Origin of the sequence: Thalassovita gelatinovora, from assembly GCF_001458355.1 — a bacterium.
Lineage (GTDB): Bacteria > Pseudomonadota > Alphaproteobacteria > Rhodobacterales > Rhodobacteraceae > Thalassobius > Thalassobius gelatinovorus.
On record NZ_CYSA01000018.1, the window covers coordinates 1 to 55595 of the forward strand.

A 55595-nucleotide genomic window follows, 5' to 3' on the forward strand; every position below is an offset into this window, starting at 1 on the left:
AGTTTCTTCAAGCTCGCCGACGCCGAAGGTGCCCTTGCGGTGGCCGCCAATTCCCGGCCTGCCAAGGATCTGAACGATGCGATTGGGATCGAAACCGCAGGCACCGCCGCGATCGGCAAAAAGCCGAGGGGCGGGATCGATCTGGATGTCGCGAATGTCGAAGACGAACCCGATTTCATCCGCGTCGCAAACGGATGAGCCGCGGCTTGTTTTGATGTCTGACCCTCGGCGCCGCGGGCAAATTGCGCGCGATGCCGGGGGCCGGGATCGCAGACAGATTCATGGGCGGCCGGGCAAAGGGCCAAACCCATATTACACTGAAAGCCAGTTCGGCTTTCAGTGTAATTCCCCCGCGGGATGTTTTCAGAAACAAGAAGGGCTGCGGCTCAGAGCACCTTGTCGAGAACGGTTTTCAGCCGGGCCAGCGTGGCGTCGACATCGTAAAGCTTGTCGAGGCCGAACAGACCAAGCCGGAAGGTCATGAACCCTTCGGGTTCATCGCAGGCCAGCGGCACGCCGGCCGCGATCTGCATCCCTTCGGCGGCGAATTTCTTGCCATTCTGAATTTCGGGATCGTCGGTATAGCTGACCACGACCCCCGGTGCGCCGAAGCCTTCGGCAGCGACGGAAGTGACGCCTTTTTCGGCCAGCATCGCGCGGACGCCATCGCCCAGCGCCCATTGCGCCGCTTGCAGCTTGTCAAACCCGAATTGCCGGGTTTCCAGCATGGTGTCGCGGAAGGCGCGCAGCGCATCGGTAGGCATGGTGGCGTGATAAGCATGACCGCCATCTTCATAGGCCTGCATGATCGACCGCCATTTTTTCAGGTCCAGCGCGAAACTGTCAGAGGCGGTGTTTTCCAGCCGTTCAAGCGCGCGGTCGGACATCATCACCAACCCGGTCGAGGGCGAGGCCGACCAACCCTTTTGCGGCGCCGAAATCAACACGTCAACACCGGTTTTTGCCATATCCACCCATGCGCAGCCGCTGGCGATACAATCAAGTACCATCAACGCGCCGACCTCATGCGCGGCACTTGCCAGTGCGGCGATGTAATCCTCGGGCAGGATCAGCCCGGCAGAGGTTTCCACATGCGGGGCAAAGACCACATCCGGTTTCGCCTCGAGTATCGTCGCCACCACTTCGTCGACCGGAGCGGGGGCAAACGGGGCTTGAACACCGTTGCCGGTCTGACGCGCCTTGAACACAGTGGTTTTGGCGGCAAAGCCACCGGCGTCGAAAATCTGGCTCCAGCGATAAGAGAACCAGCCATTGCGCACGATCAACGCATGGGCATCGGCACCGAATTGGCGCGCCACTGATTCCATGCCATAGGTGCCACCACCGGGGATCAGCGCCACGCCTTGGGCGCCATAGACCTCTTTCAACATCCCCGAGATATCGCGCATCACCTGTTGGAAGACCGCCGACATATGATTGAGCGACCGATCGGTAAAGACAACGGAAAATTCCTGCAATCCATCTGGATCAACGGTATCAAGCAAAGCGGTCATGTCGGGACTCCCAAATTCGGTTTCATGTTGGGTAGCGCGGTTTGGCGGCTTTGTCCAAGTCTATGACGGTATGCAATCAACCCAGCGGGCCGGGGCGGCGTTCCTCGCTCATCAGCACGTTGGCTTCGACATCGCCCACCCCCGGCAAAGTCATGATCCGGCGCCGCAACACGCGTTCGAAATCGGCAATGTCGCGGGCGGTGATGCGCAGCCGGTAATCGAACATGCCAAGCACATGCTCGACCGTCTGCACCTCGGGGATGGCGGTCACGGCGCGTTCGAAATCTTCCAGGGAAACCCGCCCCTTGGTGGCCAGTTTCACGCCCAGGAACACGGTCACGCCGAAGCCTAGTTTTTCGCGGTCCAGATCAAGCTTGCGCCCGGCGATTACGCCACTGTCCTGCAATCGTTTGATCCGCCGCCATGTGGCGGGCTGCGACAGACCGAAACGGCGACCCAACGCGCCTGCGTTCTGGGTCGCGTCTTCGGCCAGGGCGCGCAGGATGCTGCGGTCAATGTCATCCAGTTCGATCATATCGGCAGGCGTTCGTCGGATTTGATCCGCGCCACATGCATCAGCGTTTCGATATCGGCGATATGCGGCAGCGTCAGGATACGCGAACGGTAAATGACCTGATAGTGGGCCATGTCGCGGGCGATGACCGACAACCGCACATCGACTCGGCCAAGGAAGGTCTGGATCTCGATCACTTCGGGAATGTCCCGCGCCGCGGCAAGGAATTCGTCGAAGGCCCGGGTCTGGGTTTTGTCGAGCGTGACGCGCAGGGAAACTTCGACCTCGAATCCAAGCGCCCGCCAGTCGATCACCGCACGCTGCCCCCGCAAGATCCCGCTCGCGCGCAGCTTGTCGAGCCGCCGCGACAACCGCGACGCGGTCAGGCCGATCCGGTCAGCCAGATCGGGCAACGATTGGTCCGGGTCGCTTTGCATATGGCGCAATATGCGCCGATCGAGATCATCAAGCATGATTTTTTCAATATCTTACAATCGGAAGAATGATCAATGCGATTATCGTACATTTTTCGCGGCAAACAGCCTCGCATTACCGCTTTCACAGCCTATGATCACCGCCAGAGTTAAAACTGGAAGGAGCGCCCAAATGCGCGTTTACTACGACCGTGATTGCGACATCAATCTGATCAAAGACATGAAAGTGGCGATTCTGGGCTACGGGTCCCAGGGCCATGCCCACGCGCTGAACCTGCGCGACAGCGGTGCCAAGAACGTCGTCGTGGCGCTGCGCGAAGGTTCGGCATCGGCCAAGAAAGCCGAAGGCGAAGGGCTGAAGGTCATGGGCATTGCCGAAGCGGCGGCCTGGTGCGACCTGATCATGTTTACCATGCCCGATGAACTGCAGGCCGAAACCTATAAGAAATACGTCCACGACAACCTGAAGGAAGGCGCGGCGATCGCGTTTGCCCACGGGTTGAACGTGCATTTCGGCCTGATCGAACCGAAAGCCGGCGTCGATGTCATCATGATGGCCCCCAAAGGCCCCGGCCACACCGTGCGCGGCGAATACACCAAAGGCGGCGGCGTGCCCTGCCTTGTGGCCGTGGATCAGGACGCATCGGGCAAGGCGCTGGAAATCGGCCTGTCCTATTGTTCGGCCATCGGTGGTGGTCGTTCGGGCATTATCGAAACCAACTTCCGCGAAGAATGCGAAACCGACCTGTTCGGTGAACAGGCGGTTCTGTGCGGTGGAGTCGTCGAACTGATGCGGATGGGTTTCGAAACCCTGGTCGAAGCCGGATACGCGCCGGAAATGGCCTATTTCGAATGCCTGCACGAAATGAAGCTGATCGTCGACCTGATCTATGAAGGCGGCATCGCTAACATGAACTACTCGATCTCGAACACCGCCGAATATGGCGAATATGTTTCGGGCCCGCGGATTCTGCCCTATGAGCAGACCAAGAAAGCGATGAAAGAGGTTCTGACCGACATTCAGAACGGTAAATTCGTGCGCGATTTCATGCTGGAAAACTCCGTTGGTCAGCCTTCGTTCAAAGCAACGCGCCGGATCAACGACGAACACAAGGTCGAAGAAGTCGGCGCCAAGCTGCGCGCGATGATGCCTTGGATCGCCGCCGGCAAGATGGTCGACAAAGAAAAGAACTAAGCGTCATACCAGATGCTTTGAAAGCCCCCGGTTCGCCGGGGGCTTTTTCTTTGGATCGTACATATCGGGTTGAAGCTGCGCTTAGAGCGGCAAACTCTGCATGGGGTAGAACCAAGTCAGCCCGTCACCGCCTGCCACAGGTTCAGCGCTGAGCGGGTTTCAAAAACGTCATGCACCCGCAACACCTGAACCCCTTGCGCCACCGCCGCCAGCGCCAGCGCCACCGATCCGGCAGCACGGTCCGCTGGATCGGGCGCATTGCCCAAGGTGCCGATGAATTTCTTGCGCGACACCCCCAGCAGGATCGGACAGCCAAGGCTGTGAAACAGGCTGATCCGTTTCAGCAAGGCCAGATTGTGATCCAGCGTCTTGCCGAACCCGATGCCGGGATCGACCATGATCTGCGTCCGGTCAATACCGGCGGCCAGCAACGCGTCGATCCTTGCGGCAAGGAAATCATAGACATCCAGCAGAACGTCATCGTAATGCGGCGCGGCCTGCATGGTTTCGGGATCGCCCTGCGCATGCATGACACAGACCGGTACCCCCTTGTTGCCGCAATAAAGGGCAAGCCCGGGATCGAAGGTAAACCCGGCTACATCGTTGACCAAATCGGCCCCCGCCTCGATCGCGGCTTGCGCCACCGGGCATTTGCGGGTGTCGATCGATATCGGCATCTCCATTTCTGCCCGGATCGCCTGAATCACCGGGGCGGTGCGGTGGATTTCGTCGTCAATGGGCACTTCGACCGCGCCGGGACGGGTCGATTCACCACCGATATCGATGATATCCGCGCCCTGCCCGGCCATTGTCCGGGCATGGGCCAACGCCCGTTCCGGCGCATCATACTGCCCGCCATCGGAAAAACTGTCCGGGGTGACGTTCAAAATACCCATGACACGCGGCGCCGAAATATCCAGTCCCGCGATGGGCGCATGAACGGCGGTCAGGCGCTGCAAAACCGCATCTGGCGCGTGCCGTGCGGGGCAACGCTGCGGCGCACGGTCGCGCGACAGGACTTCGACATCCTGAAACCAAGCCCAGCCGCCTGCCAGCGGATAGGCGTCATCTGGCCGGCAGGGATCAGATTGCACGAGAGGGCGATAATACTGTGTCATGGCACCCGAAATGCGCAATCACGCGACAAAACGCAAGCCTCAGAGCAGCCGCACATCAGACCCCAAGACCCGCAGCGGCAAGTCGGGCGCGTCGGGCAGGTCTTCTCCGATCACCAGCATGTCGGCAGCTTGTATTTGCCGGGCGAACCACAGCACCAGCGCCAGTGCATCATGCGGCGGGGCCGACGGGCCATCGACCGCATCCAGCACGATCTTGGATGGGGCCCAGACGCTGATCTGGTCGTTTTTCATCGCCCAATCCAGTTCGGTGCGCGTGTTCACCACCATGCAGCGCGAGTCACGCGCGGCCAGAACCCAGGCGTTTTGTTCGATCGACAGCAGATCTATTCGCCGCTGCGCCAAAGGATGATCCGCGTGCGGCGCGGACAGGTCGGGCGTGCCGATACACAGGATCGTCGGGCGGTGTTCCGCCTGCAACTGATCGATCCAGCCGGACAGTAGCGGCGACTGGATCGCGGCATTTGACAGGTAGACAACTTGCGGATGCGGGCGTTCTTCATCCAGCGGGGCGTCTGTCCGTGGCGCACGGGACCGGACGATTTCCACCCCCAACGCGCCCGGACCGCGATCCAGCTTTTCGATCCGCACAAAGACTCGTTCGGCCTGCGGTTCGGTCAGGATTCGCTGCGCAATCCGGTCGGCCAGCGTTTCCAGCAGATTAAGCCGTTCGGCAGCCAGTTCATGCGCGATCGCTTCGGTCACCTTGTCATAGGACAGGATGCGGTCGACATCGTCATCCACCGGCCCCGTGAGAGGCCGGACTTCAACCACGATATTGAAACAAATCCGTTGGGTCGTCCCGCGTTCGGCTTGAAACGCGCCGATTTCGACATCGACGATGTGATCGCGCAACGATATCCGGTCCAACGGCCCTTCGGGCGCAGTGCCTTCAGATCGTTCCGTCGGGTGGGCGAAAGCCCATTTGATTTCATGGCTCATGACGGTCTCCGGTCGCAGCGTTTTGGCGGCATCCTACCGGTGTAAGCAGCCGCAGTACATGCGCCTGCGGCAGAAGACACGCCAATCACGTCACGCAACCAACAACTCTGGTCAGTTTTGCGAAATCTCAGTCGATGAACGGTAGAAATGGTGCACACCGATCGTAGCGGTACGATCGAATTTTCGCGCCCAGCGCGGCAGAACCGCCTTAGTGTGGTAATAGGTGGCCCCCCCCGTCAATTCACGCGCAACGCCGTTCACCATCAGCTTGGCCACCTTGCCAACCTGACGATAGGCGTCATGTTCGACAATGACTTCTTGATGGCCGTCACAGGTATAGGTGAACTGGCACTGATATTTCCGGCCGGTGCCCTGATGCACCACATCGCAAACGGTATCGGGGAAACGCGGGCTGTCGACGCGGTTCATGATCACTTCGGCAACTGCGAATTGCCCCTTTACGCTTTCTCCGCGCGCTTCGAAATACAGCGCTTCGGCCAAGCATTGCCATTCCTCGCCACCCTTGGCGGCAGGCAGGCCCTGAAGGAAGCCACTGGTATAGGCGATCTTGGTCTTCTTGCGCGACGGGTTGAACAAGCCGTCAAGCTTGGCACCGCGCAGACCGAACAGGCCACGCTGTTCTTGTTTCAACACCTGATCGACTGGGGTTTCAGCCAAAGCAGGACCCGCCGTCAGAGCGGCCAGAAGGATCGCCAGAAAAATACGCATAATCTTGTTCTCCATACTGCAAGGGTCCGTTTGGACACGCAGAACAAGCGGTCACATATTCAAAAATGAACGTGTCGTCCACCCATAGGGGAAAAAGGCCGCAACGTTAAAAAAATCAACGGCAACAAACAAGTCATAAAATTGACAATAATTATTAATTTCACCAGAGCCTTAGGGCTTTTTGATGGTGATCCTGTCCTTTACGGCTAGTTGTGCCGCCGCCAAACGTGCAACCGGCACTCGGAATGGTGAACAGCTGACATAATTGAACCCGGCATCGCGGCAGAAGGCGATTGATTCGGGGCTGCCGCCATGTTCACCGCAGATCGACAGAACCAGATCGGGCCGCACCGCACGGCCCCGTTCGGCCCCGATTTGCAGCAATTCGCCAACGCCATCGGTGTCCAGATCGTGAAACGGGTCTTCGGGAAAAACACCCTGTTGCACATAGGTCGACATGAACCGCCCAGCATCGTCGCGCGACAATCCGTAAGTCATCTGGGTCAGATCGTTGGTGCCGAAAGACAGGAAGGAAACATGCGGCGCAATTTCACCGGCCCGCAGCGCAGCGCGCGGCGTTTCCACCATCACCCCCAGGCGATAGGTGAAATCCCGGCCTTTTTCATTGCGCACCGCAGCGGCCACCGCATCGACACGGGTCTTCACCAATTCGACTTCGCGCTTGGCGCTGACCAGCGGGATCATGATTTCCGGCACCACCGGTTCGCCTTCACGGCTAGCTTCGATCGTGGCTTCGAAAATCGCGCGCGCCTGCATGTCATAGATTTCCGGCACGGTGATGCCCAAACGCACCCCACGCATCCCCAGCATCGGGTTGTATTCGGTCAAGGCTTCGACCCGCCGGGTCACGTCCGACAGCGGCAGATCCAGCGCCTCGGCCAATTCCCGATGCCCGGCCCGGTCATGCGGCAGGAATTCATGCAAGGGCGGGTCAAACAGGCGGATACAAACCGGCTGCCCCTGCATGATGCGGAAAAGCTCGATGAAATCAGCGCGTTGCATCGGCAGCAACCGTTCCAGAGCCGCTGCGCGGTCCTGCGAAGTATCGGCGAAGATCATTTCGCGCATCACCGTCAACCGGTCGCCTTCGAAAAACATGTGTTCGGTTCGGCACAGCCCGATCCCCTGCGCTTTGAAATTGCGCGCGGTCTGCGCATCGGCGGGGGTGTCGGCATTGGCGCGCACACCGATATCGCGGAATTCATCCGCCCAGATCATCAGCGTCTGGAACGCATCGTCCTGCGCCGCTTTCATCAGCGGTGGTTCACCGGCCAAAATGTCACCATTGGTGCCATCGATGGTGATGATGTCGCCTGCGCGCAATTCGCGCCCGTCCGGTGCGGTTATAACTTTGCGGCGCAGATGGACTTTCAACGCCGAGGCCCCCACCACGCATGGCAACCCCATCCCGCGCCCGATCACCGCAGCGTGGCTGGTCATGCCGCCGCGTTCGGTCAGAACGGCAGCCGCCGCGTGCATACCGCGAATATCTTCGGGGCTGGTTTCGCGGCGCACCAGAACACAGGCCTCACCGTGGGCGGCGCTGGCCTGCGCTTCGGCTGCGGAAAACACGATCTTGCCGCTGGCCGCGCCCGGGCTGGCTGCGATGCCCGAAGCCAGCCGGTCGCGCGGCGCATCCGGGTCGACCTGACGGTGCAGCAATTCATTGATCGCCCGCGGATCGACCCGGGTCAGCGCTTCTTCACGCGGGATGATGCCATCTTCGGCCAGCGACACTGCAATACGGATCGCGGCATGGGCGTTGCGGGCCACCCGCACCCCGTCGAGAATATGAAGCCGGCCGTTTTCGATGGTGAATTCGGCCTGCATTTCTTCGCGCAGGCGTATCCGCATCAGTCTGGTATGTTCGATCAGTTGATCGAACGCTTCGGGGGCCAGTTCCTGCAACGACGGCCCGCGCGGATCGCGTTCCAGAAACAGCGCGGCCGATTGCTGCGCCAACGCGTCGCGGCCTTGGGATTGCGACAGGTAGCGGCCGGTAATCTTGCGATCCCCAGTCTTGGAATTGACCAGTTGGATCACCCCCGAACCGCATTCCCCCTGTCCCATGCCATGGGCCATTTCCTGCACCACCAGGCCAAGCCCGGCATCGGCGGGGGCCCCTTTGGCCTGCCGCAGCAGCCGCGCAGTAGTCCCTTCCCAGGCCCGCGCCATCGACCGCAGCACTTCCAGCAACTGAACCGCCGGGTCTTGCGGAAACTCTTCCTCGGTTTCTTCTTCGTAGGCGCGCAGCGTTTCGGTCAGGCTGTCGGGATCATCCTGCGCGATATGGTCGAACATATCTGGGTCCAGCCGGGCCACGTGAATCGCATAGGACTGGACAAAGCGCCGATACATCGCCGTGGCCGCATCCCGGCCCAATTGATCGCACAGGTCGATATACCGCGCGTCGTTGATGCCGATATTCAGGATGGCCCCCGGCCCGCCCCAATCGGGATCTTCCGAGGACGGGCGCACGCAAAGCAGCGCCTGATCACTGAACGGGGCCATCAGCGCCGCCATATCCGGCGATTCACCGGACGCGATCCGATGCACTTCATCAAAGCTCAGCGCGACGGTTTTCGGCACCGGCAAATCCAGTCGGACCAGACGCTGAAGACATTTCGCACGCCCGCCATGGGTCTCGTTGGCGACTGGCGCGGTGGGGGTGATGAAGGTGATGTCCTGATCTTGCTGCACTGCGGCGACCTTTCTTGGTTGACGCAGAATACGCCGGATCAGGGGCATGGCAAGCCCGATCGGGAATTCGGGCGATACGCCAATGCCCGATGCGGCTGAAATGCTGCTACGATGCCTGACTGGGGGGGGGATCCCTCGCCACCGGTCGTCAACACCCGCCTGCTTCCGCCCACGAAAACGCCCCAATCAAAGCGTTTCATCGTTCCTGAAATACTCCCGACGGAGGCGGTCCCGAAGGAAAATCCAGAAAGGATTTTCCCAAGGTATCAAGCGCCCGCAAAGGCACGCAATCTGATCAACGCCCGGCCACTCAGCCTTCGACCCGGGACAGATCGGCAACGCCAAGACAGATCTGCCGGATCCGTGCCAGAAGGTTGAGCCGGTTGCGCCGCACAACGTCATTGTCGGAATTCACCTGCACCGCTTCGAAAAACGCATCGATCGGGGCACGCAATCCCGCCATCCCGGTCATTGCGGCTTCGAAATCTTCGGCCTGCATCGCCGGGGTGATCACGGTTTCCGCCTTGTCCAACGCAGCGAACAAAGCCTTTTCCGCGTCGGTTTCAGCGAATTTCACATCCGCCCCGAAACTGTATTCGACACCGTCTTTTTCTTCGGCTTGAATCAGGATGTTGTTGGCCCGCTTGAAGCCTTGCAGCAGGTTTTCACCATCATCGGTTTTCAAGAACCCGCCCAGCGCATGGGCACGTTTGACCAGAAGCGTCAGATCATCATTGCCCGGCATGCCGAGGCAGGCGTCGATCACGTCATGGCGCAGACCTTCGTCGCGCAGATAAACCTTCAGCCGGTCATGCAAGAATGCCAGCAAATCGGTGGACAGGTCCGGCACCGCGTCGCCCACCGTGCGCAACAGCGATCCTTCGCCCGTTTCAGGGGTATCTTCCCTATCGTCGAACTTATCAAGCACCGCGCGGAAAGCGGCACCGAACACTCCATGATCTGCAATTTCGTCCAGCGTTTCTTCCAGCGCTTCGATTTCGCCCTCATTGGCCCCTTCGCGGTGCAGGTTGATCTTGTGCTTGAGCAACTGGCTGTCGATGAACTGATCAAGGTTGGCGCGGATATCACCCGCCAGCACGATCCGGATCACCCCCAGCGCCGCGCGGCGCAATGCAAACGGGTCTTTCGAACCGGTGGGTTTTTCGTCAATCGCCCAAAACCCGGTCAGCGTATCGATCTTGTCGGCCAAAGCCACCACTTGGGAAACAGCTGCCGCCGGCACGTCATCGGACGGCCCCAGCGGCGAATAATGGTCTTCACACGCCGCCGCGACCTCGGACGGAAGCCCCGCCGCTTGGGCGTAATACCGGCCCATCAGCCCCTGCAATTCGGGGAATTCGTAAACCATTTCCGAACTCAGATCGGCCTTGGCGACTTTGGCGGCCTGTTCGGCCAGATCCGGTTCGACCTGTAGCGCCGGGGCGATTTCGCGCGCCAAAGCGGCGATCCGGTCAATCCGCGCCGCCTGAGTGCCAAGACGGTTGTGGAATGTCACGTTTTTCAACTGTTCGGTCCAACGGGTCATTCCGGCCCGGGCTTCGCGCAAATCATTTTCCCAGAAGAATTTCGCATCCGACAACCGCGCCGACAGCACTTTCTGATTGCCCGCCAAAATGGTCGCGCCGTGATCGGAGGTTTCACGATTGGCCACGGTTACAAAGCGTTCGATCCGACCGGTTTTGGGGTTTTTCACAGAAAAGAATTTCTGATGTTCTTTCATCGAGGTCTGTAACACCTCGGGCGGCAGGTCGAGGAATTCAGCCCCGATTTCGCCCATCAGGACCACCGGCCATTCGACCAACCCCGCAACCTCGGCCAGCAGACCTTTGTCTTCGACCACGTCCAAACCGCTGGCAAAGGCCTGATTTGTCGCGTCATGCCAGATATGGTCGGCGCGTTCGTGCGCATCCAGGATCACGTGGTCGCGTTTCAGCTTGGCTGCGTAATCGTCGAACCCGGATACCGGGAACCGGCCCGCCCCCATGAAACGGTGGCCTTCGGTCATGTTACCCGCCTGGATGCCATCGACATCCATCGGCACGATGTCGGCCTCGCCGGCATCATTGGTCAGGATGCACAGGATCGAATGCAAGGGCCGCACCCACCGCAGGCTGCCCGTGCCCCACCGCATCGATTTCGGCCAAGGGAAGTTGCGAATGGTATTTTCCAGCACCTCGGCCACGATTTCCGACGCCGGGCGGCCCGGTTTTTCGATCACGGCAAAGAATACCTTGCCCTTCTTGTCGTCGCGTTCTTCCAGCTGGTCGCGGCTGACCCCGGCGCCGCGCAAAAAGCCCTCGATCGCCTTTTCGGGTGCATCAATGCGCGGCCCTTTGCGTTCCTCGCGCACGGTTGGGCTTTTGTCTAACAACCCCTCCAGCGCCAAGGTCAGGCGGCGCGGGGTCGAAAAGGCGGCAGCCCCTGCATAGGTCAGACCGGCCTCGACCAATCCATTGGTCACCAGCTTTTTCAGGTCTTCGGCCGCCCGCGCCTGCATCCGGGCGGGGATTTCTTCCGAAAAGAGTTCGATCAGCAAATCGGGCATGTCAGTAGCCTTCCGGGGGTGTTGGGCAATCTTCGGGGGCGGGTTCGCCGTTGAAAACGACCTCGCCGCAATGGTTGATCTGGTGCCAGACATATCCATGACCATCGGCGGTCACCGCGACCACGCGGTCGATACCGTAATGCACGTTCTGTTGACCGAGAAACGCCAGCGCGTCACCCTGTTCCAGCGCAGCACCCAGCTTTTTAGCATCGAAACAATCGAACCAGCCGGGCGCGACCAAGGGTTCTGCACCATCATAGATTTCATAGGTTTCGGTCAGCATAGCCTGACTGATCGGCGTGATAAAACAGGCGCGATAGCGGATCGGCGAACTATCGGAATCGATCGCCTCGAACCCTTCGTAAAGGATCGGTTCCGGCAGGCCGGTGATCAGTGACGTCATCTGCACGTCTTCCGTCCCCGTGGCCACGACCTTGTCATAATAGGCATAGACCTGAAGATAATACATGGCCACTCCGGCCACCAACGCCGTCACCACGATGAACCCCGCGAGTAATTTTCCGGTCATTCTGCCGCATATCCCCCGGCTTCGGTTTGCACGAAAGCATCGGCGCATTTTTTCGCCAAGGTCCGAACCCGGCCAATATAGGCCTGTCGTTCGGTGACAGAAATCACCCCGCGCGCGTCCAGCAGGTTGAACAAATGGCTGGCCTTGATGCACTGATCATAAGCCGGATGCGCCATCACGATACGTTTGCCGGTCTTGGGATCGTCATAGGGATGTTCAAGGATCGACTGGCATTCTGCTTCGGCTTCTTCGAAATGCTTCAGCAGCACGTCAGTATTGGCCACGTCGAAATTCCAGCGGCTGTATTCTTCTTCGGTCTGGCGAAACACATCGCCATATTTCAGCGCGGTCGGGGATTGCGGGTCGTTGTAAGGCATGTCCATCACATGATCGATGCCCAGCACATACATCGCCAACCGTTCCAGACCATAGGTCAGCTCGCCCGAAACCGGGTGGCAATCATGGCCACCGACCTGCTGGAAGTACGTGAACTGACTGACTTCCATCCCGTCGCACCAGACTTCCCAACCCAGTCCCCAGGCGCCCAGAGTCGGACTTTCCCAATCATCCTCGACGAAGCGGATGTCGTGCAGATCCATATCGATCCCGATCGCTTCCAGCGATCCCAGATAGAGATCCTGCAAATCGGGCGGGCTGGGTTTGATCAGCACCTGGTATTGGTAATAATGCTGCAACCGGTTGGGGTTTTCGCCATAACGTCCATCTGTCGGGCGGCGCGACGGCTGCACATAGGCGGCGGCCCAAGATTTCGATCCCAGCGACCGCAGCGTGGTGGCCGGATGAAACGTCCCCGCGCCGACTTCCATGTCATAAGGCTGCATCACAGCACAGCCTTTGTTCGCCCAGTAATTCTGAAGCCTCAGGATGATTTCCTGGAAACTACGCGGTTTGGTGATCGGTTCTGCCATAATCGCTGCCCTGTCGGCCTGTGTGGTGTCGCGTTTTTAATCGCTAGAAATCGCTGGCCCTAACTACGGCCCACATCGCGCGGGGTCAATTGCAGCCGTGTTCATATTTTGGATGCAAGCCTTTGCTAATTTGATAAAACGTCAATGAAGCGTTCATACTGCGACAGGCAAGGATTAGACGGATTATGATGAAACTATTGGTTTCGCTGTTATTTGCAGTGATGATGATGACCCGCGCCGCGTTGGCGCAACAAGATCTGGTCTGGGTCCAGATCGAAGCCCAACCGAATTTGAACACCGCCCAAGACCGCATTCGCGATTATTCTTCGTCGCTTGAGGATGTGAACGGGTTCGAAATGCCGGGCGGCTGGTACGCGATTGCGCTTGGCCCCTATGCGCGTGACGATGCCGAACAGGTTCTAGCGGTCCTGCGCGCCGAAGGCAAAATACCGCGGGACGCTTATATCGCCTTTACCAACGCCTATCGGCAACAATTCTGGCCGGTCGGTTCGGAAATGATGGCACAGGTGTCCCCCGTCACACCGCAGGGTCAAACCACCCCAACAGAAATGGTTGAGCCACAACCGGTTGTGCAGCAAGACCCCGACGAAACGCCGGCTCAGGCCCGCCGCAGCGAAGCCGAGCTCAGCAAAGACGAGCGCATGCAATTGCAGGTTATGCTGCAATGGGCCGGATTTTACGATTCCGCGATCGACGGCGCCTTTGGCCGTGGCACCCGCCGGTCGATGGGCGATTGGCAAGCGGCCTATGGCTATGACGCCACCGGCGTTCTGACCACCCGTCAACGCGCCGAACTGGAACGGCAATATTATGCGGTGCTGGAAGGAATGGACCTGCAACTGGTGCGCGATACCGAGGCGAGGATCGAAATGCGCTTGCCGCTGGGCGTGGTCAAGTTCAGCAAATACGAAGCCCCCTTTGCGCATTACGACGCCACCGGCGACATTGACGCAAAGGTGCTGCTGATCAGCCAGGCCGGCGATCAGAAAACGCTGTTCGGCCTCTATGACATAATGCAGACGCTGGAAATCGTGCCGCTGAACGGTCCGCGGGAACGCGACAAGGACAGCTTCGTGCTGATCGGCGAAAACGCCAAATTGATCTCGCACACCCAAGCCAGCCTGAAAGACGGGCACATCAAGGGCTTCACCCTGATCTGGCCCGCTGGCGACGAGGAACGTCGCAAGCGTATTCTGGGGCTGATGCAGGAAAGCTTCAGCCGGATGGACGGCGTGATGAGCCCGGCCGTCGGCGGCACGTCCGAACAAAGCGTCGACCTGCTGTCCGGCCTTGAAATCCGCAAACCCCGGCTGTCGCGGTCCGGCTTTTTCGTCGATGCCAAAGGGACTGTTGTGACCACCAGCGAGGCGGTGCAGAACTGCACCCGGATCACGCTGGAACACGGCATCGAAGCCGAAGTGATCGGCCGCGACGACGCGCTTGGCGTGGCGGTTTTGAAACCCAGCGTGGCGCTGGCCCCGGCCCAGGTGGCCGCGTTGCAAATCGCCGCACCGCGGCTGCAATCGGATGTGGCCGTGTCGGGCTATTCCTATGGCGGCGTTCTGGGTGCGCCGACCCTAACCTTCGGTACGCTGGCCGATCTGCGCGGGTTGTCGGGCGAAGAAGATCTGGCGCGGCTGGCGCTAAGCGCCCTGCCCGGCGATGTCGGCGGTCCGGTCTTTGATGCCGGCGGCGCGGTGATGGGGATGCTGCTGCCCAAGCCCGCAGGTGGCAAACAATTGCCCGACGATGTCAGCTTTGCGCTGGATGCCGGTGCCATCAACGGGATGCTGGCCGATCTGGGGCTGACCCCGGTTGCGACCGACACCCTTGGGCTGATGGCCCCCGAAGACCTGACCAAACAGGCCGGCAGCATGACCGTGCTGGTCAACTGCTGGTATTGATTTACCGGATCATCGAAAAACAAAAACCGGCGCTTCGGCGCCGGTTTTTCTTTGCGACGACCTTATCGATCCGCCCTGAAAAGGCCCTGTTATCCACGCCAGAAAGCGACTGTCAGCATCGCATAAACCACCAACAGTTCCAGCCGACCGATCAGCATCGCCAACGATAGCACCCATTTCGCGGTATCGTTAAGATCGGCGAATGTCCCCGCCGGACCGATGGTATCGCCCAATCCGGGGCCGATATTTGCCAGCGCCGAAGCCGCACCGGAAACCGCGGTGATGAAATCCAGACCGGTCATCCCAAGCACCACAGACAAAAGACCCAGTGTCACCAGAAAAAACACGAAAAATGACATGACCGAATTCAGCGCGTCATCGCTGATCTTGCGGCCGTCATAGCGCGGCACGAACACCCCGTTGGGGGACCGTGTTTTCTTCAACTGCGCTTTGATCGAGGCAAGCAGGATCTGGTAGCGGAATATCTTGATCGAACAGGCCGTCGAGCCAGCGCAACCACCGATCAAACCGGTGAAAAAGAACACCGTGATCAGCAGGTTACCCCACGCCATGTAATCGGCGCTGGCATATCCGGTGCCGGTGATAATCGAGGTAATGTTGAACACCGCCTCGCGGAAAGACGTTTCCCAGTGATGCGGAAAGACCGCCAGTAGCACCAAAGTCGTGAAAGCCACCAGCGCCACCACCACTAGGATAAAGCCATAGACTTGCTTGTCCCGCAGCAGGGCGGTGCGATGGCCGTTGACCATCTGGACGTACCGCACGAAGGGAAGCGCCGCCAGAACCATGAAAACCGCAGCCACATATTCCAACGGGCCGGAAAACGCGCTGAAGGACGCATCATGGGTGGAAAAGCCACCCGTCGAAACCGTGGTCAGCGCATGCACGGTCGCATCGAACGCTTCCATTCCCAGCATCATGTAGGTGAACAGACATGTCAGCGTCAGCGCAAAATAAATCACCGAAATCTGCGACGCGATTTCTGTTGCGCGAGGCAGAATCTTGCCCATCGTGTCGAAGCTTTCGGACCGGAAAATCTGCATTCCGCCCACCCGCAATTCGGGCAAGAACACCATCGCCACCACGATGATGCCGATCCCACCCAGCCATTGCAGAATACCGCGCCACAGCAACAATCCCTTGGGCATGGCATCGAGACCGGTAAAGACGGTCGCCCCCGTCGTGGTCAGCCCTGACATCGCTTCGAAAAATGCGTCCACCGGGCGCGCTTCGGTTTCCCCCAGCATGAAGGGCAGCGCACCGAACATCGGCAATGCCACCCAAACGCCCGTGGTCAGAAGGAAGGTTTGCTGGATCGACAGGCCTTCGCGCAAACCATTGCGACAGGCCAGCGCGGTCAATCCCCCGATTACCACGCTCAGTATTGCGCTTTCGGAAAAGCTGCGCCAATGGCCATGCCCTTCCGCTATATCGACCAACATCGGAGGCAGCATGGCCAACCCCAGCGCCGCGACCAGAAGGCCGATCACATACCCGACGGGTCGAAAATCAATCATGAATGCAGCGATGACCCGGGCGGCACAATCTGTCAAGCCGACTTACACATCGTATCAAAAACAAAGCCCCTCGCCGGAGATGCCGGCGTGGGGCCATGAAGGTCGCTGCTGTATGTCTAAACGGATCAGACGTAGAACATGTCGCGGAAGACATAGTAGGCGATGTTTTCGCGCTTCAATCCCATTGCAGCCAATTCCGCATCAGTCTTGGCGTTCAGCGCTTCGATTTCTGCGCTGCGCGACTTCTGTTCCATATAAGCGTTCATTCCGGTAGCAATACCGGCCATGAAATCATCGAAACGGACACGAAGGCCGGACTTTTCAACCGGCAGATTTGTTGCTTGAGTAGCCATTTTGGAAACCTCGGTTATCTTCTCTGGTTTCCTCCCTTGCTTCTTAATTTAGGTAAGCCTGACTGACTTTACCAATACCGTTTAGACATATCTGGCCTGCATTTGCTGCAACGCAGCAAATTTCACCTCAGACCGGCATGTTGTCTTGGGAATCTTCGCCGTCGGACGTGGTCTTGGCACTGGTTTCAGGCATGACCGGCGGTGCCGACGGTTTGCGGGTTTGGCGCGATTTGGCGGCCTGCGGCTTGGCTGCGCCATGCGACCTGGCAGTCGCAGGCTTGGTCGCGACTTTCCGTTTCGGTGCTGACTCGACGGTGGTTGCGGTCTCTGCCCCTGTTTGCGTCTTTGAGGCGGGTATCGCGGCCATCGACATTTTTGACAGCGCCTGCATCATCTCCATTTGGCATTCCAGGCTCAGCGACGCCAGACGAAAGAAGGCGGTCGACATTTGGTAAGGGTTCATGACGTGGATCATTTGCTATCCTTTTTTCGGAACAAAGGGCGTATTTTGAACCTAACTAGCGGCTGCATATTACAAGGTGATGAATGCTCCTATGCTTCATCAATCCGCTTGGCAAAGTCACGACAAACCACGCGATCCGGCCAAAACGGCGGATTTACCGCAATAAAGCGCCCGCTGTGCCCAAATTATAAGCACCAAAGCACCTCAAGATCAGCCGACGTGATACAGCGTGTTGAACAGTTTCGGATCAATGCTTTCGCTGGAAAAGGTTTCGCCTTCTGTCAGGATGCTGACGGCATCATGGCTGTGCAGACTTTCCTGATGGCTGGCCACAATGCGAAAATCACCAACGCGCGGGTCGTCTTCCAGATGCTGCGCGAATAGCCGCGCCGCGTCTTCGACAAAGATCGGATTGGCCGCGTTAAGTTCGGCAAAGGCCTGTTCATCTTCGCGTTTGACCATGACTTGCGTTTCGGTCGGTACCGCGGTGCGCACCATATCGATCAGGTCCTCGAACCAAAGACATTCACCGTCTTGCGCCACGACGGAAATCCGCGCCACTGACCGCTGCGAATGCGGCGTTGCCAGTTGGCCGCGAAATTGCCGCGCATGTTCGCTCAGTTCCAAAGAACACGGGCAGGTCGAGGAATAGACATAGTCGAGATGGATGATTTTTTTGCGCGTCCCTGCGGTTTCGATCAGTTCCAGCGCGATGTCGTAATATTGGAACCCTTCCAACCCCGACCGCAAGGAAGACAGTTTCACCGGATAGGAAAACCGCATCTGTATCCGCGCATCGAAACTGTCCAGATCGGTTTTGTAATCTTCCAGCGCCGCTTCGATCACTTCGAAGCTGAAGGTTTTTTCGGCATGCCGATAGAAGGACCGCATGATGCGGGACATGTTGATGCCCTTCTTTTCCGCCTCAAGGCTGACGGTGCCGGTAACGCTGGTTTCCAGCGACAGGTCCCCATCATCACGGGTGTGGAACCGGATCGGCAAACGGAAATTGGAAATGCCGACATGCTGAATGATCCGTTTCGCACCCCGGATCAGGCTGGCCGGTCCGTTTTGCAGATCGGGCAGGCTGTCTTTATAGCCGGAATCGACCGCGAAATCCTCGGGGTATTCGCGCCGCAATGCCGGGTAATTGCCCAATGCCGCATCGGGCAACAACCGCGAAACAGCCGGATCGAGATCGGCAATTTCTTCTGGCGTGGCCTGCGCCGCCCAATCTCTCAGCCGGGCCAAGGCCTGTTCCGCATCTTCGCGGCTGAGCGGTTTGTTGAGTTCGGGCATAAAGACGTTCATGTCCTGGCCTCCTGGGCAAACTGATAGCAATGCTAATTTAGGGCCGTCGGGCCGGTTTGCAAATTCCCGTCGTGATTTCACCCGAAAACGGCTGTTTGGACGCGGGCGACGATCCGCCCCCGCCCGGCCCGGAAATCACGCCCGTTCCAGCGCCTGTTTCAAATCGGCGATCAGGTCGTCGGGATCTTCCAGCCCAACCGAAAACCGCACCAGCCCGTCGGAGATCCCCAAAATATCCTTCTGATCCTGTGGCAGGCGTTGATGCGTGGTCGTCGCCGGATGGGTGGCGATGGATTTGGCATCTGCGAAATTATTAGAAATCGTGACGACCTCCAGCGCATTTAAAACCCGAAAACAGGCGTCTTTTCCGCCCTTGACCTCGAAGGTCAAAACGGTGCCACCCGCCGGGGCCTGACGGCGCGCCAATGCGTGCTGTGGATGATCCTCGTGGGTCGGATAGCGCACCGCAGTCAACTTTGTATGGCCTGACAGGTCCTCGGCAATCTGTTGCGCTGCCGCGGCCTGCGCACGAACCCTGAGCTCCATCGTTTCCAGCGCCTTCAGATGGGTCCAGGCGGTGAACGGGTTCATCGCCCCGCCGGTATGTTTGGCATAGGTTTCGATCGGACCACGGATCAGATCCTTGGGGCCGCAGATCACACCGCCCAACATCCGCCCCTGCCCGTCCACATGCTTGGTGGTCGAAATGATCGAAATATCCGCGCCACAAGCCTTGGCATAGGAAAAGACCGGCGTCGCCATCGCGTCATCGACCAGCACCAGCGCATCATTGGCATGCGCCAGATCGCAGACGTGTTTCAGGTCGATCACTTCCAGCGTCGGGTTGGAAATCGATTCCAGGAAAACCAGCGTCGTGTCGGGCCCGATCGCCGCCGCCCAGGCGGCGTTGTCGGTGCCATCGACCAGCGTGATATCGACTCCGAAGCGGCCCAAGATGTCCTGCAATACGTACAAGCAGGACCCGAACAACGCCCGCGACGCGACCACGTGATCCCCGGCTTTCAGCAGCGCGGTCAACGCCGCGTTCACTGCCGCCATGCCGGACGCGCAGGCAAACGCATCCTCATAGCCCAGATAGCCGGCAATCCGGTCCTCGAACATCGCCATGGTGGGATTGCCATAGCGGGCATAGATGAATTCGTCCTCGCCCGCCTTCTGGAACCGGGCCTCGGCCTGTTCGGCACTGTCATAGACGAAACCCTGGGTCAGGAATATCGCTTCGCTGACCTCTTTGTACTGGCTGCGACGAATGCCGCCATGAACCAGTTTGGTGCGCTTTTTCCAGCTTTCGTTCATATTTCGTCCTCCGGCACATCCTGCGCCAAATAAAAAAGCCCCGACGCGGCCAAGCGAAAGGGGCTCTTCCATCCTGACCTCTTTAGCGGAATGTTTAACGTGGCCCGCAATCCGGTAACAAATCGCCACATGGCGCTTCAATTACGCCGGTGCGCATTTCGCGTCAACCTTCACGGTTCTGTACCCTTGATTTAAGCAGCCCTCGGAAACGAAGCCAAATCCTTGGCCCAAGAGGCGCTGCTGCAGGACAAACAGCCCTTGTCTCTGGTTGCAAAAACCTCATCATGAAACCGATTTGAAGGAGCATGACATGTCAGACCAGATCGAACTATATTACTGGCCCACGCCAAATGGTTGGAAAATTTCCATCGCTTTGGAGGAAATGAACCTGCCCTACACCCTGCATCTGGTCAATATCGGCACCGGTGAACAGTTCGAACCCGATTTCCTGAAAATCGCACCGAACAATCGGATGCCCGCGATCATTGACCCCAAAGGGCCGGATGACGCGCCGATCTCGATCTTCGAATCCGGGGCCATCTTGCAATATCTGGCCCGCAAGACCGGCCAGTTCTATGGCGAAACCGAACGCGACCGGGTGGCGGTGGATCAATGGTTGATGTGGCAGATGGGCGGGGTCGGACCGATGGCCGGCCAGGCGCATCATTTCCTGAAATATGCCCCCGCGATGGACCCGCCCAACGATCTGCCCTATGCGCAGGACCGCTATCGCAACGAAGTCAGCCGGCTTTATCGCGTGCTTGATACCCAATTGGCCAAACATGAATACGCGGCGGGTGATTTTTATTCCATCGCCGATATGGCGATCTGGCCTTGGGCATCGCTGTGGAAAGGTCAGGAACAGGACCTTGAAAACAAACCCCACCTTGTGCGCTGGCTGGATCAGGTCGGGGCGCGCGAGGGCGTTCAGAAAGGCCGCGATCTGGCAGCGGATAAACGTGCCCGGCTCCAGGATCAAAAGGATGCGCAGAAGGTTCTGTTCGGGCAAAAAGGCTGAACCGATCAGGCGCGAAACGGGGTGTTTCGCGCCTGAATGCGCCTAGCCCTGATCCCCGCCCTGTTCCAGACCGTATTTCTTGAACAAGGAACCTTGGGTCATGAAGAACAAGAACACCGCTGCGGTCAGCCCGAAGGTTTTGAAATAGACCCAGGCTTCGGTGCTTTGGGTGCGCCAGATCGCTTCGTTCAGCACTGCCAGCGCAAAGAAAAATCCGGTCAAACGCCGGGTCAGCACCATCCAGCCTTCCTTGGTCAGCGGCAGATGGGCATCCATCAGGTCTTCGAGATAGCTTTTCCCGCGCAGCAGCCCGAACGAAAGCGCCCCACCGAACAGCAGATAGATCAGGGTCGGCTTCATCTTGAAGAACCTGTCATCGTTGAGCCAGACCGACATGCCGCCGAACACCACCACCAGAACCAGCGTCACCACCTGCATCTTCGACAGATGCCCGTTAAGCCGCCACAGCACCAGCGTGGACAGGATCAACAGCGGGATGAACCCGGCGGTGACCAGAATGAACCCACCATATTCGGTACCGCCGATGGTAAAGACCTTGTCCTTCAACACCAGATAGGCCGCGAAAAACGCTACGATGGGGCCGAATTCGAGCCCCGATTTGAGTAGCGGATTGATTTTCTTGCCTGCCATGAGATTTCCCGTCAGCTTCCCAGTTCAACTATGACCGCGCCCGCCGCGATCAAGGTCATCAGCGCAATTCTGCGCGGCCCCACCGTTTCCTTCAACACCAACCATCCGATCAGCGCCGCGAAAACGGTCGATGTTTCCCTCAAAACAGCAGCCTCGCCCACCTTGTCAAGCCGCGTGGCCAACATGATTGACCCGAAACTGAGAAACGCTACCAACGCGCCGAACACGCCGCGCAGCATCAACGGTGCCACCGCCGGGCGCTGCGCCATGTTGCGCCAGCGCAGGAAAGCAATGGGCGGCATGACCAAGCCATCGAACAGGAAAAACCACGCCAGAAAGGTGAACGGGTCGGCGGTGGCGCGAATGCCATAGGCGTCATAGGTGGTATAAAGCGCCACGAACAGGCCGGTGAAGCCCGCCAGCAGCAGCGCAATCCCCAGCGTATCGCGGTTCAGTTCCAGAAAGATCAGATTATACACCGCTAAGCCGAAAATCCCGGCCAGCAGGGTCGCGACCCCCAGCCATTGCACCAAGGTAAAGGTTTCCCCGAACAGGAAATAAGCCCCGATCACCGCAAACAACGGACCGGTGCCGCGCACCACCGGGTAAACCACGGTATAAGCGCCCTTGGTATAGGCGAAGGCTTGCAGGAATTTGTAACCGATATGGATAACGATCGCGGTGGCAAAAATCGGCCACATATGCGGTTCGGGCCAAGGCACGATAAATAACGCGATCGGTGCCGCCATCACCGCATAGCTGAAATCAATCGCCCCGCGCGACAGCCACGGATCGTGCCGACCCTTTTGCAAAGCCCCGAACACCGCATGCAGAAAGGCCGCCGAGAGGGCCAGTATCAAGGCAAGTTGATGTCCGGCTTCGGTGCCTTCCAGCCCGATCAGCCAAGCGCTCATATAACGCGGGGTTCAAACTGACCCGCAGCGATGTCGCGCAACCTTTCGACCCGTTCGGAAATGTCGATTTCCTGACCGTCATGGGACAGGACCGTGGTGCCACCGGCGGCGTCTTCGGCATAACCGTCGATCAAGGATGAAATCATCGAATCAACAACGAAACTGCTGCGATAGGCCCGCATCAGGCAGAAATCCTGAATCCGCGGGATCGCATTGTCCCTTTCGACATCCCAGATCAGACGCCCGGCACCGACAACTTCGTCACCATCGGTCACGATACATTCGGAATACAGAATCCGCCCCGCCGACCAATCGTCATCGCCAAGATAGGGATAGCTCAGGCGCGACGATTCCATCACCTCATCCACGGCCATGTGAATCGCCACGATATCCCAGCCGTGGTCGCCCTTTAATGTATCATGAATCTCAAGCATCAAGACCTGTCAGCGCCTTTGCAAATTCTTCGGGGTCAAAGGCTTGCAGATCGTCGATCTGCTCGCCCACGCCGATCGCATGGATCGGCAGGCCGAACTTGTCGGCCAGCGCCACCAGAACGCCGCCCTTGGCTGTGCCGTCGAGCTTGGTCATCACCAGACCCGACACATCGGCCAGTTTCTGGAACGTCTCGACCTGACTCAGTGCGTTCTGGCCGGTGGTCGCATCCAACACCAGCAGCGTGTTATGCGGTGCGGTTTCGTCTTTCTTGCGGATGACCCGGACGATCTTGGCCAGTTCCTCCATCAGGTCGGCACGGTTTTGCAACCGCCCGGCCGTATCGATCAACAACAGATCGGCCCCGTCGGCTTCGGCCTTGGTCATTGCATCGAAAGCCAATGATGCCGGGTCCGAACCTTCGGGCGCGGTCAGCACCGGCACCCCGGCGCGGTCGCCCCAGACCTGCAACTGTTCCACCGCTGCGGCGCGGAACGTGTCGCCCGCCGCGATCACCACCGATTTGCCGGCAGCGCGGAATTGGCTGGCCAGTTTGCCGATGGTGGTGGTTTTGCCCGACCCGTTCACACCGACAACCAGAACCACTTGCGGTTTTTTCGGATAGATCGGCAGCGGCTTGGCCACCGGGTTCATGATGCGGGCGATTTCATCGGCCAACAGGCCCTTGATTTCGGCAACTGACAATTTGCGGCCAAAGCGTCCTTCGGCGATATTGGCGGTGACGCGCAACGCGGTATCGACCCCCATATCGGATGCGATCAACAGCTCTTCGAGCTGTTCAAGCATGTCATCGTCAAGCACCCGGCGGGTAACCGTCTTGGCATCCTTGCGGCCAATGATCCGGCCCAGCAGGCCCGGCTTGGCTTCGGCTGGCGCAGTGTCTTGCGACGGTTTGGGTTGTGACGGTGTTGATTCCGCCGATTGTTCCGGTTTCGGGTCCGGTATGACCGGGGCAGGTTCGGAAACGGCAGCCGGTTCAGGCTCAGGTACGGCTTCGGGCTGCGGCAAGTCTTGGCTGACCGCGTCCGGCGTATCAGCCGCTTCGGTCTCGCCGCCGTCTTCAACGATGGAATCCAATCCGTCCTCGATCCGGGACGAGGTTTTCATCAGCCGCTGTTTGAGTTTTCCAAAAAAAGACATCGGGGGGATTCCGTAGGGATTTGAATTGACCTAGCCACTCTGACCCGGCATTGGAAGCCCCGGGCCTTATTTCCTTGGGGATAGCACTGTGGAAAACCCTGTGGGGCGGCGTGTATTTTTACCCCATAAACCCCATGAAAAGAAGAACTTGCGCGACGTAGTAAAAGAACCAGATCAAGAATGGCGCCAGCCGCCCGAACCAACCACCAGAAAGCACGAAAAGCATCACCGACAGGATCAGATCGGACAGAATAAAGCTCAGCGCCCCGGCCAGGATCGGGAACCGAGGAATCGGTAATTGCGCCGCGATACCGCCCATCCCCAAGATCAGCAGGACATAGAACCGCACCGGTCCCTTCAACGATCCGCAATGCGGAATCAGCCAGATTTCGGTCGACAGCCCCAGCAAAAGCAGCGCCAAAGGTATCGCCCAACCGATCCAGTCGGCACCGAATTGCGGGTCGAACCCGCCCCCCAAGGCCAGAGCATAGAAAATATGGCCCAGCGCAAAGGCCGCGATGCCGGATTTCAGCCATGCCTCGCCGGGGCGCGACAGCAGGAAATCCCCCGCCACGCAGGCCCATAGCCCCGCCAAGGCCCAGCCCGGCGCCCCGGCAAGGCTGACCCCAAGCGCGGGCACCGCTACCGCGCCGGTTTTGACCAGCGTTTTGATCGCCCCCGGCCCGCGCCAGCAAAATCCGATCAGATATGCAAAAGACAGCACCCCGCCGATCAGCAGAAAACCGGGTGCGATACCATAGGGTGCTGTCGTCATCATGAAATCGGTCCCATCCCCTGCCGCAAACCAACACGCGCAATTGTGACTTGGCCTTTGGCCATTTGTTGCTCAGGATGGCGGGATGAAATGGATTATGCCACTGCTATTTTGCGCCGCCCCGTTGCAGGCCGAACAGGCCATGTCGGGAGCGGAGTTTGACGCCTATACGCGCGGCAAGACGTTTTATTACGCCGATGACATGGCCCCCTATGGCGGCGAGGAATATCTTGAAAATCGCCGAGTACGCTGGTCCTTTCTGGATGGCGAATGCAAGGATGGTACATGGTATGAATCCGGCGAAATGATCTGTTTCGTCTATGAAGACGGACCCGACCCGCAATGCTGGACCTTTTTCCAAAGCCCGGAGGGATTGGTGGCCCGGTTTGAAAACGATCCCGATCAAACCGTGCTCTATGAGGTCAATAAATCGGATGAACCGATGCTGTGCCTCGGGCCGGATGTCGGGGTATAGTTTTCATTTTACAATATTATTCGGCGACATGTTGGGCCTGAAGAGTAAATAAATGTCTATATAGAACATTTCTGCGGGATCGCCGAAAGAATTGCCGCCGCATGGGCTTCGGGCTAGCTTGGGGCGTGTGATCCACCACCCGCAGGAATGCCCAATGGTCCTTTTCACCCTTGCCACGCTGGTCCCCGCCTGTCTGCTGATCCTGTCGGCGCTGTTCGGCGGGGTGTGGGTACTGATCGCGTTGCTGTTCATCACCGTTTTCACCCTCTGCATGGACCGGCTGCTTTTAACTGCCGAAACATCCCGCCCCGATGCCGAATTTCCCGCCGGTGACGGGTTGTCGGTTTTGCTGGCGCTGCTGCATCTGCCGATGCTGGCGTTGGCGGTCTGGGCGATTGGCGGCGATAGCGGCATGGGCGGATGGGAACGCGCCGGGCTGTTGGTGGGGTTTGGATTGTTTTTCGGCCAGATCAGCCATCCCAACGCGCATGAATTGATCCATCGCGGTAATCGCTGGTTCGCCGGGCTGGGCAAGATGGTCTATATCACCCTGCTGATCGGGCATCACATTTCGGCGCATCTTCTGGTTCATCACATCCATGTGGCCACCGCCGCCGATCCCAGTTCCGCCCACAAGGGCGAAGGGTTCTGGCGCTTTGTCAAACGCGGCTGGATCGGGCCGTTCAAGGCCGGGTTGATGGCGGAAAACCGGCGCCGTGCCCGGATTGGCCGAAAATCGATCCTGAGCCACCCCTATACCCACTATGTCGTCGGTGCCGCCGCGACCCTGACGATCGCCGCCGCGTTCTGGGGCGCCGGAGGATGTGCCGCGCTGATCGGGGTGGCGGGCTATGCCCAGTTGCAGATGCTGCTGTCGGATTATGTTCAGCATTACGGGTTGCAGCGCGGGCTGGGCGCGAATGACAAACCGGTTGCGGTCGGACCCGACCACAGCTGGAACACCCCGCACCGCTATTCCAGCGCGATGATGCTGAACGCGCCGCGCCATTCCGATCACCACATCCATCCGGCCCGGCATTACCCGGCTTTGCGGCTGACCCCCGATATGCCGGTGCTGCCGCATTCGCTGCCGGTGATGGCCGTGATCGCCCTGTGGCCCGGATTGTGGCGCAAGGTGATGGACGCGCGGTTGGCGGCGTTGGGATTGTAGGGGGCTGTCTGCCCCCTTGGCCTGCGGCCAATTCCCCCGAGGATATTTAACAACAGAAGAAGCTTAGAACAGACTGCCCTGTTCCGGGGGATTCGGTTTGGGATTGGCCGTTTTTCGTGCGGGTTTCTCGGCCAGCGACAACCGGCCATCGGCGAATTCGATTTCAAGATCCTGCGCCTGTGCGGCGGCTTTCTTGTTGGTGACGACCGCGCCATCGCCGCGCACCACCGCATAGCCACGCTGCAAAGTCGCCTTGTAGCCCAGCGTTTCACGCAGCCGGTCCAACGCCTCGACCCGGCCCTGCCAATCGGCGGTCTGGCGGTTGGCCACGTCAGAAAGGCGCTTTGACAGCGCGGTGAATTCATCACGTTTGCGGGTCACGTCGCGTTTCAGCGGTTCGATCTTCAGCCGGTCCGCGCGTCGCCCCAAAGCTTCGCGCTTGGCATCGATACCCCGCTGGAGCCCCGTCGCCAAGCGCGGCGAGAGCGCCGAAAGGGCGCGTTTTTCCGCTCCGATCCGGCGCGTCAGATTGGCCGGGCGCAACCCGCCGCGAATATCGGACAGCTTCACCTGTCGCAGCTGCACCGAGCGGATCAGCGCCTGCGGCAGCCGTTCCCCCCAGCCATCAAGCCGCTGGCGCGGGCCGTCCAGCAGCGTGTCGGCACGCGGCAGCGCGCGCGACAGATCGCGCAGGCGTTGACCACGCTGGCCGACCCCTTGGGTCAGGGACCGGGTCAGCCGGGCCTGTTGCTGATCAAGCCAGCCCAGCAATTCCAACCGCACCGGCACCGCCAATTCGGCGGCCGCTGTCGGCGTGGGCGCGCGCATGTCGGACACAAAATCGATCAGCGTGGTGTCGGTTTCATGCCCCACCGCCGAAATCAGTGGGATGTCCGAGGCCGCCGCCGCGCGGGCCACGATTTCTTCGTTGAAGCCCCAAAGGTCTTCGATCGAGCCACCGCCACGGGCCACGATCAGCAGATCCGGGCGCGGCAGCGCACCGCCCGGGCTGAGCGCGTTGAAGCCCGCGATGGCGCGGGCCACTTCGGGGGCGCATTTTTCGCCCTGCACCGCGACTGGCCAGATCAGCACCTTGCGCGGGAACCGGTCGCGCAGCCGGTGCAGGATGTCGCGGATCACCGCCCCCGAAGGCGAAGTCACCACCCCGATCACGTCCGGCAAATAAGGTAGCGTCTGTTTACGATCTGGCGCGAACAGGCCCTCGGCGGCCAGCAATTGTTTGCGCTTTTCCAGCATCGCCATCAGCGCGCCCATGCCCGCCGGTTTCATATCCTCGATCACGATCTGATATTTCGACTGGCCCGGAAAGGTGGTCAGTCGACCGGTTGCGATGACTTCCATCCCTTCTTCGGGTCGGGTGGTCAGCCGTGCGGCGACACCTTTCCAGATCACCCCGGCAATCACCGAACGGTCATCTTTGAGGTCGAGATAGATATGCCCCGAGCGCGGCATCGACACCCGGCCGACCTCGCCCCGGATACGGACATGGGCGAATTCGCCTTCGATCATCCGCTTGATCGCGCCGGACAGTTCCGAAACGCTGAATTCCGGGGCGTTTTCACCTTCGCGGGGATCGTCGATCAGATCGGACATCGGGATTTGCCTGTCTTGTTTCCTGCCTCCAGCCACCTTAGAACGCGTCAAACAGAAGGCCAAGCGGAGAGAGCCGGTATGAATATCCTGATCCTGGGCAGCGGCGGACGTGAACATGCGTTGGCATGGGCGGTGATGCAGAACCCCAAATGCGACAAGCTGATCGTGGCACCGGGCAATGCCGGGATCGCCGCGATTGCGATCTGCGCCAGTCTGGACATTCTGAACGGTGCGGCGGTGGTGAATTTCTGCGAAGAAAACACCATCGATTTCGTCATCATAGGCCCCGAAGCGCCGCTGGCGGCGGGGGTGGCGGACCGGCTGCGCGATGCCGGGGTTCTGGTGTTCGGTCCGTCCGAAGCAGCCGCGAAGCTGGAAGCGTCGAAAAGCTTCACCAAGGAAGTGTGCGACGCGGCCAAGGCCCCGACGGCCGGTTATGCCCATTTCACCGATGCAGAGGCCGCCAAGGCTTACATCCGTGAACAGGGCGCGCCGATCGTGGTCAAGGCCGATGGCTTGGCTGCGGGCAAGGGTGTGATCGTAGCGATGGACGAAGCGACCGCGCTGGCCGCCATCGACGACATGTTCGGCGGTGAATTCGGGCAAGCCGGGGCCGAAGTGGTGATCGAAGAATTCATGGAAGGCGAAGAAGCATCGTTTTTCATTCTGGTGGATGGCGAAACCTGCCTGCCAATCGGCACCGCGCAGGACCACAAGCGCGTCGGCGATGGTGATACCGGCCTGAATACCGGCGGTATGGGGGCCTATTCCCCTGCCCCGGTGCTGTCGGATGCCATCGCCGAAAAAGCGATGGCGGAAATCATCAGGCCGACGATGAAGGTAATGGCAGAGCGCGGCACACCGTATCAGGGCGTGCTTTATGCCGGGTTCATGATCAAGGACGGTCAGCCGCGGCTGGTGGAATATAACGTGCGCTTTGGCGATCCGGAATGTCAGGTTTTGATGATGCGGCTGGGTGCGCAAGCGCTGGACCTGATGCAGGCCTGCGCCGAGGGCCGTCTGGCCGAGGCGCGGGTCAATTGGGGCGACGATCATGCCGTATCCGTTGTCATGGCCGCCAATGGCTATCCCGGCGCCTATGAAAAGGGCAGCGTGATCCGCGGCCTTGATGAACTGCCGGAAACCAGTTTCGAAATGTGTTTCCATGCCGGGACCGGCACGAAAGACGGTCAAATCATCGCCATCGGCGGCCGGGTTCTCAATGTCACCGCGCGCGGCGCAACCTTGCGCGAAGCTGCGGACCGCGCCTATGCGATGGTGGATAAAATAGACTGGCCCGCAGGGTTCTGCCGCCGCGACATTGGCTGGCGTGCGCTCTGATCTGTGGGGCTCGGGTGGCCGGTGCAGCAAGCAATTGCGTCGAACCGGCGACATCTCTATCATGGCAAGTCTTGCAATCCCTCAGGGACCGGAACAGCACGAAACATGGCGAACCTGATATCAGACGCATATGAAACCGGTGACTTCACCAAGCTTATTTACGAATTCGCGCCGGTGGGGCTAGTGGTGACTGAAAACCGGGTGATCCGCGACTGTAACCCGACCTTTGCGCACATGTTCAGATACGATCCGTCGGAATTGCGCGACCGAAGCTTTGCGCCGCTTTATCCGACGCAGGAAGAATTCGTGAATATCCGTGATCGCGGCGACAAGGATTTGCGCAAGAACAATTCCTATTGGGATGAACGGGTGATGATGCGCAAAACCGGCGAATTGTTCTGGTGCCGTGTGCGCGGCCACAGTTTCACCCGAGAGGATCCGATCCGGCGGGCAGTGTGGTCATTTGCCGATCTGTCGGACACAAGGCCCTATTACCCGCTGACCCGACGCGAACGGGAAGTGTTTTCGCTGATCGGCGAAGGCAAGACGTCAAAGGAAATCGCGATCAGCCTTGGCATATCGCACCGCACCGTCGAAGTGCACCGTTCGCGCCTGCTCAAAAAATTCCGCGCCTCCAATACGGCCGGGCTGTTTCAGTCGCTGGTTTCGATTGGCGGCGAACGTGTCGCCAGCAGCGGCGGTCACTGACCCGCCTGAAATCCAATCAAACCCGTCTCGGCGCCGAAGTTGCTCAGTCGTGACAATCCAATGCGCGGGCAAAGCTTCCCGACCCGTCGAAATGCCCAACAGCGCGGGCGACAAGACGCCCCTTTACCAGCCGAACCGCCATCACATCGCGCCAATCAGCGTCGGCGGTAATAATTTCAGGGCCAGAGCCGCAATCGCGGATACCACCGGAAATATCGGCCTGTCCAAAGCGGTGATTGGTCAGACCGGCCAGCGATGCAACTTCGGTCAGCCGCCCGGCCTCGAATCGCCAGACCCGCAGCGTCCGGGCTAGGTGCGGCCGGTCGATATAAGCCAATTCGACCCGGCCATCGCCATCCAGATCGGTGCCGCCCAACGGGGCCAGCCAACGATGGGTCTGGCCAATCGGCGGCGTTGCCGTGATCAACCCGTTTTCATCATAGATCACAAGGGACGCGCCGCGCGCGATGTCGGTCTGCACCGCCACGATTTCGGCATCGCCATCAAGGTCGACATCAATCAGCCGCGGGGCCTGATCTTCGAACACCTGATCGGGGGGTAAAGTGATGCGCAGCTTGCGGCCATCCGCCAACCGGATCTGCAACCCGGCCCATTCCAGCAGATCGCCAAAAACACCATGCGCATAGCGCGGCGTCGGATCGACAAAGCGCGCCGATTGAATATCGGCCGCCGCCGGTACCGCCTGCAACGTGGCCCACAGGCCCAATGACAGGGCCGCGCGGCGGGCAAACCAATGCCACAGGCGCAGCGCAGTTCGCCGCGCCTGCACCGGCATCAGATTTGCTTTTCGGGCATGTTTACGACCAAACCGTCAAGGTCATCGGTGACTTTGATCTGACAGGTCAGGCGCGATCGTGCCGGGTCAGGTTCGAAGGCGAAATCCAGCATGTCTTCTTCCATGTCGTCTTTTTTAGGCAGCTTTTCCACCCAAGCCGGATCGACATAAACGTGGCAGGTCGAACAGGCACAAGCGCCGCCGCAATCGGCTTCGATGCCGGGGATGTTATTGTCGCGAGCGCCTTCCATCACGGTCAGACCGTTGGCGACGTCGACAACATGTTCGGTGCCGTTAAATTCGACATAGGTAATTTTCGCCATTCGGTTGGCCTCCTGCTTTTCACCATTGTCCGTGTCAACGATCTTCCTAGCCAAGCTGGCCACCAGTGACCAGTCCCTTTTGCGTGAATGGCCGTTTGGCGCAGGTGTTGCGGGGGTGTTCAAGTCTCTTTCGCCAAAAGGTCAAACAAGCTACACTGTTGTGAATAAAAAAATGGCATGAGTTATCGAGCAATGCGTATTCTGCCCTCTTTTCCGGGCCTCGTCGGGGTCTGCGGCCTGCTTGCCGGGTGCGGCGATCCGTTGCCGTTACCGTCGCTGACCTCTGACCCCGAGGTCACGCGGCAGGTCGAAACCGCGCCGCCCGGGGCCGATCCGAACAGTTGCTGGGGCAAACATGTGGTGCCTGCGATCTATGAAACGGTGACCGAACAGATCATGCTGCAACCGGCCGAAGTTCTTGCCGATGGCAGCGTCATCCAACCGGCGATTTATAAGACCGAAGTCCATCAGGCCGTGGTGCGTGAACGCAAGGAAACCTGGTTCGAAACCCCCTGCAGCAATGACCTTACCGTCGAATTCGTCGAAACATTGCAGCGCGCGCTGAAAGTTCGTGGCTTCTATTACGGTGCGCCAAGCGGCGAAATCGATGGCCGGACCCGCACCGCGATCCGCAAGTACCAAAAACCTCAGGGGCTGGATTCGGGAATCCTGTCGCTGGCGGCGGCGCGCAAACTGGGCCTGATCGCGGTGGAAAATCCCGATGCCTGAGCCTGCGCTTTGACGCGTGCATGAAAAAGGCCGCTTGTGACAGCGGCCTTTTGTCGTTTCGGTCGGGGCGGTGTCAGTCTTCCTTGACCGACAAGGCGACAAAGCGCGGTTCACCGGCGCGGCGCACCAGCAGCAGAAGCGATTTGCGACCCGCATCGCGGGCTTCGCCGACCCGGTCTTCCAGATCCTCGACCGAGGTCAGTTTCTGCTGCCCGGCTTCGGCAATCAGATCCCCGGCGCGCAGCCCCTTTTCATAGGCTTCGGTGGTTTCATCCACGTCCAGAACCACCAACCCTTGGGTGTTGGGTTTAAGCTTGAGTTCCTCGGTCAGCTCGTCGGTGACCGGGCTAAGGGACAGACCCAGCATTTCCTTCGGTGCCGCCGGTTCGGTGTCCTGGGTTTGTGCCGCAGGAATGGCTTCGGCTTCTTCACGCCGCCCCAAGGTGATCTTCAACGTTTCGGTCTTGCCGTCGCGGAACACCACCACTCGAACCGATTTGCCGACATCGGTATTACCGACCTGACGCACCAGGGCACGGGTATCGGCCACTTCGACATTGTCAAAGCTGGTGATCACATCACCCTGCAACATGCCGCCTTCTTTCGCCGGTCCTTCGGGCACATCGGTAACCAGCGCCCCTTTGGTTTTTTCCAGACCCATCGCTTCGGCGACATCGTCGGTCACGTCCTGAATGCGCACGCCCAGCCAACCGCGGCGGGTTTCACCGTATTCGCGCAACTGATCGACCACCCGGCTGACCACGTTCGACGCCATCGAAAACCCGATCCCGATCGACCCGCCATTGGGGCTGAGGATCGCGGTGTTCACGCCAACCACGTTACCATCCATGTTGAACAGCGGACCGCCGGAATTGCCCCGGTTGATCGCCGCATCGGTCTGGATGTAATCGTCGTAGCTGCCCGACAGAGCGCGATTACGGGCCGAAACGATCCCGGCAGAGACCGAAAAGCCCTGCCCCAGCGGGTTGCCCATCGCCATCACCCAATCGCCGACGCGCGCGGTGTCGCTGTCACCGAAGTTGACATAGGGCAGCGGTTTGTCCGCCTCGACCTTCAGCAGTGCGATATCGGTGTTGGGATCGGTGCCGATGACGGTGGCTTCCAATTCTTCACCGGAGAAAAATTCGATCACGATCTCGTCGGCGCTTTCGATCACGTGATTGTTGGTGACGATATACCCGTCTTCGGAAATCACGAATCCCGATCCCAGCGCCGAAGACCGGCGCGGCCGGTCACCGTCGCGGTTGCGGTCCTGAAATTCACGGAAAAAATCTTCGAACGGGCTGCCTTCGGGTACGATCGGGTTGGGTCCGGTATTGCCCGCAACCACAGTCGTCGTGGTGATATTGACCACCGAATCGCTGATCTGGCTGGCCAGATCGGCCAAGCTGTCGGGGCGCGCGGCGGCCTGAAGCGTCTGCGTCAGCATCAGCAGACCGGCGAGTAAACCGACCCAAAATGCTTTGACCATACCATTACGATTGCGGGGAATTGAAACTGCAAGACTGTTCACTCCCTTGACTCCTCTGTTCTGAGTGTTCTGCCCACACCTTCCATGCTGGCGGCGCAATGTGCAACTCAATCCGGCTCTCTGCGCGTCAACTGAGCGTGATCATGCGCGCCGGCGCAACCGTCTCGCATGGCGGCGCTGCCGTCATAGCCCCGGACGTATTTGGGCCAAGATGAAACAGGGGGTTGGCCGGGTCATGCGCCCAGCGTTTTGGCGATCCAGACCAGTAACAGACCGATGGCAAGCGCCCCCAGCCCGATATTGCGGCGGGTGGTTTCGGGCAGGGCGCGCAGCATTTCCAGCACCTGCACCACAAGCGAAGGGGCCAGCGCATAGGCCAGCCCCTCCACGATCAGCACCAGCCCGAGAGCCAGAAGCGCGGTTTGCATTACTTCGCCGCCCGGTCCGATTTCAGATAGTCGAAAAATTCGCTATCCGGCGTCATCACCATCGATGAATTGCTGCCCTGCAATGCTTTTTCATAGGCCTGCAACGACCGGTAGAAGGCAAAGAATTCCGGGTCAGCACCGAAGGCTTCGGCAAAGATTCCGTTCCGCTTTGCATCGGCTTCACCGCGGATCACCTGCGCTTCGCGTTCCGCTTCGGACATGGTTTCGACCACGGTCCGGTCGGCCAGCGCCCGCACCCTTTGCGCAGCTTCGTTACCGCGGGCGATTTCGTCAGCCGCTTCGCGTTCACGTTCCGCCCGCATCCGGGCAAAGGTGGCGTTGAGGTTCTGTTCCGGCAGGTTGGTCTGCTTGAGCCGCACATCGACAACCTCGATGCCCAGACTACGCGCACTGTCGCGGGCCTGATTGCGGATCCGGTTCATCAATTCGCGGCGATCTTCGGACAAGATGGTGTCAGAGGTCACCTGATCCGCACCGAGAACTTCGCGGATCTGCGAATTCAGGATCGACCCCAGCCGATCTTCGGCCACCCGCACACCACCGACGCCGACAGCTTGCCGGAACTGGACCACATCGCTGATCCGGTAACGGGTAAACGCATCGACCACCAGACGGCGGTCATCGGACGGCGTCACCTCGATGGTTTCGGTATCCAAAGACAGAATCCGGTCGTCGTACTTTACGACTTCTTGAATCAACGGGATTTTGAAGCTGAGACCGGGATCTTCCTTCACGGCCTTGATCTGACCGAATTGCAGCACCAACGCCTTTTCGCGTTCGTCGACGACAAAGACCGAAGACAGAACACCGATCAGGGCAATGACAAGGATCGGGATCAATAGAGTCAGTTTCCGCATCACTTGTTCTCCCCTTCGGACCGGCGCAGTTCGTTCAGCGGCAGATAGGGCACCACGCCCTGACCACCACCGGCCCCGGTCAACGCGCTGTCGAGGATCATTTTATCAACCGACCCCAGCACCTTTTCCATGGTTTCCAGATAGAGACGCTTGCGAGTCACATCCGGCGCCTTGCTGTATTCTTCCAGAACCGCACTGAACCGGCTGGCTTCACCCAAAGCATCATTGACGACTTGCGCCCGGTAGGCTTCGGATTCTTCCAATGTCTGCGCCGCTTCACCGCGGGCTTCGGCCAGAACGCGGTTGGCATAGGCGTCTGCTTGACGCTGCAACCGGTCGCGTTCCTGTTCGGCGGCCTGCACTTCGCGGAAACTGTCGATCACTTCGCGTGGCGGATCGGCCTTTTCCAAGTTCACCCGGACGATGTTGATACCGCTTTCATATTCGTCGAGGCTCGCTTGGATGTTTTCCTTGACGGTGTCGGCGATGATGCCGCGATCCCGGTTCAGGATCGGCGCTAGGTTGCTGGCCGCGATGATTTCGCGCATCACCGATTCCGATACCGCCTGAACCGTCAGACGCGGATCAGCGATGTTGAACAGCAGCTTGGCGGGATCGTTGATGTTCCACACCACCTGAAAATCGATATCGACGATATTCGCATCGGTGGTCAGCATCAGTCCGGCATCTTGACCTGCCCGCGACAGACCAATGCTTTCGGTCCGTTCCGAGGTCACGTTGACCACTTCGGCGGTCACGATCGGCCAAGGGGCAAAATTCAGACCCGGATTGCCGGTGGCATTGTATTTGCCCAGCAGCAATTCAACCGACTGTTCTTCGGGTTTGACGGTATAGAAGCTGCCAAAAGCCCAAAGCGCGACCAGAACCAGCGCGCCCAGACCAAAGGTGCCCTTGGTCAGTTTCGGACCGCCCGCGCCACCGCCGGACGTCCCGCGCCCACCAGAGCCGCCGCGCCCGCCCATCAGCACGCGCAATTGTTCCTGACCTTTTTTCATCAGTTCGTCGATTTCGGGAATTTGCGGCCCGTCATCCTGAGGACGACGTCCGCCCCCGTTGTTGCGGTCATCATCACCGCCCTTATTTCCGCCGCCGCCCCAGGGGCCGCCCGAATTGCCTGCCATTGGCTTTTGAACCTCTCTGTTGTGTCGTTTTACCAGCTTGCACTTAAACTGTGCAATCTGGCAGAAATTTCAACCGTCAAGCGCGCCGAACCGGCGCTTTCATGGTGACGATCTCTTCCGCCATAGTCGGGTGCACCGCCACTGTACGGTCGAAATCTTCCTTGGTCGCCCCCATTTTGACCGCGATCCCGGCCAGCTGAATCATTTCGCCCGCCCCCGGCGCGACGATATGACAGCCCAGAACCTTGCGGGTTTCGGCGCAAACGATCAGCTTCATCATAACCCGCGCATCGCTGCCGGCAAACAGGCTGCGCATCGGGCGGAACGAACTGCAATACACCTCGATCGGGCCTTGGTCGCGGGCGTCTTCTTCGCTCATCCCGACGGTGCCCATTTCAGGCTGGGTGAAGATGGCGGTCGGGATCAGATCGTGATCGACCGGCGTCGGGTTGCCCTTGAACACGGTTTCGACGAACGCCATGCCTTCGCGGATCGCAACGGGCGTCAGGTTGACCCGATCGGTGACATCGCCGATGGCATAGACCGATGGCACGGCGGTCTGACTGTATTCATCCACCAGAACCTTGCCGTTACGGCCCAGTTTCACGCCGACCTCTTGCAGCCCCATATCATCGCTATTGGGCACCCGGCCGGTGGCGAACATGACCTGATCGAACACCCGTTCGGTGCCGTTGCTGGCCTTCACCCGGATGCCGCCCGACGCATCGCGTTCCATAGACAGGATATTGGTGCCCAGATGCAGATCGATCCCCGATTGGATCATTTCCTCGGAAACCAGCCCACGGGCTTCACCGTCGAAACCGCGCAGGATCTGCGCACCGCGATAGAACTGCGTAACCGCGACCCCCAACCCGTTCAACACGCCCGCGAATTCGCAGGCGATATAGCCACCGCCAAGGATCAGGATCGATCCAGGCAGTTTGTCGAGGTGGAAAATATCGTTCGAAGTGATGGCAAGCTCTTCACCCGGAATGCCGGGTTTGACCGGGCGCCCACCCATCGCCAGCAGGATATGCTTGGCGGTTTTGCGTTCGCCGGTGCTCAGTTCCACCGTATGCGCATCCAAGACCCGCGCACGTGCATCGAAGCTTTCGACGCCATTGTTTTTCAAGATGTTGCGATAGATGCCTTCCAACCGGTCGAGTTCGGCATGCAGCTTGGTCTTGAACCCGCCCCAGTCGAATGCGCCGGTGGGCATGTCCCAACCATAGGCGCGGGCCTCTTCAGCCATCGCCGGGAATTCGGAAGCAAACACCATCAGCTTTTTCGGCACGCAGCCCCGGATAACGCAGGTGCCGCCATAGCGGTCTTCTTCGGCCAAGGCGACCTTGGCACCGGTCTCGCCCGCCGCCACCCGGGCCGCGCGTACGCCACCCGATCCGCCACCAATCACGAAGAGGTCATAGTCGAAGGTCATTTGGTTCTATCTTCCGTAAAATATCAGTCTTTGGCCCCACATCTATGCCGCCGCAGGACCAAGTCCAACCCCGAGCCTTGCAACTATTTGTCAAGCCCGGGCGGCATGCAGGGTTTGGCAGTCTCAGCTGGACCTATTCACTCAGATCGGTGAACAGGTTGTCGCTGTCGACGAATTCCAGTTTGTCTTCTTCCACCGAATCGTCATTGATGTCGCGCACCTGCACCCGGCCATCACCGAAACCGACGATCACGGTGTCGCAGATATCGATGAACAGCCCGTTTTCGACCACGCCGGGGATCTGGTTCAGCACCATCGCCAATTGCCGCGGATTGCCGATCCGGGTCAGGTGCAAATCGATGATGTGATTGCCTTCGTCGGTGAAAAAGGGGCTGTCGCCATTCATCCGCAGGGTCGAGGACTGGCCCAGCACATCCATGCTGTCGAGCATTTCTTCGACCAGCGCCTTGGACGTCTGCCATCCGAACGGGATCACCTCGACCGGCAACGGGAAGGCCCCCAGATTTTCGACTTCCTTGCTGACATCGGAAATCACGATCATCCGGTCGCTGGCCGTCGCCACGATCTTTTCTTGCAGCAACGCACCGCCACCGCCCTTGATTAGGTTGAATTCGCCGTCGAATTCATCCGCCCCGTCGATGGTCAGATCCAACCAGCGGGCTTCGTCGAGGCTGATCACTTCGATACCGACTTCGCGGGCCAAGGCGGCGGTGCGAGTCGATGTCGGTACGCCGCGTATCTTAAGCCCGTCTTCGCGCACCAATTCGCCCAGACAGCGCACCATCCAAGCCGCGGTTGACCCGGTCCCCAGACCGACGCGCATTCCGTCTTCCACGAATTCCACCGATTTCTTGGCGGCAACGAATTTGGCCTTGTCGATGGGCGACAATTCTCCGGTCATGGCAGTGACTCCGTTTCGATTTGGGTCGCTTATAGGAAAGTTGCCGCTTGGGCGCGAGAGCCAAATCCACCCGACTCGGGGAAACCACCGTCACAAAGCAGCCTGTGACAAAATTTCTTGCTGTTTCCGAGTGAACCGCCGCCATTGCGCCGGGCGCAGCAAAGTACGCGCCGGGGTCCAGTCCGAGGTCAACTTTAGATCAGGAAAGGTCCGGAACAACCGCCTTCGATCCTTGGCGTCAAGCGCCCGGATCGCCATCGGCCCCGGCAACAGGCTTTCGGCCAGCGCCCCGTTGGCCCAGAGAACCTGATGCTTATCGAACAGAAGATGATAATACTTAATCCATGCGCATGGTGCCAAAGTCACCCCGCGCTGGCCGACCATGGATTTGATCGGCACCAGCGTTTCTTCGCGCTGCGACAGGATGATCCCCTGCCCCGGCCGGATCAGAACCCGGTGCTGTTGTGACAACAGCAAAGGCCGGGAATTGCCCAATATCCCCTTGCCGACACGCACCGGAGCCAAGGCCATGATCCCGCGCCTGTCCTGCGTCCCAATCCAGGCCAGCGGCTGTGGCCCATCATCCAGCGTTTCAACCATGTCGCCTTCGACCAAGTGCTGCACCGGCACATATCCTCTAGCGGTCAGGATCTGCGTCCCCGAAGCGAAACAAACAGCCAGATCGGAATATGGCACGGTTGGATAATCGCTGCCGCCCGGGATGATTTCATAAGTTGTCCCCGGCACAAGACGGCTATCGGCGGCGACGCCGGTAATCTGACCGTCGAAATCAAGCACATACAACGTGATTTCATCATCGGGGTCGGTCGATCCGACCGGATGCACGATATAACTGTACTCATTGGTAACAACCGTCCCGCGGGACCAAGTTTGTCCGGCGAATTCGGTATGGCCGGTAAGCTGTTGGCGGTTCTCTTGATCCTCGAAATACCTGTCCCGGTCATACAGGGTCAGGTCGACCCATGCATCGGTATTCACGGTAAACGTGGTCGCGTTGAAGCTACTGGTATTGCGTCCGATACCCGACAAGAATGGATCGGGACCGGTCAGGTTGATATCGTTTACCCCAATGGCTGAAAGTGTCGGCATGGGTCTCCTGTCGTGGTCATTCGATGTCGCCACGGTATCCCGGGGCGGGCCGTTGCCGCCGTGGTCGACCTGCATTTGCAAAATGACACGACGGAGATTGATATTTCCTGAATGCCCGACGACGACCTGACCGGCATCGACCGGATTGCGCGTTTGTTCCCGCATGGGTCGTTTTTCGGTGGCAGTTTCTTGTCCGCCAAAGCTAGGCTTCCCGTCACGGGTGCAGAAAAAGGGATGACCGGGAATGTTCCTATCGGTTTTCGACATGTTCAAGATCGGGATCGGCCCGTCTTCGTCTCATACGATGGGGCCAATGGTGGCGGCGGCGCGTTTTTTGGACAGCATGCGTGCCTCGCCTTTCGATTTTGCCGGGCTGCGCGCCTCGCTGCATGGGTCATTGGCCTTTACCGGGATCGGCCACGCCACCGACCGCGCCACCATTCTGGGCCTCGCCGGGTTCGAAGCCGCAACCTTTGATTTTGACGCCAGCATAGCGGCGCTGGACCAAATTCACCGTACAAAAACGGTCAATCCACCCGGCCTGCCACCGCTGCGTTTCGACCCCGAAACCGATCTGGCCTTTGATTATGGCCCCCCCTTGCCCGGCCATGCCAATGGCATGGTGCTGATGGCTACCGACAAACAAGGCGACGTGATTCTGCGCGACGTGTTCTATTCCATCGGCGGCGGCTTCGTGATGACCGAAGCCGAGCTGGCAGCGGGCAAGAACACCGACGAAGGTGACCCGGTGCCGTTCCCGTTCAAAACTGCCGCCGAAATGCTGGAGATGGCACAAAGTTCGGGCAAAACCATCGCGGCGATGAAATCCGCCAACGAAGTGTCGCGTTGCGGCCATCAGAACCTGAAAACCGGGCTGACCCGGATCTGGCAAGTGATGAATGCCTGTATTGATCGCGGTTTGACCACCGAAGGTGAATTGCCCGGCGGTCTGCGGGTCAAACGGCGGGCGAAACCAATCCACGCCGCGCTGATGGCAGAACGCGGAATGAACCTGACCGCACCGCATGTGATCAACGACTGGATCAGCATGTACGCAATGGCGGTGAACGAAGAAAACGCCGCCGGTGGGCAGGTCGTCACCGCCCCCACCAACGGCGCCGCCGGGGTTTTGCCCGCAGTGATCCGCTACTGGCTCGACCATGTGCCGGGGGCCAGCCTGACGCGGATCGACGATTTCCTGCTGACCGCCGCCGCCATCGGTGGTCTGATCAAACACAACGCCTCGATTTCCGGTGCCGAAGCCGGATGCCAGGCCGAAGTTGGCAGCGCCGCCGCAATGGCCGCCGCCGGGTTCTGCGCGGTGATGGGCGGCACGCCCGAACAGATCGAAAACGCCGCCGAAATAGCGCTGGAACATCATCTGGGAATGACCTGCGACCCGGTCAAAGGCTTGGTGCAGGTGCCCTGCATCGAACGCAACGGACTGGGCGCGATCAAGGCGGTCAGTGCCGCCTCATTGGCGCTGCGCGGGACCGGCGATCATTTCGTACCGCTGGATGCGGCGATTGAAACCATGCGCCAGACCGGTCGCGACATGCACGAACATTACAAGGAAACCTCGCTTGGCGGACTGGCGGTCAACGTACCCAATTGCTGACCCGGGCCGGGGCCGGATTTCTACGGCATTGCCACCGCCCGGATCGGTTTCTAATCTGCGCCGATGTCACCTGATCGCCCCCTTCTCGGCATCGCCTTGATGCTTTGCTTTTCCGCCTTGGCACCGTTTGCCGATGCCATCGCCAAGATTCTGGGGCAAACCCTGCCGATCAGCTTGATCGTGCTGTTCCGGTTCGTGGCGCAAATGGTAATCCTGCTGCCGCTGGTGGCACTGACCCGCCGCACCTGGTCCTTCACCCCACGCGTATTGCGCCTATCGCTGATGCGCACGGTTCTGCACATCCTCGGCATCGGCTTGATGGTCGCGGCGCTCAGGGTGTTACCGCTGGCCGATGCCATCGCCATCGCCTTCGTCCTGCCCTTCCTGATGCTGCTGCTAGGCAAATTCATCCTGCACGAAGAAGTCGGCCCGCGCCGCCTGGCCGCCTGCGCGGTCGGCTTCGCGGGCACCTTGCTGATTGTCCAGCCGAGTTTTCAGCAGGTGGGTTGGCCTGCCCTTCTACCTTTGGCGGTGGCGGTCAACTTCGCCTTTTTCATCCTGATCACCCGGTCGGTGTCCAAGGATATCGACCCGATGGCCCTACAGGTCGTTTCGGGCGGCATGGCGGTGCTGATCCTGTTGCCGGTGCTGGGTGGCTATTACCTTTGGGCCGGACCGGCGGCGGATCTGACCGCCCCGAATGCCACCGAATGGATGCTGCTGGCGGGAATGGGGGCAATCGGAACCTTGGCGCATCTTTTGATGACATGGTCACTGCGTTATGCCCCGTCCACCACGCTGGCCCCGATCCAGTATGTGGAGTTGCCGGTCACGACCTTTGCAGGCTGGTTGATATTTTCCGACCTGCCGAACGGATTGGCCGCACTTGGCATCACCATTTCGGTCAGCGCGGGAATTTACATCATTCTGCGCGAACGGGCCATGCTGGCGCAGCCATGACCGCCGCCGCTGCCTGCGGCAAGGCCGATAGCGGCAGCATCACCAGCATCTTCGGATCATCGAGCCACAGATGCACCGGGCCGCAGACTTCGTTCGATGTGCCAACCCGCCCGTCGGGGGCGAATTGCAACCCTTCGATCGGCCAGCGCAACCCGTTTGAGCGTCCTTCGACCCGTGCCATCGGAAACAGCGACAGCAAGGTTCCCACCGGCAGATCAACGCGCAGTTCGGGCGGGGCGACAAATGTGATCATTTCACCCCCCAGCAGGATGCAGCGCCGGTCGGGGTGTCGCACCAATGCATTGAACGCCGCCAATTGATGATCGATCCGGCTGCCATCGAACCCGATGCCCAGCACCAGCGGCGCCGCGATATGGCGCAGGCATTTGTCGAAATCGGTGCTGTCTTGTTCGGCAATCGGATGCAGCCGGTCGGGCGCAATCGCCATACGCGCCCGGTCTGACAGGCTGTCGAAATCGCCAATCACCGCCAATGGGTCCAACCCTTTGGCCAGCGCCACATCCGCGCCGCCATCGGCACAGACGATTCCGGGGGCCATGGTTAATGAAGCCGCCAAAGCGCCGGGCGGCACATTTCCTGCACCAATCAGCGTAATAGGTGAAGACGAACGAACAATAGCATCTGACATAAGGTGATTACTGCCCGGAATGGAAACGGATCACAATATCGACACAAAATGATACGGTAATTATCTAAGATTCGATCAGCTTTTGGCGGGTTGTGCATGGTAAACATCGAAGTCAGAGGCAAAGGAAGGCGAGTACCAATGGTTTCCAACAGTAAAGTTTTGACCGTTTCCTACGGCACGTTCTCATGCACGTTGGAAGGATTCGATGACTCCTTCGACACGATGAAAGCGATTGCGGAATATTTCCGCGACTTGGCGTCGGATGACCGGTATTTCGGAGCCGAACCGCCGACGCCGGATGCGGAAATGCTGGCCCGGATCGCTGAACGCGAAATCGCCCGTAGGGTTCAAGCCCGCGAAGAAAGCGGCGGCTTCATCCTGACCGCCGAAGCCAAACCCGATGCGGTGGCCGAACCGAAAGCGCAAGAAGTTGCCGCAGAACCAGCGCCTGCGCCGGAACCGGTTGGATCACCCCAGGCCGAGGCCGAAATCGACACGCCTGCGGACGCAGCAGCCCCGGTTGAAGCCGACGAAGAAGAAATCGCCGACGCGTCTGACATTGCCGACATTGACCCGATCGTGGACACCGTTGCGACCCCGGAAACCGCCGCACCGGAGGTCACGCAAGACGTGGCCGAAGCCACCGTTCCAGATATCCCCGAAGCGGACGCGGTCGCAACCGATGGCGCGGCCGCGCCACAAACCGCCCCGATCCAAACCATTGCCGAACCGGCGCAGCCCGAACCGGAACCCCTTCCGGCTGCGCCCAGTGCCGACGCTGCTGTCAGTCTGCTCGATGACAGCAGCGTCGCCGCCAAATTGCAGCGCATCCGTGCCGTGGTATCGCGCGGAACGGTTCAGACCGTCGAAACCGACTATACCGAAGACGAACATGCCGATGATTTCATCGCCGCCGCGGCCAACGAAATCGAAGAAGTGATCGAAGCCGACGATCAGGCCGAACTGGCCGCCGAAGACGTCGAGGAAGAAAATTATTCTTCGATCCTCGATGCGGTCGCCCGGGCTAAAACCGATGCGGAGGAAGCCGCCGCTGAGGCCAAAGCTGAACCGGAAGACATCGCCGGGGACGAAACCGCGCCGGAACAACGGGACCAACAGCCCGAAGCGGAAACGGCGAAAGCCCCCGAAGGGCCCGTAGAAAACGCCGCCGAGACGCAAGTTTCCGCACCAGAAGAAATTGCGCCCGAACAAGCCGCCGCGCAACCGGCCCGCCCGGTCCGGGTGCTGAAAATGAAGCGCAGCGATTTCGAAGCGGCACTTTCAAGCGGCCATCTGGAAGAACATACCGACATTCAGGAAGACGAACCCGAAAGTTCGCTCAGCCCGGAAGAAGAAGCCGACCTGCTGCGCGAACTGGCCGAAGTTGAAGCCGAATTCGCCGAAGATGAAGAAGAGCTCGAAGCGGATGATGTGCGTTCGATCTTTGCCGCAGAAGACGCCCCCGAAGAAGAAACCGCACCGGAAGAACCCGGTCGCGCCCAGTTGGAGGAACCCGATGTTTCGCGGCTGATGGAAAAGACCCAGTCGGAAATGGACAACCCCGAAGGGGCGCATCGGCGCAACGCCATCGCGCATCTGCGCGCCGCCGTCGCAGCAACCCGCGCCGAAACCGAAGCGGGTGGCGGCCTGAACCGAGGCGACGACAGCGTCGACGCCTTCCGCGACGATCTGGAAAGCGTTGTGCGCCCGCGCCGCCCCGTCCGTCCGCAAACCCATGCCGAACGGCCCGAATCCCCGCGCCCGGCACCGCTGAAGCTGGTCGCGTCACAACGTATCGACGCACCTGCCGAAACGGCCCCCGCCGCGGCCGCGATCACGATCAAGCCGCGCCGCGTTTCGCTGAAACCGGCCGCCGATACATCCGCCAATCAGGCCGCGATCTCGGATTATAAAAGCTTTGCAGAATTCGCCGAAGCAATGGGGGCGGAAAAGCTGCCCGATCTGCTGGAAGCGGCGGCGGCCTATCTGTCTTATGTTGAAGGTCACGAACAGTTTTCGCGCCCGCAGCTGATGAACAAGGCCCGCCAGGTCGAAGAAAACGCCTTCAGCCGCGAAGACGGGCTGCGCTCTTTCGGGCAGTTGCTGCGCCAGGGCAAGATCGAAAAGCTGCAAGGTGGCCGGTTCACGGTTTCCGACCAAATCGGGTTCAAACCGAAAAACCGCGCCGCTGGCTGATTTCACGCCACGGTTTGCAATATCCAGACACCCGGCGGCCCCCGCCGGGTGTTTTTTATTCTGCCCCATGAAAATGCAGCTGCGCCCGGCCACCGCGCTTGGAAACGTAAAGTGCGGCATCGGCGTCCGACAGCATCTGGATCGGGTCCGGCCGGTCATAATCAACCGATCTGACGATGCCGATACTGGCCGAAACCGCACAGGGTTGGCCATCGATCAGGATCGGTTGTTCCAGCCGTGCAATCAGCCGTTCCGCCACCGATTGCAACACTTGCTTGTCGGTCGGGCCGGCAAGGATCAACACGAATTCGTCCCCGCCATAACGCACCACCGTATCCTGTTGCCGGGTCAGTTCGACCATGATCCGCGCCACCTTCTGCAACACCCGATCCCCCGCAGCGTGCCCCATCGTGTCGTTGATCTGCTTGAAAAAATCCAGATCCAGATGGAGCAAAGCAAACGCCGCCCGGCTTTCGGTCAGCCGGGCCAGCACGTGATCCATCGCGCGGCGGTTTTTCAACCCGGTCAAAGTATCGGTAAATGCCTGTTCCTCGGCCGCGATCTTGGCCCCTTGCAACCGCGCATTCAGCCTGCGGCTGGCATCCATAGCCGCCGATTTCGCTTCGAACAGATACAGCATTTCAACGGTCATGTCGGTCGGGGCGAAATCGGACGCGGTCAGCGCGTAATCGCGGATTCCGTCCTGCACCGAAATCCCAAAAGACAGGTTTAGGATCACCCTGTCCCCGAATGGCGACAGCACCCCTTTCAACGCGGTGCAAGGGGGTGAACGGAACCGCAGATGCAGTTTCGCACCCGCCTGCGTTCTCAGCGCCGCCATCGTGCCGATATTGCTTGGGCGCTGAATGTCGAACAGATCGAACACCGACATCCCACCGAGGGCGACACCCGGTCGAAGCTTTGCCAAGGTTGGACCGACATGGGTGATCAACCCGTCAGTGTCCAACTGCAAATGCATCGGGACCAGCGTATCCAAGAGCTGCGCAAGATGTATTTCACAAGTCGTCGGCATTGATCCCCCGCGCGCCCAGATCGAAACTGCGTCCCTGTGCAAAAGCGCTTTCCACCAGAGAGATCGAAATCACGTCAACACCCGGCGCTTGGGGTTCAATGTCAAGAATGACCAGCGCACCGTAATCATCGGCCATGGTGCGCAACAACCCCAGCATTGCATGCCCAAACCCCGGTTGGCGGCTGCTACAGTTCAAACAATAGTGGTCAGGACCGCATTCCCGCAATTCCAGTTGTGGCAGGTCCAGATCAGGCACCGCCAACCGCGCCCGTTCCGGCAGATCGTCAAGCGATTGCAGGAATTCTTCGAACGTCACACCGCCAAAGCGCAACAATCGGCGCAACGCTTCGACATTCGGGTGGGACACCAGATATGTACCGACATCTTCCATCACGTCGTCTTCCGGCTTGCCAAGCGATCGGCTGAGCGCCGCCAGAGCATCACGAAACAGTGCGTCATCATAGGTCAACATCGATTCGAAGCGGGGCGGATCGAGTCCGGCCGCGCGAGCAACATCCAACCACCTGTCTTCACCATAAGTGTCACGCACAAAACACTGAAGAGCGCGGTTTATCAATCCGTGCATAGCTGAGCCGCCTTTTACTTCCATGTTTTCAGTCTGGCAGACAAAGGCTTAAGAATTCGCGAACCTGAATAGGTTTTCTATATTCATTCTGCGGCAAAAAACCGGACAGGCCCGACAAGACGCTGCCGACATTTGACAGGCGATCGCGATCAGGTCCGAAATCCGTACTGCGCGGGTGAAACTCTGCCCGATTGTGGTCGAAATCGGCCGATCCCGGCAGGGTATTGATGCAAAGCGTCAGTATCCGGCGACACGCGCCGCTAGGCCGCCTGCCCGTCCAGCCAAGTCGGAATATGCCCGATATCGGGCAGTACCGCATCGGCCAGCAGCAACAGTTCTTCGGCTTGCGCAACTCCGGTCAACACGCCCAAGGTCCGCATTCCCGCGCGCCGCCCGGCCAACAGATCATGGGTGCTATCGCCCACCATGACCACGCTTTCCGGTGCCAGACCGGTCTGGGACGCAAACGCCAACAAAGGTCCGGGCGCAGGTTTTGCGCCGAAACCGCTGTCGAAACCGGCAATGAAATCCAGCCTGCGTTCGATCCCCGCATGGCTCAGATGCGCCCGCGCCGCCTGTTCAGAATCGTTGGTCATCACCCCCAGCGCCAAACCGCGCGCGGCCAGCCCGTCCATGAAGGCCAACAAAGGCACGGCCGGGGCCAAAGGCGCATTGGCGGCGCGGTCGATCAGCACGATTTCCAAATCTTCCACGCTGCGTAGCGGCAAAGCGGAACCGACGCATTCGGCGGCTTCACGATTGGTGCCGGCGATCACCGGGCTGTGCGGTAAAAACTGCTTGCTGACGAGGTCGAAAGCGATCGCCTCGGCGATCCTCTGTGCCACACCATTGTCACCCGCCGCCAATTCCGCGATCAGATCAGCCGCCCAGACATCCCAAGTCGCCCTGAAATCGAACAGAGTGCCATCCTTGTCGAACAATATCCCTGCGATTTTCATGCCGTCATCCGATCCTGCGCTTTTCCCCGCCAAGCTGCCCCGGGCCGCGCCGAAAAACAAGCCGCCCATTGCTTGACTTCCGGTCGCCGATCCGGTGGGGTGAATCGCTATGAAAAATGATACCCGCTACCGCCTGCATCACTCGCTTGGATACCATTTATCCATTGCTGCGCGTCTTCAGGAAAGACAGCTGGACGAGAATTTGAAAACGCTCGGCCTGACCCGCACAACCTGGTGCATCCTGCTGGCGGCGGGCAATGAAAATTTGGCACAACCCTCTGAAATCGCTAAATTCATCGGGATAGATCGCACTGCCACCTCGCGCGCTTTGCGGGTCATGGAAGCCGACGGTCTTTTGGCCCGGTCGAATGGAACCCAAGACCGGCGTACCCGGCATGTGATACTGACCGATAAAGGCCGTGGATTGATCCGCAAGGGCACGCCATTTGCCCGTGAAAATGCCGCCGCGCTGTCCGCGGCCCTGTCCCCCACAGAAGAGGCTGAACTTGAACGGCTACTGTTGAAGCTATCCACCGCCCTTGAAGGTCCGCTGAAAACGCTTTGACCGGGCGTTCAGGTCCAGTGCTGCTGCTGCCCACCCGGCAATGCCGCACGGACCTGCATCAGCTTTTCATAGGGCAATTCCAGCGCCGTACAACAGGCTATGATCCAAGCATCATCCATCAACAGGAAATCCAGAACCGACCCAAGCATGTCAGGGTCGGTCGCATTCTGCTTCAGATCATCAGCGCAAACCCCTGTCGCCCCCATGAAAACCGGCAACAGGTCATCATTGCCGACAAGCCACCCCAAAGCCCGCAATGCGATGGTTTCGGCAGCTTGGGAACTGAGTGTCATATTCAATGTCTTAATCTGAAGGCAACGGTTTCTTAACCATTGTCACGAAAGACTGTTGAAGACAAGAAACGGTATTTTGCCGACCGTTCCGGACGGCTTTTAGCAATAGGCCCGGTTATGCCTAGCAAGATTTTAATCGTTGATGGGATTTCGACCAACAGGATCGTTCTGCGGGCCAAATTGTCTGCGGCCTTTTATACCGTTCTTCAGGCCGGTAGCGGTGCCGAAGCGATGGCAATCGTCGAACGCGAACAGCCTGATCTGGTCATGGTCAGCGCCGCTTTGCCCGACATGACGGGCGAATTTTTCTGCAAAAAAATCAAAATTATAGAAGGCGGAGGCGACCGGCCAGTCGTGTTGATCCTGCCGTTTGCCAACCAGTCGGCGCTGATTACCGGGCTGGGCTGCGGTGCGGACCAGGTGTTGTTTCACCCGTTCAACGACCAATATCTGTTTGCCCAGGTTCGGGCCCTGATCCGCGGCCGCAACAGCGCCGAAGACCTGTATCTGCGCGAAAACACCAAACGGTCGCTTGGCTTCGGCGATTCCGCCGCCCCCTATTTGCCAGCGCTCCGCGTCGGTGTGGTGACCGAAGACTACGCGTGTGCGATGACGTGGATGAAACCCTTGCGGCTGCATCCACGTCACAAAGTCACCTGCCACACCCCGCGCAGCCTGATGCGCGACATCGAAGATCAGGGCGTGCCTGATATTCTGGTGATCGGCATCAGCAGCCAGAACACCGAAAGCGGCTTGTCGTTGTTGGCCGGGCTTCATGCTCAGCCGGCAATGCGCCGCACAATGTTCCTGGCCGTGATCGGGAACGGCAACAACACATTGGCGGCTGACGCGCTGGATCTGGGGGCCAGCGATGTCTTGCTTAACGGGTTCGATGCCGACGAAGCGGTGTTGCGCCTGACCAAGCTGGCACGGCGCAAACATCTTGCCGACCGGTTGCACCATTCGGTGCGCGACGGGCTGCGCGCGGCTTTGCTGGACCCGTTGACCGGCCTCTATAACCGCCGCTATGCGCTGCCGCAACTGGGCAAGCTGGTCGAAACATCGGTGACCACGCAACAGCCGATGGCCGTCATGCTGGCCGACATCGACCATTTCAAGAAAATCAACGATTCCCTTGGCCATGCGGTCGGCGATGGGGTTCTTAAAACCATCGGACAGCGCCTGCACCGGCTGATGCGGCCCTGCGACCTGCTGGCGCGGATCGGTGGCGAAGAATTCCTGATCGTCATGCCGAACGTTTCTGCCGACACGGCGCGATCTTCCGCGCGCCGAATCTGCGCCGCAATAGGCATGGTCCCTTTCGACCTGCCCGACCTGCCGCGACCGATCCCGGTAACGGTCAGTATCGGCATGTCGATTTACGACAATCAGCAAGCCAAGCCCCGGCCCTGCGCCGAAATGTTGCTCGATCAGGCCGATCAGGCGCTTTACGACGCCAAATCAGAAGGCCGCAATCAGGTGACGCTCAGTCGGCCAGCAGCCTGAAACCCCGGATATGCCCCGAAGGTGGGCGTTTCTTGTCGCCGTCATGACGGTTCAGCCCTTGTTCCAGCCGGTCGGCATAAGCCGAGCGGTCGGCGGCGCTCATGTCGCTCAAATGCTGCAAGAACAGCTTATGCCCCAGTTCGGCCCGCTTGTGGCCGAAGTCGCGTTGCCGCTGCAAAATCGCATTCACCGTGTCGGCATCGAAAGGCTGCGCCCGCAACGCCGCCAGCATGTTTTGATACTCGCCCGCACGCGTGCTGCGCGTCGGCAGCGCGTCATTTTGATCGCGCATCAATTGGCGGCCGATTTTCCTGCGATCCGCCGGGGACAGCGCACGGGTATAGGCCCCGCCGACCAAATCCGCGCGCGCGGGCGGTCCGTCTCCGGGCGCCCCGAACCGGGCCACGGCACCGACCACCACGCCCAACACCGCAAGATTCAAAGCCAGCGATACAACAAGCACGACACGCACCCACACTCGCGGCGATCCTTTTTTATCCGGCTTTTGCATCTGCTGCGCGTCCATTGCTTTACCCTTCCGCCAAATCAAACTGGAACCCGGGCATCATGTCCACCAGATAACTATCGGCCCCACTGGACAGATAGGATTCGGCAGTGTCTGTCACCGCTGCAGGCGGGTTCACCCCAATCCAAAGCCCGGTCACGCTGGCGGTTGCCAACCCCGCCACGGCGGGCCAGCCGCCGATTGCCGCCAGAAACTGCCGCAGCAGCCCAGACCGTGCCACAGGCATCGGTGCCGGGGCGCTTTGTTGAAGCCGCTGTTCGGCCAAAGCATCATCCAGAACCCGCTGCATCAAATCCGCAGACGGATCTTCAGCCCGGTGCCGGGCGGCATCGAAAAAAAGCTCCAGAGTGTCAAAATCCCGTTCAGTCATCGGAATATCCCAGTTCTGCGCGCTGCCCGGCCAAAATAGCCGCCAACGCCCGTTTTCCCCTTGCGGTCAGACTTTCAACCGCTTCGGTGCTTATTTCCAGTATCTCGGCAATCTCGGGATTGCCCAGTCCTTCTATGTGGCGCAGGACCACTGCCTGTCTTTGCCGTTCCGGCAATTCATCAAGCGCTGCATATAGTGCGTTCATACGCGCCGCGTCCTGAATTCCGTCTGCAGCACTGGCGCTTTCGTCTTCGGGTTCAGGGATCGCATCGATCGCGACACTGCGCTTTCGCCGCAACCGGTCGGTACAAAGGTTGGCCACCACGCGATAAAGCCAAGTCGTGACCTTGGCTTCACCTTGGCGCCATTCCGGCGCGATCTTCCAAAGCCGTAACATCGCATCTTGCGCCACGTCTTCGGCCTCGGCCCGATTTCCAAGCATCCGCATCGCCTGCGCAAAGGCACGCGGCGTCAGTCGCAGATTCAGCGACCGGGCTGCATCCGCATCCCCGTTGGCGAACAGGACAAGCAAAGCGTCGTCCGAAATATCGCTTAAGGCGTCAAGGGCCATAGTCATCGTCCCGCTGGCGTAGCGTTTTCCTGCAATCCTTGCAATCCATCCAACCGAATAAGCGGGGCCGGGCGCACCCGGCCCCGCTTGTTAAACATCAACTGGTTACCGTATTTCGATTGCTGATCGAACGGGTCTCAGCGGTTTTTCTTGCCATGATCGCAGTTTTCGCCATCGCGCTGGTGACGATGTTCGCGGTCCTTATTGCCCATACGGTCTTTGGAGCCGCGCTTTTCCATCTGGGCAAATTCTTCTTGCGACACCGCACCGTCATTGTCGGCGTCCAAACGGTCGAACATCTTGCCTTGCTGCTTGGGCTGCATTTCTTCCACGCTCAATTTGCCGTCGCCATTTGCATCGCGCTTTTCGATCATGCGATCCAAACGCTTCTGCATCCGGTCGGCCCGGTCTTTTTCACCACGTGCGGCCAATTCTTCAGCGCTCAGGTTCCCGTCTTTGTCGGTATCGGCATCATCAAACCGCGCTTTGAAATGCGCCTGCATTTCTTCCGTGGTCACTTTGCCGTCGCTATTGGCGTCCAGATCCTTGAATTCGATGCGCGGCTGGCGTTGCCCGTCACCATGGCCTTGTCCAAAGGCGGATGCGGTCACGGCGGTTCCTGCCAAGGCCATTGCGGTCAGGCCGGTAATGATAAAGGCACGTTTCATTGACTTACTCTCCATTCAAACTTCGCTATGAAACCAGGTCCATCGCCCGTTTTCTGTAGGCTTCAACGCACCAGCTCAGCACTTCCGTCGCGCGCTGTAATATGGTTCACACAGGCGTGACAACGGCGTGATTCTGATCGTTCCTGCCGCAATCTTTGCGACATCGGGACGCAACGACGATTCGCGCTCTTTTTTTTCATCTCAAGATGTCCCAGATATTCAGCTTACATATACGCGAGGACGAAATTGTGGATCATACGGTGACAATGCAGGCCCCAAAAGCGCAAGATCGGGAAGCCTTGCCTGCCGTTTTGCGCGGCTGGCGGCGAAAATGCCCGAGCTGCGGCAGCGGACCAATGCTCAAAGGCTACCTGAAGGTACGCGACACCTGCCCGGTCTGCCGTGAAGAACTGCACCATCACCGTGCCGATGACGGCCCGGCCTATCTGACGATCCTGATCGTCGGTCATTTGATGGCACCGCTACTGCTTGTCGTGTTCGAAATCTGGCGCCCCGAACCTCTGGTGCTGGTTGCCATCTTCTCTATTGGCACCGTCGGATTGTCGCTCTACCTTCTGCCCAGGCTGAAGGGGGCGCTCATTGGATTTCAATGGGCCCGGCGTATGAATGGTTTCGGACAAACCCGCTGACCCCGGCCTTCGGGGAGGACCTATGACCATAGACAAGACCGCTATCCGCAACGCCGCAACGGTGATCGTGCTGCGTGACCGGCTGAAAGACCCGCATGTTCTGATGGGACAGCGCGGGGCCAATGCCGCGTTCATGCCGAATAAATTCGTGTTTCCCGGTGGCGCGGTCGATGCCGAAGACGCCGATATTCCACTGGTCAGCCAGATGCCCGAGGTGTGCCGCCAGCGGTTGCGCGAAGACACGACCCAAGATCTCAGCCACGCGCTGTCGGTCGCGGCCATTCGTGAACTATGGGAAGAAACCGGCCTGATCCTCGGTCAGCAGGGCCGCTGGGACAACACGCCACCGGCCGACTGGAGCAGCTTTGCCGCCACCGGCCACCTGCCCGCTGCGCATCCGTTGCAATTCGTGTTCCGCGCCATCACCCCACCGGGCCGGCCGCGGCGCTTCGATGCACGTTTTTTCCTGATCGACGCGGGTGAAATCGCCACCGATCTGGATGATTTCGACGCCGCATGTGACGAACTTTCGCATCTGCAATGGATTCCACTACCCAAGGTGCGCGAATTCGATCTGCCCTTCATCACCGAAGTGGTTCTGGCCGAAGTCGCCGCCCGCGCGCATGATTTGCGGCCGCCCTCCAATGTGCCCTATTTCAAGAATAACGAAGAAGAAAACCTGTTCCTGCGCCTCAAAGGAAAAGGACCAATGACAGGACACTTCCGCTGATCAGGGCGATGCCGGCGATTTCGCGCCGGCTCAGACTTTCGCGAAAGAACAGAACCGAGGCGACGATGGAAAAAATCACCTCGATCTGACCGACGGCAAAAACATAGGCGGCGTTTTGCAAGGTAAAGGCGGTGAACCAGCCCAGGGAACCGCCCAAGCCCGTCAACCCGATCCAGACCGAAGTCCGCCACGATCCGATTACCTTGCGCAACTGCCCCGGTTCGCGCCAGACCAGCCAAAGGCTCAGCCCGACTGCCTGCGTGACGGTGACAAAGGCCAGCGAAACCAGCGCCCGCATCAACGGGTCGTCGCTGCCCACCTGCAAGGTCGCGCCGCGATAACCCACCGCCGAAACGGCGAAAAACGCCCCCGACAGCAGGCCCAGACCGGCACCTTTGTTGAAGAAACGACGGGCCCAACCGCCCTGCCCTTCGGGCGCTTGCGACAACACCAGAACCCCGATCAGACCCAGCAGAATAGCAACGGACCCTTCAAGGGAAACCCTGTCCCCCAACACCACAAAGCCGACCAGCGCGGTTTGCACCACTTCGGTTTTCTTGAACGTGATGCCGACGGCGAAATTGCGCTTTGCAAACAGGGCCACAACGCACCAAGTCGCCAGGATCTGTGCCACCGCCCCGCTCAGCGCATAGGGCAGGAACATACTACCCAGATCGGGCAGACCCGCACCGCCCCAGCCGACATAGCCCAGCGCCAGCACCAGAACGAACGGCGCGGAAAACAAGAACCGCGACAGCGTCGCACCGCCCGACGACACCGCCCCCATGCTGAGAAACTTCTGCAGCATGAAACGCAACGTCTGAAACGCCGCCGCCGCGATGGAAACCAGAACCCAGATCATGACGTCCTCTTTCTGGAATTTGGCGCAGAGCACCAGACCGGTTTCTCCCTTGCTGCGGGGTCCGTTGCCGCCAAAAGCCTAGTACGGCATCGGGTGTTGTTTATGCACCCGGTCCAGTTCGGCCATCACGTCATCGTCAAGCACCAGTTCGTCAGCGTCGAAAACATGTTCAAGCTGCGCCATGGTCGTGGCCCCGAAAATGACCGAAGTCATGAAAGGCCGCTGCCGCGCCCAGGCGATCGCCATATGCACCGGGTCCAGCCCGTGGCTTTGCGCCACTTGTAAATAGGCGGCGACGGCAGGGAACACCCGTTCCGTTTTGCGCCCGCCCAGTTCCGGCACCAGCGACATGCGCGACCCTGCGGGCACCGCGCCATGCTGGTACTTGCCGCTCAGCAATCCGGCGGCAAGCGGCGAAAAGCAAATCAGACCGACATCTTCATTCGCCGTCACCTCGGCCAGATCGGTATCGAAAAGCCGGCACAGCAACGAATATTCGTTCTGGATCGTCGCCGGGCGCGGTCCGCCGGTCCTGTCGGCGGTCTGGCACCACATCGTCGTGCCCCAGGCGCTTTCGTTGGACAGGCCGAAATGGCGGATATTGCCCTTCTCGACCTGTTGCTGCAACGCGCCCAGCGCGTCTTCCATATGGGCAATCGTGTCGGCCCGGTTTTGTGTCGACGGATCATAACGCCAGTTCTTGCGGAACATGTAGGAGCCGCGATTGGGCCAATGGAACTGATACAGATCGATGCAATCGGTTTTCAGCCGCCGCAGCGATCCTTCCACCGCCTGCGGAATGGATTGCGCCGAAATCGGTGCGCCGTCGCGGGCATGGGCCCCGTCACCGGAATGTTTGGTCGCCAGAATGAAATCAGCGCGCCGCACCGGATTGGCCGCAATCCAGTCACCGATGATTTCTTCGGTCCGACCGACGGTTTCCTTGCGCACCGGGTTGACCGGATACATTTCGGCGGTGTCGATGAAATTGATCCCCCGATCCAGCGCCAGATCAATCTGCGCATGGGCTTGGGGCGGTTCGGTCTGGGTGCCGAATGTCATCGTACCCAGACACAGGTCCGTCACCATCAGGCCGGTCCGGCCCAGTGGATTTTTTTTCATATCGCTGCTCCCTCGTGTCGCGTTGGGCGCAGGATAACCCGCCCGGTCGAAAAGACCAGACGGGCCGTATCAAGTTTTGCGATCAGGGCCGCACGTA

58 protein-coding genes and 1 riboswitch (1 of these 59 running past the window's edge) are annotated in these 55595 nt (G+C 59.5%); of the genes, 16 read left to right on the plus strand and 42 right to left on the minus strand.

Going from position 1 to position 55595, the window contains the following annotated elements; translation table 11 throughout:
• Positions 1-198: hypothetical protein (locus TG4357_RS19490; RefSeq protein WP_058262702.1), on the plus strand; the 198-nt coding region annotated here is incomplete at its 5' end.
• Between the two features lie 188 nt (positions 199-386).
• On the opposite strand, the gene TG4357_RS09720 is transcribed toward TG4357_RS19490, so the two are convergent.
• The 3 genes from TG4357_RS09720 to TG4357_RS09730 form a co-directional block, all read right to left on the minus strand.
• Positions 387-1514: an aminotransferase class V-fold PLP-dependent enzyme gene (locus TG4357_RS09720; RefSeq protein WP_058262703.1), complete on the minus strand. Its 1128-nt coding sequence runs from the start codon at positions 1512-1514 to the stop codon at positions 387-389.
• Positions 1515-1590: 76 nt separating this feature from the next.
• Positions 1591-2049, minus strand: coding sequence for an Lrp/AsnC family transcriptional regulator (locus TG4357_RS09725; protein WP_058262704.1), 459 nt, complete (start codon positions 2047-2049; stop codon positions 1591-1593).
• Entirely contained in the window at positions 2046-2501 is a 456-nt protein-coding gene (locus TG4357_RS09730) for an Lrp/AsnC family transcriptional regulator (RefSeq protein ID WP_058262705.1), read from the minus strand. The genes TG4357_RS09725 and TG4357_RS09730 overlap by 4 nt, the downstream gene beginning before the upstream one ends.
• A 133-nt stretch (positions 2502-2634) precedes the next feature.
• Between TG4357_RS09730 and ilvC the strand changes: the two genes are divergently transcribed.
• Complete coding sequence (ilvC, locus tag TG4357_RS09735; protein WP_058262706.1) at positions 2635-3657, plus strand: ketol-acid reductoisomerase; 1023 nt, start codon at positions 2635-2637, stop codon at positions 3655-3657.
• A 116-nt stretch (positions 3658-3773) separates the two neighbouring features.
• Here ilvC and folP read toward each other — a convergent pair whose 3' ends face one another.
• From folP to TG4357_RS09770, 7 genes are all read right to left on the minus strand, one after another.
• Positions 3774-4775: a dihydropteroate synthase gene (folP, locus tag TG4357_RS09740; protein ID WP_058262707.1), complete on the minus strand. Its 1002-nt coding sequence runs from the start codon at positions 4773-4775 to the stop codon at positions 3774-3776.
• Between the two features lie 39 nt (positions 4776-4814).
• The gene (locus TG4357_RS09745) at positions 4815-5735 is read right to left on the minus strand and encodes a dihydroneopterin aldolase (protein ID WP_058262708.1); all 921 of its coding nucleotides are present in this window, start codon (positions 5733-5735) and stop codon (positions 4815-4817) included.
• A 111-nt stretch (positions 5736-5846) separates the two neighbouring features.
• Positions 5847-6464, minus strand: coding sequence for a cell wall hydrolase (locus tag TG4357_RS09750; RefSeq protein ID WP_233487468.1), 618 nt, complete (start codon positions 6462-6464; stop codon positions 5847-5849).
• Between the two features lie 171 nt (positions 6465-6635).
• Positions 6636-9233, minus strand: coding sequence for a pyruvate, phosphate dikinase (ppdK, locus tag TG4357_RS09755; RefSeq protein ID WP_058262710.1), 2598 nt, complete (start codon positions 9231-9233; stop codon positions 6636-6638).
• A 262-nt stretch (positions 9234-9495) separates the two neighbouring features.
• Positions 9496-11751: a glycine--tRNA ligase subunit beta gene (gene glyS, locus TG4357_RS09760; RefSeq protein WP_058262711.1), complete on the minus strand. Its 2256-nt coding sequence runs from the start codon at positions 11749-11751 to the stop codon at positions 9496-9498.
• Position 11752: 1 nt separating this feature from the next.
• Positions 11753-12280, minus strand: coding sequence for a DUF6446 family protein (locus TG4357_RS09765; RefSeq protein ID WP_058262712.1), 528 nt, complete (start codon positions 12278-12280; stop codon positions 11753-11755).
• Positions 12277-13209, minus strand: a complete 933-nt coding sequence (locus TG4357_RS09770) for a glycine--tRNA ligase subunit alpha (RefSeq protein ID WP_058262713.1) — start codon at positions 13207-13209, stop codon at positions 12277-12279. The genes TG4357_RS09765 and TG4357_RS09770 overlap by 4 nt, the downstream gene beginning before the upstream one ends.
• A 185-nt stretch (positions 13210-13394) precedes the next feature.
• Here TG4357_RS09770 and TG4357_RS09775 point away from each other — a divergent pair, with 185 nt between their 5' ends.
• Positions 13395-15134: a serine protease gene (locus tag TG4357_RS09775; protein ID WP_139193676.1), complete on the plus strand. Its 1740-nt coding sequence runs from the start codon at positions 13395-13397 to the stop codon at positions 15132-15134.
• Between the two features lie 89 nt (positions 15135-15223).
• Here the strand turns inward: TG4357_RS09775 and TG4357_RS09780 are convergent, their stop codons facing one another.
• From TG4357_RS09780 to TG4357_RS09800, 5 genes are all read right to left on the minus strand, one after another.
• A complete protein-coding gene (locus TG4357_RS09780) occupies positions 15224-16672 on the minus strand; it encodes a TrkH family potassium uptake protein (protein ID WP_058262714.1) in 1449 nt (482 codons plus the stop codon).
• 125 nt (positions 16673-16797) lie between these two features.
• Positions 16798-17025 (minus strand): hypothetical protein, encoded by a 228-nt coding sequence (locus TG4357_RS09785; protein WP_058262715.1) that lies wholly within the window; start codon positions 17023-17025, stop codon positions 16798-16800.
• Between the two features lie 127 nt (positions 17026-17152).
• Complete coding sequence (locus TG4357_RS09790) at positions 17153-17500, minus strand: hypothetical protein (RefSeq protein ID WP_058262716.1); 348 nt, start codon at positions 17498-17500, stop codon at positions 17153-17155.
• A 198-nt stretch (positions 17501-17698) separates the two neighbouring features.
• Entirely contained in the window at positions 17699-18799 is a 1101-nt protein-coding gene (gene folE2 / locus TG4357_RS09795; RefSeq protein ID WP_082644118.1) for a GTP cyclohydrolase FolE2, read from the minus strand.
• 135 nt (positions 18800-18934) lie between these two features.
• The gene (locus TG4357_RS09800) at positions 18935-20116 is read right to left on the minus strand and encodes an aminotransferase class I/II-fold pyridoxal phosphate-dependent enzyme (RefSeq protein WP_058262718.1); all 1182 of its coding nucleotides are present in this window, start codon (positions 20114-20116) and stop codon (positions 18935-18937) included.
• Positions 20117-20177: 61 nt separating this feature from the next.
• Positions 20178-20255, minus strand: a riboswitch (SAM riboswitch).
• A gap of 171 nt (positions 20256-20426) precedes the next feature.
• Between TG4357_RS09800 and TG4357_RS09805 the strand changes: the two genes are divergently transcribed.
• The gene (locus TG4357_RS09805; RefSeq protein ID WP_058262719.1) at positions 20427-21134 is read left to right on the plus strand and encodes a glutathione S-transferase family protein; all 708 of its coding nucleotides are present in this window, start codon (positions 20427-20429) and stop codon (positions 21132-21134) included.
• Between the two features lie 42 nt (positions 21135-21176).
• Here the strand turns inward: TG4357_RS09805 and TG4357_RS09810 are convergent, their stop codons facing one another.
• The 5 genes from TG4357_RS09810 to TG4357_RS09830 form a co-directional block, all read right to left on the minus strand.
• Positions 21177-21785: an inner membrane-spanning protein YciB gene (locus tag TG4357_RS09810; RefSeq protein ID WP_058262720.1), complete on the minus strand. Its 609-nt coding sequence runs from the start codon at positions 21783-21785 to the stop codon at positions 21177-21179.
• Between the two features lie 11 nt (positions 21786-21796).
• On the minus strand, positions 21797-22699 hold the full coding sequence (locus tag TG4357_RS09815; RefSeq protein ID WP_058262721.1) for an EamA family transporter: 903 nt from the start codon (positions 22697-22699) through the stop codon (positions 21797-21799).
• A complete protein-coding gene (locus TG4357_RS09820; RefSeq protein WP_058262722.1) occupies positions 22696-23133 on the minus strand; it encodes a hypothetical protein in 438 nt (145 codons plus the stop codon). Before TG4357_RS09820 ends, TG4357_RS09815 begins: the two co-directional genes overlap by 4 nt.
• Positions 23126-24292, minus strand: a complete 1167-nt coding sequence (gene ftsY, locus TG4357_RS09825) for a signal recognition particle-docking protein FtsY (RefSeq protein WP_058262723.1) — start codon at positions 24290-24292, stop codon at positions 23126-23128. Before ftsY ends, TG4357_RS09820 begins: the two co-directional genes overlap by 8 nt.
• A gap of 118 nt (positions 24293-24410) precedes the next feature.
• The gene (locus TG4357_RS09830; protein WP_058262724.1) at positions 24411-25070 is read right to left on the minus strand and encodes a lysoplasmalogenase family protein; all 660 of its coding nucleotides are present in this window, start codon (positions 25068-25070) and stop codon (positions 24411-24413) included.
• A 94-nt stretch (positions 25071-25164) separates the two neighbouring features.
• Here TG4357_RS09830 and TG4357_RS09835 point away from each other — a divergent pair, with 94 nt between their 5' ends.
• Positions 25165-25542, plus strand: coding sequence for a hypothetical protein (locus tag TG4357_RS09835; protein ID WP_233487469.1), 378 nt, complete (start codon positions 25165-25167; stop codon positions 25540-25542).
• A gap of 154 nt (positions 25543-25696) precedes the next feature.
• Complete coding sequence (locus TG4357_RS09840) at positions 25697-26713, plus strand: alkane 1-monooxygenase (protein ID WP_058262726.1); 1017 nt, start codon at positions 25697-25699, stop codon at positions 26711-26713.
• Between the two features lie 63 nt (positions 26714-26776).
• Here TG4357_RS09840 and xseA read toward each other — a convergent pair whose 3' ends face one another.
• Positions 26777-28327, minus strand: coding sequence for an exodeoxyribonuclease VII large subunit (gene xseA, locus TG4357_RS09845; RefSeq protein WP_058262727.1), 1551 nt, complete (start codon positions 28325-28327; stop codon positions 26777-26779).
• 78 nt (positions 28328-28405) lie between these two features.
• Between xseA and purD the strand changes: the two genes are divergently transcribed.
• Both purD and TG4357_RS09855 read left to right on the plus strand, forming a co-directional pair.
• The gene (gene purD / locus TG4357_RS09850; RefSeq protein WP_058262728.1) at positions 28406-29668 is read left to right on the plus strand and encodes a phosphoribosylamine--glycine ligase; all 1263 of its coding nucleotides are present in this window, start codon (positions 28406-28408) and stop codon (positions 29666-29668) included.
• Positions 29669-29773: 105 nt separating this feature from the next.
• Complete coding sequence (locus TG4357_RS09855) at positions 29774-30376, plus strand: LuxR family transcriptional regulator (protein ID WP_058262729.1); 603 nt, start codon at positions 29774-29776, stop codon at positions 30374-30376.
• Between the two features lie 43 nt (positions 30377-30419).
• On the opposite strand, the gene TG4357_RS09860 is transcribed toward TG4357_RS09855, so the two are convergent.
• Together TG4357_RS09860 and TG4357_RS09865 are read right to left on the minus strand one after the other, a co-directional pair.
• Entirely contained in the window at positions 30420-31172 is a 753-nt protein-coding gene (locus tag TG4357_RS09860) for a hypothetical protein (RefSeq protein WP_058262730.1), read from the minus strand.
• On the minus strand, positions 31172-31495 hold the full coding sequence (locus TG4357_RS09865) for a 2Fe-2S iron-sulfur cluster-binding protein (RefSeq protein WP_058262731.1): 324 nt from the start codon (positions 31493-31495) through the stop codon (positions 31172-31174). Before TG4357_RS09865 ends, TG4357_RS09860 begins: the two co-directional genes overlap by 1 nt.
• A gap of 192 nt (positions 31496-31687) precedes the next feature.
• Between TG4357_RS09865 and TG4357_RS09870 the strand changes: the two genes are divergently transcribed.
• Entirely contained in the window at positions 31688-32224 is a 537-nt protein-coding gene (locus TG4357_RS09870) for a peptidoglycan-binding domain-containing protein (RefSeq protein WP_058262732.1), read from the plus strand.
• 73 nt (positions 32225-32297) lie between these two features.
• Here the strand turns inward: TG4357_RS09870 and TG4357_RS09875 are convergent, their stop codons facing one another.
• From TG4357_RS09875 to TG4357_RS09905, 7 genes are all read right to left on the minus strand, one after another.
• Entirely contained in the window at positions 32298-33716 is a 1419-nt protein-coding gene (locus tag TG4357_RS09875) for a Do family serine endopeptidase (RefSeq protein WP_058262733.1), read from the minus strand.
• 233 nt (positions 33717-33949) lie between these two features.
• On the minus strand, positions 33950-34144 hold the full coding sequence (locus TG4357_RS09880; RefSeq protein WP_058262734.1) for a DUF2065 domain-containing protein: 195 nt from the start codon (positions 34142-34144) through the stop codon (positions 33950-33952).
• Complete coding sequence (hflC, locus tag TG4357_RS09885; protein WP_058262735.1) at positions 34144-35022, minus strand: protease modulator HflC; 879 nt, start codon at positions 35020-35022, stop codon at positions 34144-34146. The genes TG4357_RS09880 and hflC overlap by 1 nt, the downstream gene beginning before the upstream one ends.
• Positions 35022-36164, minus strand: a complete 1143-nt coding sequence (hflK, locus tag TG4357_RS09890; RefSeq protein ID WP_058262736.1) for an FtsH protease activity modulator HflK — start codon at positions 36162-36164, stop codon at positions 35022-35024. The genes hflC and hflK overlap by 1 nt, the downstream gene beginning before the upstream one ends.
• A gap of 76 nt (positions 36165-36240) precedes the next feature.
• Positions 36241-37602, minus strand: a complete 1362-nt coding sequence (gene gor / locus TG4357_RS09895) for a glutathione-disulfide reductase (RefSeq protein WP_058262737.1) — start codon at positions 37600-37602, stop codon at positions 36241-36243.
• A 133-nt stretch (positions 37603-37735) separates the two neighbouring features.
• The gene (rpiA, locus tag TG4357_RS09900) at positions 37736-38524 is read right to left on the minus strand and encodes a ribose-5-phosphate isomerase RpiA (RefSeq protein WP_058262738.1); all 789 of its coding nucleotides are present in this window, start codon (positions 38522-38524) and stop codon (positions 37736-37738) included.
• Between the two features lie 90 nt (positions 38525-38614).
• On the minus strand, positions 38615-39799 hold the full coding sequence (locus TG4357_RS09905) for a Hint domain-containing protein (RefSeq protein WP_058262739.1): 1185 nt from the start codon (positions 39797-39799) through the stop codon (positions 38615-38617).
• 79 nt (positions 39800-39878) lie between these two features.
• On the opposite strand from TG4357_RS09905, the gene TG4357_RS09910 reads away from it, so the two are divergent.
• Both TG4357_RS09910 and TG4357_RS09915 read left to right on the plus strand, forming a co-directional pair.
• The gene (locus TG4357_RS09910; RefSeq protein ID WP_058262740.1) at positions 39879-41252 is read left to right on the plus strand and encodes an L-serine ammonia-lyase; all 1374 of its coding nucleotides are present in this window, start codon (positions 39879-39881) and stop codon (positions 41250-41252) included.
• A gap of 63 nt (positions 41253-41315) precedes the next feature.
• Positions 41316-42212 (plus strand): DMT family transporter, encoded by an 897-nt coding sequence (locus tag TG4357_RS09915; protein ID WP_058262741.1) that lies wholly within the window; start codon positions 41316-41318, stop codon positions 42210-42212.
• On the opposite strand, the gene TG4357_RS09920 is transcribed toward TG4357_RS09915, so the two are convergent.
• Positions 42175-42861 (minus strand): thiamine diphosphokinase, encoded by a 687-nt coding sequence (locus TG4357_RS09920; protein WP_058262742.1) that lies wholly within the window; start codon positions 42859-42861, stop codon positions 42175-42177. The two genes, TG4357_RS09915 and TG4357_RS09920, sit on opposite strands and share 38 nt — an antisense overlap.
• Positions 42862-42999: 138 nt before the next feature.
• On the opposite strand from TG4357_RS09920, the gene TG4357_RS09925 reads away from it, so the two are divergent.
• The gene (locus TG4357_RS09925; RefSeq protein ID WP_074647096.1) at positions 43000-45057 is read left to right on the plus strand and encodes a hypothetical protein; all 2058 of its coding nucleotides are present in this window, start codon (positions 43000-43002) and stop codon (positions 45055-45057) included.
• Positions 45058-45112: 55 nt separating this feature from the next.
• On the opposite strand, the gene TG4357_RS09930 is transcribed toward TG4357_RS09925, so the two are convergent.
• The 3 genes from TG4357_RS09930 to TG4357_RS09940 form a co-directional block, all read right to left on the minus strand.
• On the minus strand, positions 45113-46090 hold the full coding sequence (locus tag TG4357_RS09930) for a GGDEF domain-containing protein (RefSeq protein WP_058262743.1): 978 nt from the start codon (positions 46088-46090) through the stop codon (positions 45113-45115).
• Positions 46074-46676 (minus strand): heme NO-binding domain-containing protein, encoded by a 603-nt coding sequence (locus TG4357_RS09935; protein WP_058262744.1) that lies wholly within the window; start codon positions 46674-46676, stop codon positions 46074-46076. The genes TG4357_RS09930 and TG4357_RS09935 overlap by 17 nt, the downstream gene beginning before the upstream one ends.
• A 260-nt stretch (positions 46677-46936) precedes the next feature.
• The gene (locus TG4357_RS09940; protein WP_058262795.1) at positions 46937-47635 is read right to left on the minus strand and encodes an HAD family hydrolase; all 699 of its coding nucleotides are present in this window, start codon (positions 47633-47635) and stop codon (positions 46937-46939) included.
• 109 nt (positions 47636-47744) lie between these two features.
• On the opposite strand from TG4357_RS09940, the gene TG4357_RS09945 reads away from it, so the two are divergent.
• A complete protein-coding gene (locus tag TG4357_RS09945) occupies positions 47745-48200 on the plus strand; it encodes a MarR family winged helix-turn-helix transcriptional regulator (RefSeq protein WP_058262745.1) in 456 nt (151 codons plus the stop codon).
• Positions 48201-48208: 8 nt separating this feature from the next.
• On the opposite strand, the gene TG4357_RS09950 is transcribed toward TG4357_RS09945, so the two are convergent.
• Positions 48209-48493 carry a DUF3572 domain-containing protein gene (locus TG4357_RS09950; RefSeq protein ID WP_058262746.1) on the minus strand — a complete coding sequence of 95 codons (285 nt, stop codon included), beginning with the start codon at positions 48491-48493 and terminating at the stop codon, positions 48209-48211.
• 117 nt (positions 48494-48610) lie between these two features.
• On the opposite strand from TG4357_RS09950, the gene TG4357_RS09955 reads away from it, so the two are divergent.
• Positions 48611-49999: a diguanylate cyclase domain-containing protein gene (locus TG4357_RS09955; RefSeq protein WP_058262747.1), complete on the plus strand. Its 1389-nt coding sequence runs from the start codon at positions 48611-48613 to the stop codon at positions 49997-49999.
• On the opposite strand, the gene TG4357_RS09960 is transcribed toward TG4357_RS09955, so the two are convergent.
• From TG4357_RS09960 to TG4357_RS09975, 4 genes are all read right to left on the minus strand, one after another.
• Positions 49980-50525, minus strand: a complete 546-nt coding sequence (locus tag TG4357_RS09960; protein WP_058262748.1) for a periplasmic heavy metal sensor — start codon at positions 50523-50525, stop codon at positions 49980-49982. The two genes, TG4357_RS09955 and TG4357_RS09960, sit on opposite strands and share 20 nt — an antisense overlap.
• Positions 50526-50529: 4 nt before the next feature.
• A complete protein-coding gene (locus tag TG4357_RS09965) occupies positions 50530-50895 on the minus strand; it encodes a hypothetical protein (RefSeq protein WP_058262749.1) in 366 nt (121 codons plus the stop codon).
• Entirely contained in the window at positions 50888-51472 is a 585-nt protein-coding gene (locus tag TG4357_RS09970; protein WP_058262750.1) for an RNA polymerase sigma factor, read from the minus strand. The genes TG4357_RS09965 and TG4357_RS09970 overlap by 8 nt, the downstream gene beginning before the upstream one ends.
• Before the next feature lie 131 nt (positions 51473-51603).
• Positions 51604-52134: an EF-hand domain-containing protein gene (locus TG4357_RS09975; protein WP_058262751.1), complete on the minus strand. Its 531-nt coding sequence runs from the start codon at positions 52132-52134 to the stop codon at positions 51604-51606.
• A 266-nt stretch (positions 52135-52400) separates the two neighbouring features.
• Between TG4357_RS09975 and TG4357_RS09980 the strand changes: the two genes are divergently transcribed.
• Together TG4357_RS09980 and TG4357_RS09985 are read left to right on the plus strand one after the other, a co-directional pair.
• Positions 52401-52784 carry a DUF983 domain-containing protein gene (locus tag TG4357_RS09980; RefSeq protein ID WP_058262752.1) on the plus strand — a complete coding sequence of 128 codons (384 nt, stop codon included), beginning with the start codon at positions 52401-52403 and terminating at the stop codon, positions 52782-52784.
• A 22-nt stretch (positions 52785-52806) separates the two neighbouring features.
• Positions 52807-53514, plus strand: a complete 708-nt coding sequence (locus TG4357_RS09985) for an NUDIX hydrolase (RefSeq protein WP_058262753.1) — start codon at positions 52807-52809, stop codon at positions 53512-53514.
• On the opposite strand, the gene TG4357_RS09990 is transcribed toward TG4357_RS09985, so the two are convergent.
• The 3 genes from TG4357_RS09990 to TG4357_RS10000 form a co-directional block, all read right to left on the minus strand.
• Entirely contained in the window at positions 53477-54376 is a 900-nt protein-coding gene (locus tag TG4357_RS09990; RefSeq protein WP_058262754.1) for a DMT family transporter, read from the minus strand. The two genes, TG4357_RS09985 and TG4357_RS09990, sit on opposite strands and share 38 nt — an antisense overlap.
• A gap of 78 nt (positions 54377-54454) precedes the next feature.
• On the minus strand, positions 54455-55498 hold the full coding sequence (locus tag TG4357_RS09995; protein WP_058262755.1) for an aldo/keto reductase: 1044 nt from the start codon (positions 55496-55498) through the stop codon (positions 54455-54457).
• 82 nt (positions 55499-55580) lie between these two features.
• Positions 55581-55595 carry the 3' end of a DsrE family protein gene (locus TG4357_RS10000; RefSeq protein WP_058262756.1) on the minus strand. It continues 417 nt past the right edge of the window, so the window shows 15 of its 432 coding nt (coding positions 418-432); the start codon falls outside the window, past its right edge; its stop codon occupies positions 55581-55583.

Excerpts from the sequence above, each read along its gene's own strand:
- TG4357_RS09725 (WP_058262704.1), bottom strand. The coding sequence starts at position 2,049 with ATGATCGAACTGGATGACATTGACCGCAGCATCCTGCGCGCCCTGGCC.
- TG4357_RS09990 (WP_058262754.1), bottom strand. The coding sequence starts at position 54,376 with ATGATCTGGGTTCTGGTTTCCATCGCGGCGGCGGCGTTTCAGACGTTG.
- TG4357_RS09870 (WP_058262732.1), top strand. The coding sequence starts at position 31,688 with ATGCGTATTCTGCCCTCTTTTCCGGGCCTCGTCGGGGTCTGCGGCCTG.
- TG4357_RS09805 (WP_058262719.1), top strand. The coding sequence starts at position 20,427 with ATGTCAGACCAGATCGAACTATATTACTGGCCCACGCCAAATGGTTGG.
- TG4357_RS09775 (WP_139193676.1), top strand. The coding sequence starts at position 13,395 with ATGATGAAACTATTGGTTTCGCTGTTATTTGCAGTGATGATGATGACC.
- TG4357_RS09730 (WP_058262705.1), bottom strand. The coding sequence starts at position 2,501 with ATGCTTGATGATCTCGATCGGCGCATATTGCGCCATATGCAAAGCGAC.
- TG4357_RS09765 (WP_058262712.1), bottom strand. The coding sequence starts at position 12,280 with ATGACCGGAAAATTACTCGCGGGGTTCATCGTGGTGACGGCGTTGGTG.
- TG4357_RS09745 (WP_058262708.1), bottom strand. The coding sequence starts at position 5,735 with ATGAGCCATGAAATCAAATGGGCTTTCGCCCACCCGACGGAACGATCT.
- TG4357_RS09860 (WP_058262730.1), bottom strand. The coding sequence starts at position 31,172 with ATGCCGGTGCAGGCGCGGCGAACTGCGCTGCGCCTGTGGCATTGGTTT.
- TG4357_RS09865 (WP_058262731.1), bottom strand. The coding sequence starts at position 31,495 with ATGGCGAAAATTACCTATGTCGAATTTAACGGCACCGAACATGTTGTC.
- TG4357_RS09910 (WP_058262740.1), top strand. The coding sequence starts at position 39,879 with ATGTTCCTATCGGTTTTCGACATGTTCAAGATCGGGATCGGCCCGTCT.
- TG4357_RS09875 (WP_058262733.1), bottom strand. The coding sequence starts at position 33,716 with ATGGTCAAAGCATTTTGGGTCGGTTTACTCGCCGGTCTGCTGATGCTG.
- TG4357_RS09950 (WP_058262746.1), bottom strand. The coding sequence starts at position 48,493 with ATGACACTCAGTTCCCAAGCTGCCGAAACCATCGCATTGCGGGCTTTG.
- TG4357_RS09955 (WP_058262747.1), top strand. The coding sequence starts at position 48,611 with ATGCCTAGCAAGATTTTAATCGTTGATGGGATTTCGACCAACAGGATC.
- TG4357_RS09770 (WP_058262713.1), bottom strand. The coding sequence starts at position 13,209 with ATGGCAGAACCGATCACCAAACCGCGTAGTTTCCAGGAAATCATCCTG.
- TG4357_RS09980 (WP_058262752.1), top strand. The coding sequence starts at position 52,401 with ATGCAGGCCCCAAAAGCGCAAGATCGGGAAGCCTTGCCTGCCGTTTTG.
- hflK (WP_058262736.1), bottom strand. The coding sequence starts at position 36,164 with ATGGCAGGCAATTCGGGCGGCCCCTGGGGCGGCGGCGGAAATAAGGGC.
- gor (WP_058262737.1), bottom strand. The coding sequence starts at position 37,602 with ATGACCTTCGACTATGACCTCTTCGTGATTGGTGGCGGATCGGGTGGC.
- TG4357_RS09785 (WP_058262715.1), bottom strand. The coding sequence starts at position 17,025 with ATGGCTACTCAAGCAACAAATCTGCCGGTTGAAAAGTCCGGCCTTCGT.
- TG4357_RS09945 (WP_058262745.1), top strand. The coding sequence starts at position 47,745 with ATGAAAAATGATACCCGCTACCGCCTGCATCACTCGCTTGGATACCAT.
- TG4357_RS09780 (WP_058262714.1), bottom strand. The coding sequence starts at position 16,672 with ATGATTGATTTTCGACCCGTCGGGTATGTGATCGGCCTTCTGGTCGCG.
- ppdK (WP_058262710.1), bottom strand. The coding sequence starts at position 9,233 with ATGCCCCTGATCCGGCGTATTCTGCGTCAACCAAGAAAGGTCGCCGCA.
- TG4357_RS09920 (WP_058262742.1), bottom strand. The coding sequence starts at position 42,861 with ATGTCAGATGCTATTGTTCGTTCGTCTTCACCTATTACGCTGATTGGT.
- ilvC (WP_058262706.1), top strand. The coding sequence starts at position 2,635 with ATGCGCGTTTACTACGACCGTGATTGCGACATCAATCTGATCAAAGAC.
- TG4357_RS09915 (WP_058262741.1), top strand. The coding sequence starts at position 41,316 with ATGTCACCTGATCGCCCCCTTCTCGGCATCGCCTTGATGCTTTGCTTT.
- TG4357_RS09750 (WP_233487468.1), bottom strand. The coding sequence starts at position 6,464 with ATGCGTATTTTTCTGGCGATCCTTCTGGCCGCTCTGACGGCGGGTCCT.
- TG4357_RS09960 (WP_058262748.1), bottom strand. The coding sequence starts at position 50,525 with ATGGACGCGCAGCAGATGCAAAAGCCGGATAAAAAAGGATCGCCGCGA.
- TG4357_RS09905 (WP_058262739.1), bottom strand. The coding sequence starts at position 39,799 with ATGCGGGAACAAACGCGCAATCCGGTCGATGCCGGTCAGGTCGTCGTC.
- TG4357_RS09925 (WP_074647096.1), top strand. The coding sequence starts at position 43,000 with ATGGTTTCCAACAGTAAAGTTTTGACCGTTTCCTACGGCACGTTCTCA.
- TG4357_RS09935 (WP_058262744.1), bottom strand. The coding sequence starts at position 46,676 with ATGCACGGATTGATAAACCGCGCTCTTCAGTGTTTTGTGCGTGACACT.
- TG4357_RS09815 (WP_058262721.1), bottom strand. The coding sequence starts at position 22,699 with ATGAGCGCTTGGCTGATCGGGCTGGAAGGCACCGAAGCCGGACATCAA.
- TG4357_RS09835 (WP_233487469.1), top strand. The coding sequence starts at position 25,165 with ATGCCACTGCTATTTTGCGCCGCCCCGTTGCAGGCCGAACAGGCCATG.
- TG4357_RS09800 (WP_058262718.1), bottom strand. The coding sequence starts at position 20,116 with ATGAACGAAAGCTGGAAAAAGCGCACCAAACTGGTTCATGGCGGCATT.
- TG4357_RS09820 (WP_058262722.1), bottom strand. The coding sequence starts at position 23,133 with ATGCTTGAGATTCATGATACATTAAAGGGCGACCACGGCTGGGATATC.
- TG4357_RS09970 (WP_058262750.1), bottom strand. The coding sequence starts at position 51,472 with ATGACTATGGCCCTTGACGCCTTAAGCGATATTTCGGACGACGCTTTG.
- ftsY (WP_058262723.1), bottom strand. The coding sequence starts at position 24,292 with ATGTCTTTTTTTGGAAAACTCAAACAGCGGCTGATGAAAACCTCGTCC.
- folP (WP_058262707.1), bottom strand. The coding sequence starts at position 4,775 with ATGACACAGTATTATCGCCCTCTCGTGCAATCTGATCCCTGCCGGCCA.
- purD (WP_058262728.1), top strand. The coding sequence starts at position 28,406 with ATGAATATCCTGATCCTGGGCAGCGGCGGACGTGAACATGCGTTGGCA.
- TG4357_RS09965 (WP_058262749.1), bottom strand. The coding sequence starts at position 50,895 with ATGACTGAACGGGATTTTGACACTCTGGAGCTTTTTTTCGATGCCGCC.
- folE2 (WP_082644118.1), bottom strand. The coding sequence starts at position 18,799 with ATGAACGTCTTTATGCCCGAACTCAACAAACCGCTCAGCCGCGAAGAT.
- TG4357_RS09985 (WP_058262753.1), top strand. The coding sequence starts at position 52,807 with ATGACCATAGACAAGACCGCTATCCGCAACGCCGCAACGGTGATCGTG.
- TG4357_RS09930 (WP_058262743.1), bottom strand. The coding sequence starts at position 46,090 with ATGCCGACGACTTGTGAAATACATCTTGCGCAGCTCTTGGATACGCTG.
- TG4357_RS09940 (WP_058262795.1), bottom strand. The coding sequence starts at position 47,635 with ATGAAAATCGCAGGGATATTGTTCGACAAGGATGGCACTCTGTTCGAT.
- hflC (WP_058262735.1), bottom strand. The coding sequence starts at position 35,022 with ATGCGGAAACTGACTCTATTGATCCCGATCCTTGTCATTGCCCTGATC.
- TG4357_RS09720 (WP_058262703.1), bottom strand. The coding sequence starts at position 1,514 with ATGACCGCTTTGCTTGATACCGTTGATCCAGATGGATTGCAGGAATTT.
- TG4357_RS09840 (WP_058262726.1), top strand. The coding sequence starts at position 25,697 with ATGGTCCTTTTCACCCTTGCCACGCTGGTCCCCGCCTGTCTGCTGATC.
- glyS (WP_058262711.1), bottom strand. The coding sequence starts at position 11,751 with ATGCCCGATTTGCTGATCGAACTCTTTTCGGAAGAAATCCCCGCCCGG.
- TG4357_RS09975 (WP_058262751.1), bottom strand. The coding sequence starts at position 52,134 with ATGAAACGTGCCTTTATCATTACCGGCCTGACCGCAATGGCCTTGGCA.
- xseA (WP_058262727.1), bottom strand. The coding sequence starts at position 28,327 with ATGTCCGATCTGATCGACGATCCCCGCGAAGGTGAAAACGCCCCGGAA.
- TG4357_RS09790 (WP_058262716.1), bottom strand. The coding sequence starts at position 17,500 with ATGATCCACGTCATGAACCCTTACCAAATGTCGACCGCCTTCTTTCGT.
- TG4357_RS09810 (WP_058262720.1), bottom strand. The coding sequence starts at position 21,785 with ATGGCAGGCAAGAAAATCAATCCGCTACTCAAATCGGGGCTCGAATTC.
- TG4357_RS09995 (WP_058262755.1), bottom strand. The coding sequence starts at position 55,498 with ATGAAAAAAAATCCACTGGGCCGGACCGGCCTGATGGTGACGGACCTG.
- rpiA (WP_058262738.1), bottom strand. The coding sequence starts at position 38,524 with ATGACCGGAGAATTGTCGCCCATCGACAAGGCCAAATTCGTTGCCGCC.
- TG4357_RS09880 (WP_058262734.1), bottom strand. The coding sequence starts at position 34,144 with ATGCAAACCGCGCTTCTGGCTCTCGGGCTGGTGCTGATCGTGGAGGGG.
- TG4357_RS09855 (WP_058262729.1), top strand. The coding sequence starts at position 29,774 with ATGGCGAACCTGATATCAGACGCATATGAAACCGGTGACTTCACCAAG.
- TG4357_RS09830 (WP_058262724.1), bottom strand. The coding sequence starts at position 25,070 with ATGATGACGACAGCACCCTATGGTATCGCACCCGGTTTTCTGCTGATC.